This window comes from Pseudomonas sp. FFUP_PS_473 (genome assembly GCF_002858665.1).
Classification (GTDB): Bacteria; Pseudomonadota; Gammaproteobacteria; order Pseudomonadales; family Pseudomonadaceae; genus Aquipseudomonas; species Aquipseudomonas defluvii.
Map to the genome: position 1 here is coordinate 57,672 of NZ_PJQQ01000007.1, position 56,731 is coordinate 114,402.

Sequence of the window (56,731 nt, forward strand, 5' to 3'; positions counted from 1 at the left end):
CATCTTTTCAAGCTGGGCTTGCCAATAGGCTTTATTGAGTACGCGGGGCTCAGTAACCAGCTTCTTTCGCGCATCAGCCAATCGCAGAATCAAATTATTCTCAAGACTGGCCCTCGCTTCAACAGTGGCACGCATGGCTTGGGCTTCTTTCCTAAGCTTTTCGGCGCGCTCGATTTCTTCATTGACTTTGGCTTGGTCGATCTCTCCCGTTCCTGCGAGCCTTTTCCAGGACGCATCAGTACGACTCGCTTGCCCTTCAAACTCAGTCGCCTTGTGTAGCAGTCGCTGGTTTTCTTGCGCCACCTCAACAAGTTTATTTTGCAGATCGACATACACAGCTTTATCAGCCTCAAAGCAAGTTAAGCGATGCTGCAACTCAGGTGTCAAGCTCTGAATATCAAAGGCTTGGGTACTCATATGATTTTCCTAAATGGTCTAATTGATAATGAAATCACCCAGGTACGACTGTGGTTAGAGTAGTCGCTTGGTGGGTTTGGCCTTGTACTTACGCTCTTTGAAGGCTCTCACCTGCTCGTTCACCTCCTGCGTAACGCGCTTCAAGCTGGTAGCCAACGCCTTGCTCATGGGCGCAGGACGCATCGGCATAGCTTTGGTGCGATAGGTGGCTGTATTGGCTCGCCTGGAAAAATAGAGTTCCTGAGTTCCGAGACTCGCGGGCTCATCAGTGACGGCGAGGCCAGTCATATAGGCCCGACCAGACCCGGCAAAGTTTGGCGTTATCTCGACGCTAGAAAACAACTTCTCCCCGTTGCTATTCAACTGGAGCAAGCGAGCATTTGGCTTTATCTGCACTTCTAATGCTAACTGGCCCTTTGCAAGCTCAGGATCATTATCAATTAAGCGCACTGAATAAACCGTGCCATGCGCACCATTGCCGCGCTGGTGATCCACCCAAATAACGGCGGTGTATTTCGATGGTGTATAGGTTTCTGCACAGTCACGTAAGTCCTGCGCTTTGATTTCTCGCCCGTCAGCAGTCGGCCCACTGGTGGCGACACGCTTCCAGGAAGTTACAAGTGATCGGGGCATTAAGAGCCTCACTAAGCGAAGGTGGTTATCTAAAGAGTGCAACCGCCGCAAACATGCGCAACATGCCGCACCCGCATGTTAATATTAACACAACCAGACAACTATCCGTCCTTTTGAGGCGTAACCAATGCGGGTTTATTGTGGGTCTTGTGGAAAAAAGGCACGTATATCCAGAGTTGAAGAGGAATCACCAACCTATGCAAAACTCTACTGCATATGTCTTGAGCCTCTCTGCGGGCACAGCTTTGTATCAGAGTTCAGCTTTTCTCATACGCTGAAGCCTTCAAAGTTAAAACCAGTAGAAAACACAATGCTTGATCGAATTTTGCAGCTCACCGAGGAACAGCAAATACAGGTTTTACAGCAGTTGGATTTATTGACATGAGCAGAGCCGCACCAGGTGTGCTGACCTTCCAAGACCTTCAGCAGATTACAGGCTATCAACGGCGTTCAGATGTTGAGCGGTGCTTAATAGACCAGGGGGTTAGGATATTTCGTGGTCGCTCTGGCCCCTGGACAACTCTCGATCTAATTAATCGGGCGGGCGGTATAAAACCGGGTGGCGATGATAAGTATGGAGCAGACATCTTGTGATGCCGGTCGGCAACAGTTCAAAAGCGGCTCGCCAAGGGGGTGGGGTGGTCACGGTCGGCGCCTTGCCTGAACCCCCACCACTTGGCGAGCAAAGGGGGTATAGATCAACAGTCAGGATTTCTGTCAACAAAAACCACCACCACCCCCTGTTTACCGCGTCTGATTTCGGGATGTACAGGGATTCAGGGGTTTAAGGGGAAAACCGCTCTAAACCGGGCCTTTCAGAGGTTTATTTTCTTCCCTGCTTTTTTTTCAAGGGAATGAGAAGGCAGGCAATCCCCTTATTAAACAGAGTTGTGTTCCCTATTCCCTATTCCATAGTCTATTAAGGGAACCCTGCAAGCCCCGTACTTACTGGCTCATTCCCTCATTCCCTGCATTCCCTTCAAAAACATCGCTCCCCGAAAGCTGCCAAGCCTCAAGACGCTTGACAGCTGCGCGCCCCATCTATCTAGCGACCCAAGGGAAGCGGATCTTGACGACCACTGAGGGCACCAACCTGGCGTGTCAATCTACTCATTGACCAGCGCCTTCCTGATCCAGCTTTTCCGGGTCAATTACATAAAAACGTTTTTTACCTCCACCTGGCATTGAGTAGCTTTTGTTAGTACGTTTCTGGCCAGCCTCATAATCCACCTTGGCGAGCGCGTCCGCATTCTGAAGTGCACGGATAATCCTCTTTAAATTAAAACCGGCTGCGGCCTCTGCTAGTCCTGGATTGTTGAACATGTAAAGGCGCTTCTCAAACTCAACTTCGTAGTAACCGGCACGGTTGTGTACGCTGGTTGATCCAGAGTGACGATAATCGGAAAATCGACTGTCACCATGCGAGTCAATGAAGTTGGCAATGCCTCGCAAGATTTGACGGTCTTCTGCACTGCCATCACCCATTGTTGATATCCATTCGTTAAACAGCTGTCGGCAACCGTTGATAGCCGTTCCTTTCGGCCAGTTCAGCAGTTTGCGGCGAATTGCCGATTCACCAGCCAGCGCCATGATTGCGAAGCGATCCGCTACCCGGCCTGCCTGTGAACTCTCGGTGGCAAAGGCTTCCCGTACTTGCCGGAATGCGCTGTGCAGGTCTTCGGGATGCTGGATCAGCGACTCAACAAACACGGGGCCTACATGGCCGTAGTGCTGGGTGACGGCATCGCTTACGACCCGGTGAAATTCCTGCCCCGTCAGCCCATGTACGTCATCGAAGGCCCGATGTGTGCGGGTGCCCGCATTGACGTCCACCATGCGCAGCTCGGCACCGGCGTGAGCATTGCTGCCACCGATGGCCGCGTGATCCGACAATGAGCGCTCCCCGCTGGACAACGCCAGGACGCGCCAGGTCAGCTTGGCACGTCCCTCCCGCTCCCTGGTCATGGTGCCTTTGCCCATACCGTTGGCGATGGCATATGCCATTTCCTGAACCCGCTTGGGGTCAGCCCGCTTGATTTCGTCCAGGATCAGAATGGTGTCATTGCGCGATGCGGCCTCGATCTCAACGCCGCCTTTCGATACGTCCCAGGACGCTGCGAAAGCTCCAGGATTGCCCCACACGGACGCCGCGAGGAGCTGAGCAAGCGATTTACCACTCGATGAATCACCCACCAGGTGCACACCGCCTCCATTCACCCCCACCTTGGCGAGCAAAGGGCCTGCGAGGGCACAGCAAACCGACAGGATCAACACGGGGTTGCCCACACACCGGGCGGCAATCTCGGCCTGCCAGCCGTCGATGGAGCCCTTGCTGCTGAAGATGTTGGCCGCCCTGCCAGAGTCCTGGAAACGCACGTTGTCGCCACCAATAACGCGAGACGGCAGCACAAACGCCCCCGACTCGTGCCAGCCCGGCTTGCCGGTGGTCGCGATCACCAAATCAGGGTACTGGTGACTGGCCAGGTAAGGCACGATCTGGCGGCGCTGGTGGTATTCAATGACCAGGCCGCGACTCAGTAGGGATTTCAAGACCTCATCACCCTTGCTCCCTATCACCTCCCTTGGAATGACCAGCTCGATGCGCTTACCTCGGTGGCTGAAATTGACCAGCAGTCCTATGCTGCCGTCCTCTGAGTTAACCGTTTCAGCTAACACATTCAGGGGGACACAAATCCAGTGGTCTACGGGGATGGCCTTCTCATCAGGCCCGCTTTGCTTCAGGCCGTGATACCAGGTGCCAGCCTTATAGAACTTACCCTCCACGGTGCAAGGATGCTCGTAAACGGCGTAGCGGGGCCGTTCCAGCTTTTCCGGGGTAGGCGCTAGTGGTTCACCCACCAGGCTCAAGGTCGTGGGCTTCTCGTGTGTGCTCATAATTTGCAGCTCTTTTTGGATTGACCTGCAAGCCAGCGGTGCAGGTCGTTGAAATCGGATAGGTCGGAAGGGGCTTCAGCGGGCCACTCGGGGAAGACCACCCGCGCATCAGCAGCGCGGGCGGCTTGGTTGGCGGCACGCTTGCCCGGATTGCCCGGCGTACTGCGGTCATCGTCACCGGCCACCACCAGGTCAAGCGTGGCGCCGTAGCGCTCACGCATGGCCACGGCCACCGCCTTGAGGTTTCCGGCGTTCATGGCGCAGACCACCGGACACCCGGTGGTTTGGTGCAGCGTGGCACCCGTGGCCCAACCCTCGCACACATACAGACGGCAGCCCTCGGAGAGCTTGCCCAGGGGCGAATAGCAGCCCTGGACACGCCCTCCCATCAGAAAACGCTTGCTGCCGTCCGGCGTGATGATCTGCAGATTCACCAAGCGCCCGTTATCACAGAGCGGCACTACCAACCGCCCCTGCCCCAACTGGCGCACCAGGTACGGTTTCACCCCCTTGGCCAACAGGTAGGTGTGCATGGGGTCGGCAGGCTTGGCCACCTTCCAGAGCTGTGCGGCTTCACGGGCTGCCTGGAGCTGTTTTTCCTCCTGGAGCTGTTGCTCACGAAGACGCCAGGAAGCGCGTTCGCGTTCGGCCTCCTGGTGGCGTTCCTGGAGCTGCTGCGCATCGGCAGCCGACAGCTTGAACAGACCTAGGCCCAGGCGCTCATCCACTTCCTTGGCCGCGTCCAGCTGGCCACATCCGCGTAGGTAGGCCAGCAGCGACACCAGGTCGCCACCATGGGCACCGCTGTCAGCAAAGTCATTCCACCGGCCAGTGTCGAGCGACACGCCGAAGGAACCGGCTTGCCGATCCCCGCGAGCGATGTTTGCGGCCACCCATTCGCGGCCTTTGCGTTTGCCTTCCGGCAGCCACTCCGGTAGCAGCGTTTCCGCTGCATTCAGGGCATACCGGGCGGCGTGACGGATCAGGTCAACAGGTCTTGGTCTCGTCATGACTTTCTGATCCCCGACTTGGCTTTATTGCGCGTGAGGTACTTTTCTACGTCCTCAACCTTCCAGCGCACCGCCCGCGCAAAGCGAACGGGCGCCGGAAAGCCGGCGATCTTGGCAACGCGCCACCAGGTGGAGCGGCTAACTTGGTAACGGGTGCAGAACCATTCGGCTGTCGCCCAAACAGGTTCAGGTCGGTAGCGAGGTTTGGCGGGCTTTTTACTGACCATTGCGCAGCCTCCCAACCTGGTCGACCAGGGAGGCACGAGTAAAGACATGCTCGTCGTTCAGCTTGTAATGGGCATTAGACTCAAGACCGTTTTCGCCGATATAGCCGGTCACGGTGCGATAGCGCTGCGCCTGCTCATCCCAATACTTGAGGCGGATTTCGCTCAGTTCACCGGCACACACCGCGCCCCCGACTCCGGCGCTGGCCGTGCCGTTGGCACCGACGCAGGCTGTACCGTAATCACCGGCAGAGGCTGTCCCAAAGCTCCCAGCAGTGGCTACGCCGCAAGTCAGGACAGAGGCCACACCACCGTCACCCACGGTGGCATGTCCCCACTCTCCAGCGCTGGCTGTCCCAAACACTCCAGCCAGTGCGGAGCCCCTGTCTCCGACCACTGCCGTTCCGCTTTCGCCGGTCATAGCAGTGCCGCTGTCTCCAGCGATTGCAGTGCCGTAGTCGCCCGTCTGGACGCTCTCCTGGTCGCCGACCTGGCGGTATGTCCGAGCGGGCTTCACATACCCGTCTTGAACGTTTCGCGCGTCCAGGTGCAGCACATCAAAGGCTTTTTCCAGGCAAGCCGATCCCGTCAGCGCATTACTGCGCTCTTGAAAAGTGTTCATATCAATCGTCCCGTAACGTAGGGAGGAAGGTCACAGGGCTCAGTCGCCTGTCACCCCTTCACAGCGGCTCACATCAACGGTGGCCGGTGCCTCTGGTCATTAGCCGGTCTGCTTCAGCCGCGGCGGCGGCAGCGCCTTTACAGCGGACTGGATCACCAGCGAAATATCCTCACCAACCCGCTCCAGGAACGAGGCGATCATTGCAGGCGTGTAGGTGGAAGAGCCTCGCACCTCACCGAACAAGATGCTCAGCAGATTGATGGATTCTTGGGCACGCTGGAGGGCGTAAAACTCGTCCTCGGTCAGGCTGTAGGGACGACTCATTGGGCACCCCCAACTTTCAGGACGCGGACATTGCCCTGGTGCGCATCGAAGCGGTCATTCAGACGTTCGGCTTTCTCAGCGAGCGTTGAGCGGTATTCATGGGCCAGATACTGAGAGAGTTCTGCCAGGCGTTCACCGTGATGGTCGTGACCTTCGACAGTCGCCTTTCGGGTTGCCCAGGCCAACGAGTCGAGCCAGTCCAGGTAAGTGGAGGCGGTCTCCAGCTCGCTGATCGCTTCGACGGCAATAGCGTTGAGGATTTGTGGCTTGCTCATTGCGCACCCCCTTGAGCTTCCAGGGTGCGAACAATGTCCATGTGGGCGTTGTAGCGTTTGAGACGTACAGAGAGAGATGAGTTTGCGCGGAGGGCGCTCAAGGCCATGCGACGGTGAGCGAGTGCGCGGATTGCGGGCGGAATAAGGGCGGTCATCGGTGGTGCTCCTTTTGCTATGGAGCTGCCACGATCCTTTCCACAGGATTTGGTGGCAGCTGTACGCGGGGTGGAAAACCGGGGCAAAAGGAACCCGGCAGACCCGAGGGTCTCCCGCGCACAGCCGCCATAACACGGAACTGCGGGCACAAAAAAAGCGCCTGCAATCACGATGGGGGCGCTTGTGCGCCTTTTGCTCAACGGGTTTCCACACCCGGTCGCTGAATTGGCAGCGACAGGCGAACGATAGCGGCGCACGAATGACTTTGCAACCCTGGATTGGGTCGCGATGTGAATCGGCATGGCTCACCCCTTCCTGTTGGTGAGGAAGGCGTCCACGGCCTCGGCATCCCAGCGCAGAACGCGACCGGCACGAATCGGTACGGGGAAGTTATCAGCCTTGGTCCAGCGCCAGAAGGTGGTACGGCTGATCTGGTACAGAGTGCACAGCTGTGCGGTAGTGGCACGAATGCCAGCGCGTGGAACATTCGGAACTGGAGCGCTGTCAGTAGTGGGCGTCATGGTTGAATCCTCTATGCACTAGGGAAAAACCGAGACGGTGAGCGGCAGCGTGGTGGCAGGCTGTTGCATCCCCCGCTCACTCGCAATACAGTTCTAGACGGGCGTCAACCCACGTCGAAATCGCTGTAACCGCTTCACCTCTCGAAACATGTACTGGCTTGTTCCGGTATCTGGAGGGCGCTGTAACGCCCTCTCCCAATAGGCCCCGGCACGGCAAATACCGGGGCCTTTTCTTTGCCCGGAATTCACCAACATTCACGAATTTTTGCAGCTAATGACCACCTATTTGAGGTGTTTCAGAGCAGTTCGGATTGTTCAGTCAGTGGCCGCATGGTAGCTACAGGTTCTCCGCAAAGACAAGTCGAGAGGGTTAGAAATCAAGTGCGCAAGTTTCTGATTTACAACGAGTTTGTGTTTCATAGAGTGTCATTCAATCTCACTGATGCTCACCGCAAAAACGTCAAAACTACCGTTCGTCGGATTTTTTCCGAGACCGTGTTAGGAGCACAACGTTGCCCGTCGAATCCTCACCTTTAGCCAGGCCGTCCAAGTAGCGCCCCCATTGCTCTAGGGCTGCGCGCTTCTCAGGTAGGTAGCTGTACCGGTCGTAGTGTTTGGCCTGTACCCCGCTGCGGCCATGAGAGAGCAGCCAGGCCCGGACCTCAGAGCTAACGCCCAGGTGCGCCAGGAGTGACTCCGCCGTTACGCGGATGTTCTTCCAGGTGAACGCGTGGGCCTTACCGGCTGCGGAAAGAGAGCGTCCAGCGTCGATAAACAGAGCAGATACCGTGCTTGGATTCGCAGACTTCCCGAGCGTCAGCGAAAAAGGCCCAGGGCCAATTGGGTCATCGAGTAGCGGCGCTAGGATTTGCCTGATCCGCTCAGTGATCGGCAGCAAATGCTCCCAGGCTTGGACCTTACGCCCCTTCCCATCCATGAGGCAGAGCGTATCGCCTGTCACGGCGTCCCACGGCACGGCGCACAGTTGGGTGAGACGTTGGCCGCCCAGGTAAATGGCAGCCTTGGCGATGGCCGCGTGCCGGTCAGGTAGCGTGTCGAGATGCCTCAACAGCTCCCCCAGCTCAGCAGGCGTCAACGACTCGGTATCACCGGCCCCAGTGCCTTGCGTGACTGGAATGTCCCGCACAGGGTTGGAACGGATCGAAAAGACCTTGCCCTCATTGGCGAGCCGCTCAGGTGCCAAATGGGCTTTGGCGGCATGACTGAAGGCAGCTTGCAGATAGCGGCGGAGCTTGTCACACGTCGTGCGCATTCCATTGGCCGATGTCCCCGCTGCCTTGTGGCCGATCCCACGCCCCTTGGGTTTACGGCCCAGTACACCTGCCAGGATGAGCTGTATGTCCTCTGGCTCAATGTCGGCGGCCACACGGGCGACCAATCCCGGATGGTAGTCCTTCACATGCAGGCTAAACATGTTGTCGATTTCCTTGGCGCTTACCCTGCCCTCCGCCACCATCTTGCTCACATAGCTATCGAGCAACTCACCAAAGGTGCCACGTCTCGCCAATGCTTCCGCCTGGCGCTGTTGACGCTGCCTCTCCACCTCCATGGCCGCGCTCTGTGTTGCCAGCAGCTCCAGGTACTTCCCAATGCCGCCTGCGGCCACCACCTCACCAGCAAGGCGCATGGCGTCGGACCTCAACTCATCTAAGGTACGCTCACCTGTTCCTGGTCGTGGCTTCCTGGCCAGCGTGCCAAGCGCCAAGCGCTGATCGCTGCTGGGTGTTCGCTCACGGTAGTAAGCGTTGATGGCACCGGACGCCTTGCGCTCCAGGAGCAACGTTCCTTTGCCCCGCGAGCCCACTGGCTCTGATTTCCTGGTCTTGACCGCATGAGCTTCTAGGTCAGTCAGTCGAGCACGCTTTGCCATTTCCTTCCCCGTTCCTTCCCCGTTTCTGATGGAAAACTAGGGTACTGGGTGAAACGTCGGAAAACAAAATCGTCCTTAACCGCCTTGTTTTCATTGAATTTTGTGGTTTACCAGGAAGATCCCGAGACGACCAGAAACGCCGCATTCGCTCGCTCATAATCCCTTGGTCGCAGGTTCGAGTCCTGCTGGGCCCACCACGTTCAAAGCCGCGCACTGCGCGGCTTTTTCGTATCTGCCCTAAAAAGCTCACGTCACGCCTGTCCGCAAACAGCACTGCCTCATTGTTGGACAGTGAGCCGAATAGCCGACACAATCGGCTCACACCATGAGCCGAATAAGCTCATGCCTGTGATGCAAGCACCGCGTAAATGCGGGCACCCCGCCGAATCCATCGCAGGCAAGCCTGCATCCCACAGAGGATGCAAGTGCCGTTAACCTGGCACCAAGGCCTTTCAGCCAGCCCAATAGCCCTGACCCAGGGCCTGTATCCGAGATACCCCATGCCTGAAACACGCGCTGCAGCCCTCGACGAAATCGACCGTCAACTCATCGCCCTGTTGCAGATCAACGCCCGTGAAGGCGTGGCCACGCTGGCCCGGCAGTTGGGCATCGCTCGTACTACCGTCACCTCACGGCTGGCTCGCCTTGAGAAAACCAAGGTAATCACTGGCTACGGTGTTCGCCTCGGGCAGCGAGTGATTGATGGCGGCTTGCAGGCGTATGTCGGGATTACCGTGCAGCCACGCTCCGGCAAGGATGTGGTGCGGCGGCTCAGTGCCATGGGCCAGATCCAGCAGTTATGTGCGGTGAGTGGCGAGTTTGACTATGTGGCTTGGCTGCGCAGCGACTCACCGGAGCAACTGGACCAGTTGCTCGATCAAATCGGCAACGTCGAAGGTGTGGAGAAAACCACCACCTCGATCATCCTCAGCAGCAAGGTGGATCGCGGGCAGCCGATTTGACCGCCTCGGCCGGCATGGCATGAGCCACGCCGGCGCCCACACAGATCGTCACTTTGTAGCGTATCGTCGTCTAAATGACATAAATAAGAGCATAACGACGACACTCTGCATCTTAATAACGAAATCCACACCCTCTAAAATGACCGCCAGGCAGTTTCCTATACTCAAGCTCCGCACTCCGCGCAGCCCTGGCAAGGTCAATCATGAACAAGAACAATCGCCACCCCGCCGATGGAAAGAAACCCGTCACTATTTTCGGCCCGGACTTCCCTTTCGCCTTTGACGACTGGATCGAACACCCCGCAGGCCTCGGCAGCATCCCGGCCGAGCGACAGGGTGAGGAAGTAGCGATTGTCGGTGCCGGGATCGCCGGCCTGGTGGCCGCGTACGAGTTGATGAAGCTGGGCCTGAAACCGGTCGTTTACGAAGCCTCGAGGATGGGCGGCCGCCTGCGCTCGCAAGCCTTTGAAGGCACTGACGGGATCATTGCAGAACTGGGGGGAATGCGTTTTCCAGTGTCCTCCACGGCGTTCTATCACTATGTGGACAAGCTCGGCCTTGAGACCAAGCCCTTCCCCAACCCGCTGACCCCGGCGTCCGGCAGCACCGTGATCGATCTGGAAGGCCAGACCCATTACGCTGAAAAACTCTCCGATTTGCCCAAGCTGTTCCAGGAAGTGGCCGATGCCTGGGCCGACGCCCTGGAAAGCGGCGCGCGCTTTGGGGATATCCAGCAAGCCATCCGTGACCGTGATGTTCCGCGCCTCAAAGAGCTGTGGAACACGCTGGTGCCGCTCTGGGACGACCGCACCTTTTACGATTTCGTTGCGACCTCAAAGTCGTTCGCCAAGCTCAGCTTCCTGCACCGAGAAGTCTTTGGTCAGGTGGGTTTCGGCACGGGCGGCTGGGACTCGGACTTCCCCAACTCGATGCTGGAAATCTTCCGTGTGGTAATGACCAACTGCGACGATCACCAGCACTTGATCGTCGGTGGCGTCGAGCAGGTGCCGCAGGGCATCTGGCGCCATGTTCCTGAGCGTTGTGCCCACTGGCCCGCAGGTACCAGCCTGAGCTCACTGCACCGAGGCGCGCCGCGGCCGGGCGTCAAACGTATTGCCCGGGCCAGCGACGGTCGCCTGGCGGTGACTGACAACTGGGGAGATACCCGTCACTACGCCGCAGTACTGACCACCTGCCAGAGCTGGTTGCTGACTACGCAGATCGAATGCGAGGAGTCGCTGTTCTCGCAGAAGATGTGGATGGCCCTGGACCGCACACGCTACATGCAGTCGTCGAAGACCTTCGTCATGGTCGACCGCCCCTTCTGGAAGGACAAGGACCCGGAAACCGGTCGCGACCTGATGAGCATGACCCTGACCGACCGCCTCACCCGTGGTACTTACCTGTTCGACAACGGCGACGACAAGCCGGGGGTAATCTGCCTGTCCTATTCATGGATGAGCGATGCCCTGAAAATGCTGCCTCAACCCGTGGAAAAACGGGTGAAACTGGCACTGGATGCGCTGAAGAAGATCTACCCGAAAGTGGACATCGCCGGGCACATCATCGGCGATCCGATTACGGTTTCCTGGGAAGCCGATCCGCACTTCCTGGGTGCGTTCAAAGGCGCTCTGCCCGGCCACTACCGCTACAACCAGCGGATGTACGCGCACTTCATGCAGCAGGACATGCCAGCCGAGCAGCGCGGCATGTTCATCGCCGGTGATGACGTCTCCTGGACCCCCGCCTGGGTAGAAGGGGCGGTACAAACGTCGCTCAATGCGGTGTGGGGTATCATGACCCACTTCGGTGGCCACACCCATCCGGACAACCCAGGCCCAGGCGACGTGTTCAATGAAATTGGCCCAATCGCCCTGGCCGACTGACGAGAGAACCGCCATGCGTATCGCCGTGTATCAGGGTGCACCGCTGCCAGTGGACGTGCCCGGCAACCTGGAGCGCTTGCATCAGCAAGCGCAGGCCGCTGCTGCCCGGGGCGCCGAACTGCTGGTGTGCCCGGAGATGTTCCTGACGGGCTATAACATCGGCGCAGACGCTGTAGCACGGCTGGCCGAGGCCGAGGACGGCCCCTCGGCCATGGCCGTGGTGGAGATCGCCCAAAGCAACCGCATTGCCATCGCCTATGGCTACCCTGAGCGGGCCGATGATGGTCGGCTGTACAACGCAGTACAGCTGATCGACGCCCACGGCAGCAGCCTGTGCAACTACCGCAAGACGCACCTGTTCGGCGGCCTTGACCGGGCGATGTTCAGCCCGGGCCCGGACCACTTCCCGGTGGTTCAGCTCAACGGCTGGAAGCTTGGCCTGTTGATCTGCTACGACATCGAGTTCCCGGAGAACGCCCGACGTCTGGCCCTGGCCGGCGCCGAACTGATACTGGTGCCGACCGCGAACATGGTGCCCTACGACTTTGTCGCCCAGGTCACCGTGCGCGCCCGCGCCTACGAAAACCAGTGTTATCTGGTTTACGCCAACTACTGCGGTGCCGAGGACGCGATCCAGTACTGTGGGCAAAGCAGTATCGTCGGCCCGGATGGCAGCATCCTGGCCATGGCTGGACACGAGGCCTGCTTGCTGGTCAGCGATCTGGATCGCCAACAGGTCGTACAGGGCCGGGCCAACACCCCCTATTTGCACGACCTGCGCCCCGAGCTGTACGGCGACCCGCGCAAAGGCTGAGTTATCCGCTAGCATGACGGTTCGCGTTTTGCTGGAGCCGTCATGCCTGCCACGTTTGCACACCATACCTTGGCCAACGGCCTGCAGCTCACACTGCGCCATGCGCCACACCTGAAGCGCTGCGCCGCCGCAGTGCATGTCGCTGCCGGTAGCCACGATGCTCCAACGGCATGGCCGGGGCTGGCGCACTTCCTTGAACACCTGTTTTTTCTCGGCAACAGCCGCTTCCCGGCTGAAGACGGCCTGATGCGCTATGTGCAACGCCACGGTGGCCAGGTCAATGCAAGCACGCGGGAACGGGCCACTGAGTTTTTTTTCGAAGTCCCGGTCGCGGCATTCAGCGGTGCCCTGGAGCGGCTGTGCGACATGCTTGCCCAGCCCCGCCTGGACGACCACGCCGCGCAGTTGCGCGAACGCGAAGTGCTGCACGCCGAGTTCATTGCCTGGTCCCGCGACCACGCCTCGCAGGCACAATTCACCCTGCTTCAGTGCGTATCGGCAGGCCATCCACTTCGGGCCTTCCATGCCGGTAACCGCTACAGCCTGGGTGTACAGCAGGCCGCCTTTCAACGGGCACTGCAGGACTTCCACAAACGCTACTACCAGGCAGGGCAAATAACCTTGAGCCTGGCCGGGCCACAACCACTGACCGAGTTGTTGGCAATGGCCGAAGCCTATAGCCAGGCCTTCAATCCCGGGCTGAAAACAGCCCAGGCGCCGGTCACACCTCTGCAACTGTGCAGCGCACCGGCGCAACCGGCAGGCCTGCTGAACCTGTTGTTCGCCTGTGAACGCTTGCCTACCGGTAGCGAGGACGCAATCGCATTCCTCAGCACGTGGCTAACGGACAGCCAACCCGGCGGACTGCTCGCACTGTTGCGCGAAAAAGGCTGGATAACGGGGCTCAGTTTCAAAACGCTTTATCAGTATGAGCAGCAGGCCCTGCTGCATGTGCAGTTCACCCTGACGGATGAGCAGCATCGCAGTGACGTTGAACGGCTGTTTTTTGATTGGCTGGCTTTTTTCAACAGCGCCGACCGGACGCCGCTGGAGGAGGAATACGCTCGGCTCATGGCCTGCCAGCAAGGGCGTGCCGGCGCCCTGCAACTGGCACGTCAAGACAGCACGGGCAACCCACCCGGGACACCGGACAGTGCAGCGCTGAGCGCCCTGCTCAACCCGCTACTGGCTCGCACATGCCCGCGTCTCGAAACGGTCATGCCCTGGCAGTTGCCCGAGCCCAACCCATTCCTGGTGAACGCTGATGCCACCACTCGGGCGTCGTCGGGCACCCCCAACATGGTCTACAACCCCGCCCTGCCGAGCACACGCCAGACCGGCATCCTGTACCTGCGCTGGCAACTCGACTCAGGCGGCCACGATAACCTCTACGCACGGCTCAACAGTGCCCTGCAAAGGCTCATCGAACGCGCGGCACAAGCCTGTGTAGAACTGGAATTCAGCGCCTGCGCACACTACTGGCAGTTGCGCTGTGCTGGCGCACCCAGCGCCGTCAATGCAGTTGTCACGCAAGCCCTGGCGGTGCTGCGCAGCCCTCCAGCGAGTACCTGGCAGACGGCCACGACCCCAACCCGGGAACCGACACTGATACCCATCCGCCAACTGCTACGGCAATTGCCGGAGGTTGTTCTGGGGGGAGGGAACACAACCCCGCAGGTGCAAACAGCCACCGACGCAGAGCTTCAGGCCGTGTGGAGCAGCGCACGCTGGCAAGGGCTGGCCACCGGCTTTGCGGCAACCGAACGGCAACCACTGGCGATTCCCGGCAGTGCTGGCAGCCACACCACGCCGCGCCTCATTCGCGGCAGGCAGTGGTACCACTCGACGGATGACAGCGCAGAGCAAGCCCTGCTGTTGTTCTGCCCGGTGGCCGATGAGGCTGCAGGACGCCTGCTGGCACACCTGATCCAGGGGCCTTTCTACCAGCGTCTGCGGGTCGAACTGCAATTGGGTTATGCCGTGTTCAGCGCCTTCCGTCAGGTTCAAGGCCATGCTGGCCTGCTGTTCGGCGTGCAGTCACCGTCGGTCAGCCATAGGCAAATCCTCATGCACATCAACACCTTCATTGATGGGCTAGGACTCTGGCTCAACACTCACGCCAGCGAGCTGGAAGCACAACGTCAGGCCCTGGCGGCGCAGTTCGCTGAACCGAGCATGAGCAACAGCGATGTGGCCGAGTGGGCCTGGCAAGCGCAACTGGCCGGCCATCCCCTGCAGACACTGAAGCCGTTGCAGGCACGCATCAAGGCTGTAGACCTGGCAACACTCGAAGCCGCCGCCGAGGCGGTGCGCCGGGTTGACCAGGGTTGGCTATGCTTGGCCAACGGCCCAGCGCCGTCCGCCGCCTGGCAGGATGCATGCTGATTTTTACGCCCGCGGTAACGGCATTTATCTAAGATTTAACCTTTCAGCTTCGTATTTTTTAGTAAGATAGCGCAATCTTGGCCACCGAACCCCCTTCATTGCGAGGGTGGACTAAATAAGTAGCCACCAACCCCCAGACCTATCCGGAAGGAGTAATCCCATGTGGACCAAACCTGCATACACTGATCTGCGTATCGGCTTTGAAGTGACCATGTACTTCGCAAACCGCTGAGTTTGCTGTCAGTACAACGCCTCGGTCAGCCGGGGCGTTTTCATTTTCAGACGCGGCAGGAGTGGCCATGTACATCCAGATTCTCGGTTCCGCCGCCGGTGGCGGTTTCCCCCAGTGGAACTGCAACTGTGACAACTGCAAGGGCATTCGCGATGGCACCCTGCGCGCCACGGCGCGAACCCAGTCGTCGATCGCCTTGTCCGATGACGGCGTCCACTGGGTACTCTGCAATGCTTCGCCAGACATCCGCGCCCAACTGCAAAGCTTTGCCCCGATGCAGCCGGCACGGGCACTGCGCGACACGGGCATCAACGCGATCGTCCTGCTCGACAGCCAGATTGATCACACCACGGGCCTGCTCAGCCTTCGCGAAGGCTGCCCCCATCAGGTCTGGTGCACCGACATGGTCCATCAGGACCTGAGCACCGGCTTTCCGCTGTTCAATATGCTCAGCCACTGGAACGGTGGGCTGGTCTGGAACCGTATCGAACTGGAAGGCAGCTTCGTTATCGACGCCTGCCCTAACCTGCGCTTCAGCCCGTTCCCGCTGCGCAGCGCCGCACCGCCTTACTCGCCACACCGCTTCGACCCACACCCAGGTGACAACCTCGGGCTGATGGTCGAAGACCTGCGCACTGGCGGTACCTTGTTCTATGCCCCAGGCCTTGGGCAAGTCGATGACGGGCTGATGGAGAAGATGGCCAGCGCCGACTGCCTGCTGGTCGACGGAACCCTATGGGACGATGATGAGATGCAGCGACGTGGTGTCGGCACCCGTACAGGTCGGGAAATGGGCCACCTGGCCCAGAACGGCCCAGGTGGCATGCTTGAAGTGCTGGAACACCTGCCGACGCAGCGCAAGGTGCTTATCCACATCAACAATACCAACCCGATCCTGGATGAAGACTCGGCCGAACGCGCTGAACTGAACCGCCGCGGTGTCGAAGTCGCCTTCGACGGCATGAGCATCGAGTTGTAGGAGCTGACATGAACGACGCCAAAGCGCTGTCCCCCGCCGAGTTTGAACAAGCCCTGCGGGCCAAGGGTGCCTACTACCACATTCATCACCCTTATCACGTGGCCATGTATGAAGGCCGGGCCAGCCGCGAGCAGATCCAGGGCTGGGTTGCCAACCGCTTCTACTATCAGGTGAATATCCCGATGAAGGATGCCGCGATCCTGGCCAACTGCCCGGACCGCGAGATCCGCCGCGAGTGGATTCAACGCCTGCTCGACCATGACGGCGCACCTGGTGAAGATGGCGGTATCGAAGCCTGGCTGCGCCTGGGCCAGGCCGTTGGCCTTGATCCCGAGCAACTACGCTCTCAAGAGCTGGTGCTGCCCGGTGTACGCTTTGCGGTGGACGCCTATGTCAACTTTGCCCGACGAGCCTGCTGGCAGGAAGCCGCCAGCAGCTCCCTGACCGAACTGTTCGCGCCACAGATCCATCAGTCGCGCCTGGACAGCTGGCCGCAACACTACCCGTGGATCGACCCTGCCGGTTACGCGTACTTCCGAACACGCCTGAGCCAGGCCCGTCGCGATGTCGAACATGGCCTGAGTATCACCTTGCAGCACTACACTACAGTGGAAGGCCAACAGCGCATGCTGGAGATTCTCCAGTTCAAGCTGGACATTCTCTGGAGCATGCTAGATGCCATGAGCATGGCCTACGAACTGAACCGCCCGCCCTATCACACCGTCACCCGTGAACGGGTCTGGCACAAGGGGATTGCCCTATGAGCTTCGATCGCAACCTGACCCCGCGCTGGCGCCCGGGTTACCGCTTCCAGTTCGAGCCGGCACAGAAAGCCCATGTGCTGCTCTACCCGGAGGGCATGATCAAGCTCAACGAAAGCGCCTCGGCCATCGGCCGGTTGATTGATGGTCAGCGCACGGTCGCCGCGATCATCGCCCACCTGGACGAGCAGTTTCCCGGCGTACCCGAACTTGGGGATGACATCGAGCAATTCATGGAGGTCGCCCGTGTCGAACACTGGATCGAGCTTGCCTGAGGTACCCGCTACCCCTGAGGTCGGTCTGCCGCTGTGGTTGCTGGCCGAGCTGACCTACCGTTGCCCACTGCAGTGCCCGTACTGCTCCAACCCACTGGACTTCGCTGCCCAGGGCCAGGAGCTGAACACCGAGCAATGGTTCAAGGTGATGCGTGAAGCGCGGGAAATGGGCGCCGCGCAACTGGGCTTCTCCGGTGGCGAACCGCTGGTTCGTCAGGACCTCGCCGAACTGATCGGCGAAGGCCGCCGCCTGGGCTACTACACCAACCTGATCACCTCGGGTATCGGCCTGACCGAACAGAAGATTGCCGACTTCAAGCACGCCGGGCTGGACCATATCCAGATCAGCTTCCAGGCCAGCGACGAAGAGGTGAACAACCTGTTGGCCGGCTCGAAGAAAGCCTTTGCGCAGAAGCTGGAAATGGCCCGCGCGGTAAAAGCCCACGGTTACCCGATGGTGCTGAACTTCGTGACCCACCGGCACAACATCGACAGGATCGACCGCATCATCGAGCTGTGCATTGCCCTGGAAGCGGACTTCGTCGAGCTTGCCACCTGCCAGTTCTATGGCTGGGCGCACTTGAACCGGGTCGGCCTGCTGCCGACCCGCGCCCAACTGGAGCGCGCCGAACGCATCACCAACGAGTACCGCGAAACGCTCAAGGCTGCCGGCAACCCCTGCAAACTGATCTTCGTCACGCCGGACTACTACGAGGAGCGCCCGAAAGCCTGCATGAACGGCTGGGGCAGCGTATTCCTCACCGTCACCCCGGACGGCACTGCACTGCCCTGCCACGGCGCACGGCAACTGCCCGTGCAGTTTCCCAACGTGCGCGAACACAGCATGCAGCACATCTGGTACGACTCGTTCGGCTTCAACCGCTACCGCGGTTATGACTGGATGCCTGAGCCGTGCCGCTCCTGCGACGAGAAAGAAAAAGACTTCGGCGGCTGCCGCTGCCAGGCCTTCATGCTCACCGGCGACGCCAGCAAGGCTGACCCGGTCTGCGCCAAATCGGCCGACCACGGGATCATCCTCAACGCCCGGAAAGACGCTGAACACGCCAACCTCTCCATCGACCAGATGACGTTCCGCAATGATCGAAACTCCCGTGTCATCGCTCGCGGCTGATCGTTTCAGCGCCGAACAGGCGGTTGCCGCAGGCGCCGACTATGCCGAACTCAAGGTCGGCCCGCACGGGTTGTTCTGGAATGCCTTTCGTCCCCAGGACGGTGCTTGCCGGATCTGGCATTGGCACAAGGGCCGCAGCCGCTGCCTGACGCCCGATGGTTTCAGCGTACGTAGCCGGGTCTACGAGTATGGTGGCGGTGCATTCTGCCTCACGGCCAACGGCCTGGTGTTCGTCAACGAAACAGACCAGCAGCTCTATCGGCAAAGCCTCGATGGCGGCCAGCCGCAGCCGCTGACCCACGGCCATCGTCGTTACGGTGATTTGTGCTGGGCAGACGGCAAGGTCGTGGCCGTTGAGGAAACGCACACGCCGGATCAGGTCGAACACCGCTTGGTCGCCATTGGCCGGGGCTCACGGGAGGTACTGGCCGAAGGTGCGGACTTCTATGCATCTGCGACCGTAAGCGAGGATGGTGCCCGCCTGGCCTGGATCGAGTGGAACCGCCCCGATCAACCCTGGACCGCCACCCGCCTGCTGTGCTGCCAGCGTCAGGCCGATGGCCGCTGGAGCCCGGCGCAGTGCATTGCGGGTGACGGCGACGAACAGGAATCCCTGCAACAACCGCGCTTCGGTAGCAATGGCCGCCTGTATTGCCTGTCAGACCGTGAAGGTTTCTGGCAGCCCTGGGGTGAAACCGAACAGGGTTGGCAGGCACTCCCCGCCACGGCGGCCGACCACGCCGGCGCCCCTTGGCAACTGGGCGCCAGCACCTGGCGCCCCCTGGACCGTGGACGTTATCTGGCCAGTTGGTTCGAAGACGGTTTCAGCCGCCTGGGCGTGCGCCATCTCGACGGCACGCTAGAAGACTTCAGCGGCGCGTTCACCCGTTTTCGCTGCCTGGACCTGGACAACACCTACCTGTATGCCATCGCGTCGTCGGCCACCCACCCACCGGCTGTCATCGCCATCCACCGGCGAACGCACCATGTTCAGGTGTTGAGTGGCGGCGTACTTCCGTTACCGGCCGAACGCATCAGCCGACCGCAAACCCTCCGTTACCCCAGCGGTGATGGTATTGCCCATGGCTTTTTCTACCCGGCCATGAACGGGACGTCGCGCCCACCGCTGGTGGTGTTCATCCACGGTGGCCCGACATCCGCATGCTACCCGGTGCTCGACCCGCGTGTTCAATACTGGACCCAACGCGGCTTTGCCGTCGCCGACCTCAACTATCGAGGCAGCAGTGGCTATGGCCGGGCCTATCGTCAGGCGCTGTGCGGGCGCTGGGGCGAAGTCGACGTGGAAGATGCCTGTGCCGTAGTCAGCTACCTGGCCGGGCAAGGCCTGGTGGACCCAACCCAGGCCTTTATCCGAGGCGGTAGCGCCGGTGGTTACACCACCCTGTGTGCGCTGGCCTTTCACAACGTGTTCCGTGCTGGCGCGAGCCTCTACGGGGTCAGTGATCCGCTGGCCCTGACCCGCGCCACGCACAAGTTTGAAGGCGACTACCTCGACTGGCTGATCGGCGACCCCGTGCGGGACATCGAGCGCTACCGACAGCGCACACCGCTGCTGCATGCCGCACAAATCAAAGTGCCAGTGATCTTCTTCCAGGGCGAACTGGATGCGGTGGTCGTCCCCGAGCAAACGCGCAGCATGCTCGACGCCCTGAAACGCCGCGGTATTCACGCCGAAGGGCACTTCTATGCCAATGAACGCCACGGCTTTCGGACCGCGGCCAACCTCGCCCATGCGCTGGAGGAGGAATGGAAGTTCTACCGCAAAGTCCTCAGCGCACCTTAGGACCCCAGGCGTGCCTTTGAGCAACTGACGGCAGATAAAAAAACGCCCCGAGCCAAAATGATCAGGCCCAGGGCGATGCGCAGGAACGCGAGACGGTTCGTAAAATTCGTTAGTGCAGAACGTTGCCAGAAAGGATCAGGTGGTCCAGTTGGTCGGCTACCAGCACTTGTTTGCCAGCGTTCAAGGCCTTTTCCAGCAGGCGTCGCTCGGCGTCACGCCAAGGCTCCTGCGGTTGCTCGGGCCCCAGGTCGATCAATAGATCGAAACTGTCCAGCCGTGGCATGCGGGCATGGGCATAGAGGTGGCAGATATGCACCGCTTCGGCGTTTTGCAGCAGCCAGCGGTTCAGTGGCCCATGACGCTGGGCGGGCGAATGTTGCAGGACAAGTACACGCATCTCAGGCACTAGCCTCGCGACGACGGTTCAGTTGCGCGGTATGGACCCGGGCGAATGCCCGTGCCAGGCGCAACAGCATTTCATCAATGTTGCCTTTGCTCACGGTCAACGCCGGCGAAAAACGCAGCACGTTCGCCTGCGGTGCGTTCAGCAGCAAGCCTTCCTGCAGCGCAGCCTTGACCACCGCAGCCGCCGAGTCATCCGCCAGCTCCAGCCCCCAGAGCAAGCCTTGGCCGCGCACTTCACCCTGGCCGTAGCGTGCAGTCAGACGCCCCAAACCATCGCGCAGGTGCCGTCCGGCCTCCTGCACATGGTCGAAGAACCCCGACTCCAATACCGTTTGCAGCACCGCCAGGCCAGCAGCGCTCATCAGCGCATTGCCATGATGGCTTCCCTCCAGCTCGCCCGGCTCGGCGCAACAGGCCGTGCCACGTGCCAGCAACGCGGCCAGCGGCACGCCACCGCCCAAGCCTTTGCCCAGGGTCAGAATATCGGCGCGTACGCCGTAGGTTTGCTCGGCAAGCAAAGCACCGCAGCGACCGATACCGGTTTGAACCTCATCAAGGATCAGCAGGATGCCCAGCTCGCGGCACAGACGCTCGACACCCTGCAAGTAGTCCTGGGTCGCCGGAATGACGCCAGCCTCGCCCTGGATAGGCTCCAGCATGATCGCAACCGTACGCGAGTCGACGGCGGCATGCAGGGCTGCAAGGTCGTTGTAGGGCACCTTGCTGAAACCTGGCACGCCAGGCTCGCAGCGGTTGCACGGCGACGGGTCGGAGGCCGACAACGCACCCAGCGTACGCCCATGGCAGCTCTGGCTGGCCGTGATGATGTGGTAGGCACCGTTACGATGCAGTTGGCCCCATTTGCGTGCCAGCTTGATCGCACCTTCGCAGGCTTCGGCGCCACTGTTGAGCAGATAGGCCTGATCACTGCCTGTGCTTTCACACAGGCGATTGACCAGTTGCAACAAGCCACGGTTATGAAAACCTGCCCCCGGATTGATCAGCGCCTGAGCCTGGGCACCCAATGCCTGAACCAGTGCTTTGGGGCTATGCCCAAGGCTGTTGACCGCACAGCCCTGAGTAAAATCGAGGTACGCCCGCCCATCACTGTCCCACAGCCAGGAACCCTGACCCCGGACGAAGACTTGTGCCGGGCGCTCTGCCACTGGCATCAGGCATTCACGCGACAACGACTCGACCGGTGCAGTGGTCACCGGAGCAGGCTCGTGCTCCTCAAGGGGGGCCGGCGAACGACGCAGGTTGAACAGGTTCATGCGCGCAACCCTTCCAGTGGCAAGCCGAGCAGACGCGATGTCCAGTCTTCGACCTGGCCGGTACGTAGACGCCTCATCGCGATGTCGCGCCAGCGTGACGACAGGGCCGGACAATCCACCAGCTTTTTCAAACCTGCATGCTCCAGGGGTTCACGGAAAAAAGCATGTAACGCCCAGGCTACGGTGAGGCCTGGGTAGCTACGCTGAATCAACTCAAAAGGATCTTCGGCGCTGACAAAACCCGGCTTGAGCACCCGGTAGAACCAGCCGCAACGGCCCGTTTGCTGAGCCTGTTCAGGCAAGTCCAGCAGGCCCCAGCGGTGGCTGAGCCGATAACAGGGCGAGCGCGGCTGGCTGATCTGCAACAGCGCGCCCCCCCATCGAAACATGTCGCCCAGGCAAACGGATTCTTCGCTCATGCCGTGGGTCGACAGGTTTTCGCCAAAAGCCGGTGCACACCAGTCGATCTGTGGATAACGTTTGCGCCAATAGGCGTAGTGCTCGGCGGGGTAGTGATGCAAGGCCCGTTCAGGGCCGGTATGGAAGCGTGGGTCGCCGTGTTCATCGCTGCCCAGTCCCTGTGGCCACAACCACAGCCTTCTTGCAACCTGTTCCTTATCAATGTCGGTCAATAAGCCATGACCGATGTTTTTAGCCTTGCCTATGTAAACACCATCCACATACACGGTATTCATCGCGCCCTATGGCCCTGTAAACCTTGTGAATACGGGATAGACTAGGCTTCTTGCAGGCTAACAGCCATTTCGTTTTTCGAGCTTTTTTGATAAGTATTTCTTATGGATTTTCGCCAACTGCGTTATTTCGTCGCGGTCTACGAAGAAGGTCATGTCGGCCGGGCTGCCGAACGCCTGTCACTGTCCCAACCGGCGCTGTCGCAACAGATCCGCCAACTCGAACACAGCCTGGATGTCAGCCTGTTCGAACGCGGCAACAAGCGACTGCTGCCGACCCTGGCAGCGCACACCCTGTACAACCACGCACTGCCCCTGCTCGACGGCCTGCAACGGGCGAGTGACGCCCTGCGAAACTTCAAGGGGCAGTCATTGCGCACCTTGGCCATCGGGGTACTGCAGACCGTACGTCCAAGCCTGGTACCACAGCTGCTCGACCGGGTACGCAAGGCGCAGCCACACCTGGTGGTACAGATCTACGAACTGTCAGGTATGGAAATCGAGCGACGCCTGCTAAACGGCACACTGGATATCGGCATCAGCTACCTGCCGCCGCGCCAACCGGGCCTGCACGGCTTGATGCTCTATGAAGACGAACTGCAATTGGTGATCCCCAATACCCACCCGTTGCGCGAATTCAAGAAAGTCTCACTGAAACAGGCCGCCGAGTTACCGATGCTGCTGCTGGGCGAAGAGTTTCAGGTGCGGCAGATCTGGCAGTCGCAGCTGGCCAACCTTGGCCGGCGCCCGCAGGTTCAGGCGGAAATGAACAACATGGGCGGGATTCTAGACAGCCTGCCACACACGTCGCTGGCTACCGTCTTGCCCGGGCGGGCCCAAGAGGTGACGGATGATCAGGAACTGCTCTGGAAGCCGTTGAGCGAGCCACGGGTGCCGCTGAAAGTGGGCCTGGTGTTCCGGGATGCGCAGCGCCAGCAAGCCTCGATCGAGTTGCTGCGTACGCTACTGGAAGAAGAGATCGACCCACGGCACATCGGCGTATCGCCACTGGACGTGCTGGGCTGATTTAATTGCGGGCATAAGAAAACCCCGCCGAGGCGGGGTTTGCAGACTGTTTCCCTGACATCCATTTCACCCGCCATCCTGGCAGGAATCCTGCGTGTCCCTGTTCTGTACATTGCGCGTCCTGCGCGACGTCCATGTGGTAAAGATTAGCGATGGATCCAATCTTTAGATAGAGGCGAAAAGTCACCACGTCGTGTAAGCCTTTTCCTACACGACGCAGCGAAGCTTAAAACTGCTCGGCATTGAGCAGATAAAGCGACTCGCTACCGGCCTTCACGGCTGCGCTCAACGAGTGGGTGCGCGGCAGCAATCGGGCAAAGTAGAACCGTGCGGTCCCCAGTTTGCTGGCATAGAAGTCGTCCTGCCCCTGCTTGGCCAGCGCCGTACGTGCCATCAGCGCCCACATGTAGGCATAAGCGACGTAACCGAAGGTCTGCAGGTACTCCACCGAGGCGGCACCGATCTCGTTCGGGTTGCTCTTGGCGCGGTCCAGTACCCAGGCGGTCAGTTCGTCGAGGCAACCCAAGGCTGCTGCCAGCGGTTTACTGAATTCCTCCAGCCCGGCGTCTGCCGAGGCGATGAACTGGCGGACCTCATCCGCGAACAACGTGTAATACGCCCCGCCGCTGCCCACGACCTTGCGCCCGATCAGGTCCAGCGCCTGAATGCCGTTGGTGCCCTCGTAGATCTGCGTGATGCGCACATCGCGCACCAGTTGCTCCTGGCCCCACTCACGGATGTAGCCATGGCCACCGAACACCTGCTGACCATGCACCGTCGTTTCCAGGCCGAGGTCCGTGAGGAACGCCTTGGCCACCGGCGTCAGCAAGGCCACCAGGTCCTCGGCACGCTTGCGCACAACCGGGTCTTCGCTGTACTTGGCAGTATCCAGTTGCATCGCCACATAACTGGAGAAGGCGCGGCCACCCTCGTTAAAGGCCTTCATGGTCAGCAGCATGCGCCGCACATCAGGGTGAACGATGATTGGGTCTGCGACCTTTTCCTTCGCTTGCGGACCGGTCGGCGCGCGACTCTGCAGACGGTCGCGGGCGTATTCGATCGCGTTCTGATAAGAACGCTCTGCCGATGCCAGGCCCTGAATACCGACGCCCAAACGCTCGTAATTCATCATGGTGAACATGGCGGCCAGGCCCTTGTTGGGCTCACCGACCAGATACCCTACCGCGTCGTCAAAGTTCATCACGCAGGTGGCAGAAGCCTGAATGCCCATCTTGTGCTCGATGGAGCCGCAATTGACCGGGTTGCGTGCGCCGAGGCTGCCGTCGGCATTGACCAGGAACTTGGGCACCAGAAACAACGAAATGCCTTTCGGCCCAGCCGGTGCGTCCGGCAGTTTAGCCAACACCAGGTGGATGATGTTCTCGGTCAGGTCGTGCTCGCCGCCCGTGATGAAGATCTTCGTACCACTGACCCTGTAACTGCCATCTGCCTGAGGTTCTGCACGGGTGCGGATGATGCCCAGGTCAGTGCCGGCATGGGGCTCGGTCAGGCACATCGAGCCGGCCCAGACGCCGGCATACATGTTTGGCAGGTAGGTGGCCTTGAGTGCTTCACTGGCGTGGGCATTGATCGACAGGCAGGCACCGGCCGTCAGCATTGGGTACAGGCCGAAGGACAGGCTGGAAGCGTTGACCATCTCTTCGACCTGGGCAGAAATCACCTTGGGCATGCCCATGCCGCCGAATGCGGGATCACCGCCTACGCCCACCCAACCACCTTCGGCATAGGTGCGATACGCATCGATAAAACCTGCTGGTGTAGTGACGACGCCATTATCCCAACGGCAGCCTTCTTCGTCGGCACCACGGTTCAGCGGCGCGATGCTTTTGCTGGTGACCTTGCCGGCCTCCTCGAGAACGGCCATGGCCGTCTCTTCGTCAACGATATCGGCCAGGCCGGGCAGTTGAGCCCAGAGCCTGGCAACCTCGAAGACTTCATTGAGGACGAAGCGCATATCGCGCAAGGGCGCTTTATAGTCAGCCATGGCAACCTCTCACAGAACCAGTCAGGGGCAGTCCCGAGGGACCGATACTCAGTTAGAAAACCAGTGTACCTGAACAACTTTTGCGAGACATAGGGCCATCTTTTGACCAGATAGTCATATCCGGTCACGCTGTACGAACGGCCCCTCGCTTGTTTTGCAAACCGTAGGCGACCACGCAGTTACGGCCCGCGCCTTTGGCGCTGTAGAGCGCCTGGTCGGCCGATTTGAGCACTTCGTCAGGCGAGCGATGCTCCATCTGACGCTCGGCGACACCGATACTGATGGTCACCGACACACTGGCGGCCGCAGCAGCACCACGGCGCTGGCGCCCCTGAGTATCGTCCTGCGGGCGGCTATCCGGATTACGCAGCAAGATATTGTAGTTGGCGATCACCTCGCGCACGGCTTCCAGGTGTGGCATGCACTCCTCGATGCTCTTGCCGGCAAATACCAGGCAAAACTCCTCCCCGCCATAGCGGTAGGCACGACCACCACCAGTGACCTTGGACAACTTGCTGGCCACCAGACGCAGCACCTGGTCCCCGACATCGTGACCGTGGGTGTCGTTGAATTTCTTGAAGTGGTCGACGTCTGTCATCGCCAGCACATAGGTACGGCCCAACCGCTGCATCCGCTCATTCAATGCGCGACGCCCCGGTAGCCCGGTCAACTCGTCGCGGAAGGCCATCTGATAGGCTTCATGGGACACCGCTGCGGCAATCATCAACATCACCTGACTGCACATGATGTTGAGGGTAAACGGCAAGATGAACGTCTTTGGCAGCATCCAGAAAATGCCGATCAGGCCAATAATCTGCGCCGCATGCAGCGGTCGTGGCTGACGCAGGTACTGCACCACCAGCAAGCCGAAGGCGATCAGGAACACCGGGTACGCCATCTGGATCAGGCTCATCCATTGGCCATGCAACGATGGCCAACGAATCTCCGCCAGCCACGCCAGCAAGGGCTGCGGGAAGCTCTGCTCAAGCCCCAGGGCGACACTGCCAAAAGCCAGCAACACGGCAAAGCGCGCCACCATATCCTGGAACAGGTGCGTACGCTCCTGCCAGGCGCCAAACAGCCCGAACAGCAAGGGCAGTAACAGGCACACTAAATGGAAGACAACGGCCGCATCCTCACGGACCCGCCCATTGTCTCGATAAAAGTCAGTCTGAGTATCCAGCAGGAAGTAGGCGATATAGACCGTGACCATCAGAAACAGCTCACGCTGACGTCGGTAAACCGCGCAGTAGGCACCGCCAAGCAGCAACACCAAGGTTGGCAGCACATTGAACAGCGATGTGAAGAAAACACTCAGGTCCCGCACATAGGCCGCCGCCAGTCCGCAGAGCAGAAGGAACAGTGATGGCAGAAAGTGACTGAGGCGTACAGCAGATAAACGAAACAAGGGAATCTCCGACCCGGCAGATCAACAATGGCATTGTGCCTCTAGTGCATCGGCAACGCACATGAATAGATGAATGTTTACCTGCACTTTCATTTAACGGCAGCGCGAGATGGGGTTTAAGGCTTCCCTCCTGTTCGTCCACACAAAAAAACCGCCTGCCGGTCAGGGCAGGCGGTTTTCAGTTCAGCCACTCACTCAGTAAGCGAGGCCGAAATCTTCCTCTTTCATGTCCATCAGGTTATTGGCACCTGACAGCATGGCTTCAACATGAGCACGGGTACGCGGCAGGATGCGCTGGAAGTAGAAGCGCGCAGTTTGCAGCTTGGCGGTGTAGAACGCAGTTTCGCTGGTACCAGCGGCCAGTTTCTCAGCAGCCAGGCGCGCCATGTCAGCCCAGAAGTAAGCCAGGCAGGCATAACCGGAGTACATGACGTAGTCCACCGAAGCGGCACCAACTTCTTCACGGTCTTTCATGGCGGCCATCCCGACTTTCATGGTCAGCTCACCCCACTCCTTGTTCAGCTTGGCCAGCGGTTCAACGAACTCCTTGACCGCATCGTTGCCCTCCTGGCCCTGGCAGAACTTGTGGACGATCTTGGTGAAGCCCTTCAGGGCCTCGCCTTGAGTCATCAGCACTTTACGGCCCAGCAGGTCCAACGCCTGGATACCCGTGGTGCCCTCGTACAACATGGAGATACGGCTGTCGCGCACGTTCTGCTCCATGCCCCACTCGGCGATGAAACCGTGACCGCCGTAGATCTGCACGCCGTGGTTGGCGGCTTCAAAACCGACTTCGGTCATGAAAGCCTTGGCGATCGGGGTCATGAAAGCCAGCAGCGCGTCGGCTTTCTTCCTTTCTTCCTCGTCCTGACTGTACTTGACGATATCGACCTGTTTGGCGGTGAAGTAGACCATCGCCCGGTTACCTTCGGCGAAAGCCTTCATGGTCAGCAGCATACGCCGCACGTCCGGGTGAACGATGATCGGGTCAGCGGCTTTATCCGGTGCTTTCGGCCCGGTCAGCGAACGCATCTGCAGGCGGTCGCGTGCGTACTTCAGGCCACCCTGGAAGGCCACTTCAGCGTGAGCCAGGCCTTGCAGCGCAGTCCCCAGACGTGCGGTGTTCATGAAGGTGAACATGCAGTTCAGGCCCTTGTTGGCCGGGCCGATCAGGTAGCCGGTCGCGGCGTCGAAGTTCATCACGCAGGTGGCGTTGCCGTGGATACCCATCTTGTGTTCGATGGAACCACAGGCCACGGCATTGCGTTCGCCCACACCACCATCAGCGGTAGGCAGGAACTTCGGCACGATGAACAGCGAGATGCCTTTGGTGCCAGCAGGGGCGTCGGGCAAGCGTGCCAGAACGATATGGACGATGTTATCGGCCATGTCGTGCTCACCGGCGGAGATGAAGATCTTGGTGCCGGTGACTTTGTAGGAGCCATCAGCCTGAGGCTCGGCCTTGGTGCGCAGCATGCCCAGATCGGTGCCGCAGTGCGGCTCGGTCAGGCACATGGTGCCGGTCCACTCACCGGAAACCAGCTTGGTCAGGTAGGTGTGTTGCTGCTGGGGCGTGCCGTGCTCGGAGATCGTGTTCATCGCGCCATGAGACAAGCCAGGGTACATGCCCCAGGACCAGTTGGACTCACCGACCATTTCGCTGATCGCCAGGCCCAGCGACTCAGGCAAGCCCTGACCACCATGCTCGACGTCATGGGCCAGGCTCGGCCAGCCACCTTCGACAAACTGCTGGTAGGCCTCTTTGAAGCCGGTCGGGGTTTTCACGCCCGACTCACTCCAGGTACAGCCTTCCAGGTCACCCACACGGTTCAGGGGGGCCAGTACCTGTTCACAAAACTTGGCGCCTTCCTCAAGGATGGCATTCACCATGTCTGGAGTGGCGTCCTGGCAAGCCGGCAGGCTCTGATAGTGCGCTTCGTAGCCGAGCAACTCGTCACGAACAAAGCGAATATCACGCAAGGGGGCTTTGTAATCAGGCATAGCGATAAACCTCTGCTGATGGATCCTGGATAGGGAGACCGTGACACACCGACCAGCTCTTGGCGACTTTCGGTCAAACAGTTGTTTGAAACATACGTTTACGCCAATGGGTTGTCAAGCATCGTCCAGAGGGCAATTGCGCCATCTCAAACCGCTGCACGGCCCTCGTTACACCCGCTACACGCGCACGAACGAGCGCCTGGCGACAAGGCCAAGGCGCTGATACATAAAGCGTAGTAGAGGGGGCGAACGCAGATAGACCGAGGGGCGGTCAGGCGTAGGTATCGATCAGGGTGCCGAGCATTTCGTCGGAAGCTTTGGCCACTTTGACACCGAGTTCAACCTGGAACTTGCCCAGGGCCAATTCGACGGTGCTGGTGGCGAGGTCTTGTTGCTGGCTGCGATCGACCGAACGCAGGCGCTCAGCCTGATAGTCGCTGGACTGGCTGGTGGCGGCACGCTCGACGGTGGTATTGGCGATCTGGCTGGCTGCCTGATCGACACGGTTCTGCCCCGTCTGAATAGCCCCCAGACCGGCATAGAACGCTGAGTTGCCTGAGATTTCCATTTCGACACTCCATGACGCTAACTGCAGATACGGCCTATTGAAGCAGACCTCAAAGAAAAAGGCCCGTCAAAAACACTAATAGCACATTGCCCTTCAATAGCCTGTAGTCAGTCCAGCAGATCCAGTTGCAGGAATTCAGCCACGGCGTCAGCCGTGACGCTCTTGAGTTTAGGGACGCGCCCCAGGCAGGGTGCCGGCAACCGCTCCGCCAGGGTTGCAAGGTTCTCTTCCAGTCGCGATGTGCGCGGATCGACGACGTTGGCCACCCAGCCGGCCAACTGCAGGCCATCGCGCGCGATGGCTTCAGCACTGAGCAGGGCGTGATTGATGCACCCCAGGCGCACGCCAACCACCAGAATCACCGGCAGTTGCAGGGCAATGGCCAGATCAGAAAGGTTGGCCTGATCAGACAGCGGTACCCGCCAACCGCCAGCCCCTTCAATCAGGGTGAAATCTGCCCGTTGCGCCAACACGTGACGCATCGGCGCGAGCAACCCCTGAACCGTCAATGCCACGCCCGCCTCACGCGCCGCCAGATGCGGTGCGATGGCCGGCTCAAAGGCGAAAGGGTTGACCTGCTCGTAGGGCAATACAATCGAACTTTGCGCCATCAGCGCCAGGGCGTCGGCATTGCGCAAGCCCTTGGCGCTGACCTCACAGCCCGAGGCAACCGGCTTGGCACCCAGCGTGCTGAGCCCCGCCTGGCGGGCAGCCTGAAGCAAGCCGGCGGCGATCGTAGTCTTGCCGACGTCGGTATCGGTACCCGCGATGAAATAGGCTGCGTTCATTTCACACTCCACCTTCCAGAGGTTTCTGCAGCACCCCGTAGACCACCTGATAGGTCGCCGGCAGGCCTTGGGGCTGACGGAACCGCTCGTATGCCTGCAGCAAGCCCTGCATGCGTGCGCGTCCCGTCAAGCCGGTGGGCCGGCCCGGGTTGAGATTGTGTGCGCCCAAGGCCTTGAGCTCATGGGTCAGGCTGCGCACATCCGGGTAGTGCAAAACATGCGGACGGCGCTCCAACGCCAGCACCGGCATGCCACTGGCCAGGCACAGGCGCTGATAGTCCTCAAATGGCCGAAAACGGTTGACGTGAACCAGCCCGTCCACCGCCTGCCAACTGTCGCGCAGCTCCTGGAGCGTACCGACACACAGGCTGGCAAACGCCAGGACACCGCCCGGCTGCAACACCCGCCGGGCCTCACTGAGCACACCTGCAAAGTCACCACACCACTGCACCGCCAGGCTGGTGAAGATCAGCCCGACGCTGGCCTCGCGCAGCGGCAAACGCTCGGCATCACCAGCAACATGGTAGTGCGCACCGCCCTGTTCGCGGGCATGACGAAGCATGCCTTCGGCAATGTCTAACGCCAGGCCGACACGTTGCGGATAACGCTGTTCCAGCATCCGGCTGAAGTAGCCCGTGCCACTGCCCAGGTCGAGCCAGTTCGACGGCTGTAACGACGCAGGCAATTGTTCCAGCAAGGCGTTCCCCACATCGCGCTGCAACTGCGCAACGCTGTCATAACTGACTGCGGCGCGGGAAAACGACGCGGCTACCTGGCGTTTGTCAGGCAAGGCACCGGGCAAGGCCGGCCGGGATAGATCAGTCATCACCGCTCTCGTGCAGAAAAGCCTTTATCGCACAGGCCAACTCGTGGGGTGTCTCCACCAAGAAGCCGTGCGCGCTGTCTTCGATCAAACCGACTTCAACGTCGGGTAACACATTCAGCAGCTCGCGCGCAGCTTCAGCAGGCACCAATGCATCGCTCCCGGCAAACAGGTGCAGCTGCGGCCCGCCAAACGACTGCAATGCTGTACGGGTGTCCAACTGCGCCAGCAGTTCCAGGCCAGTCACCAGAAACTCCTCACGCGTCTGCGGCATACCGGCCGTCAACAGCCGCGCCAGCGTGCGTGGTTCCTCTGCACCCTGGCTGCACAGCGAGACAAAGCGTTTAAGGGTCACCTGAGGGTGATGGCGGCAGCCGTCGAGAAACGTCTCAAAGGTGGCGGGCGCCATCCCGTGCGGCCAATCCGGGCGAGCGACAAAACTGAGGTTGCTGGCCAGGGTCAGTACGCCGCAGCACTCATCACCACGACGAGCGGCCAGTTCAGCCGCCAGCATTCCACCCAGCGACCAGCCACCCAGCCAGGTGTTACGTGGCAGGCTACGGTCCAGGGCCGAAAGCCACGCGTGCGGATCACTGGTGTCGAGTTGCGGTAACGCATGCACCTCAACCTTGAGCGCCGGGTCCAACGCGCGCAGAGCCGCAGCCAACGGCTCCAGCGCCGCGGTTCCCAGGCCCCAGCCTGGCAGCAGTATCAGACGGTCACGCATCGACAGGCTCCAACAACGGATAACACTCGGCCAATGCATTCAACAATAGCTGCACCTGTGCCTGACTGTGGGCCGCTGTCAGGGTAACGCGCAACCGCGCACCGCCTGCAGGGACCGTCGGTGGTCGAATGGCAGTGACCAGCAGGCCGCGCTCACGCAACAACTGCGACAACCGAACCGCCCGAGCACTGTCGCCTATCACGATCGGCTGGATCGGGGTAAAGCTGTCCATCAGCGTCAAGCCGATCTGCTCGGCGCCACTGCGGAATTGTTGGATCAATGCCGCCAGGTGCTCTCGACGCCACGTTTCAGTACGCAGCAGCTCCAGGCTTTTCAAGGTGGCGCAGGCCAGCGCCGGAGGCTGGCTGGTGGTGTAGATATAAGGGCGGGCGAACTGGATCAGGCACTCGATCAGTTCTTCACTGCCCGCAACAAATGCTCCCCCGGTGCCGAAGGCCTTACCCAGGGTACCGACCAGCACCGGGACATCATCCAGGCCCAGGCCAAAATGCTCGACAACGCCACCGCCCTGACGCCCCAGAGTACCGAAACCATGTGCATCGTCGACCATCAACCAGGCACCGCGCGCCTTCGCCGCCTTGGCCAGCGCGGGCAGGTCGGCCACATCGCCGTCCATGCTGAACACCCCGTCAGTGACCACCAGGGTGTCACCCTGGGCTTTCTCCAGACGGCTGCTCAGGCTCAGGGGGTCGTTATGCAGGTAGCGATTGAAACGCGCACCACTGAGCAGCCCGGCATCAAGCAACGATGCGTGGTTGAGGCGGTCCTGCAGCACCGTATCACCCTGCCCGACCAATGCCGTCACAGCGCCCAGATTGGCCATGTAGCCGGTGGTGAAGAGCAACGCCCTCGGGCGCCCGGTGAACTCGGCCAAGGCCTCTTCCAGCGCGTGATGCGGGCCGCTATGACCGATCACCAGATGCGAAGCACCGCCACCGACACCCCAGCGCTCGGCACCGTCACGCCAGGCAGCAATCACATCGGGGTGATTGGCCAGGCCCAGATAGTCGTTGCTGCAAAAGGCCAACAGCGGTTGACCGTCGACCACCACGCTGGGGCCTTGCGGGCTCTCCAGCAACGGTCGCTGCCGGTACAGGGACGCGGCGCGCCGTTCTTCCAGGCGCGCACGAAGATCGAAGCTCATCCGCACCTCAAACCGAGGCGGCGTTGTAGAACAACTCGCTGCTCTTCTGCTCGATCAGGGCCTGCTCGATAGCCGCCTGATGAACCTCATCGGCATGCTCCTCGCGGGCCTCGGGCTGGATACCAAGGCGTGCAAACAGTTGCATGTCCTTGTCGGCCTGCGGGTTGGCAGTGGTCAGCAGCTTCTCGCCGTAGAAAATCGAGTTGGCGCCCGCGAAGAAGGCCAGTGCCTGCATTTCTTCGTTCATGGCTTCACGGCCAGCCGACAGACGAACATGGGACTTGGGCATCAGGATGCGGGCAACGGCGAGCATGCGGATAAAGTCGAACGGATCGACAGCCTCGGCATTCTCCAGCGGCGTACCGGCGACCTTCACCAGCATGTTGATCGGTACCGACTCCGGGTGCTCTGGCAGGTTGGCCAGTTGAATCAGCAGGCCAGCGCGGTCGTCCAGCGACTCGCCCATGCCGAGGATGCCACCCGAGCAGATCTTCATCCCCGCATCGCGCACATACGCCAGGGTTTCCAGGCGCTCGCCATAGGTACGGGTGGTGATGATGTTGCCGTAGAACTCCGGCGAGGTATCGAGGTTGTGGTTGTAGTAGTCCAGCCCGGCTTCGGCCAGGGCCTGGGTCTGCTCACGGTCGAGCTTGCCCAGGGTCATGCAGGTTTCCAGGCCCATGGCCTTGACCCCTTTGACCATCTCCAGCACATACGGCATGTCCTTGGCCGACGGGTGTTTCCAGGCGGCGCCCATGCAGAACCGGGTAGAACCGATAGCCTTGGCCCGCGCGGCTTCCTCCAGCACCTTCTGCACTTCCATCAGCTTCTGCTTGTCCAGGCCGGTGTTGTAGTGACCGGACTGTGGACAATATTTGCAATCTTCCGGGCAAGCACCGGTCTTGATCGACAGCAGGGTCGAGACCTGAACACGGTTAGCGTTGAAGTGCGCGCGGTGCACGGTCTGCGCCTGGAACAGCAAGTCATTGAACGGCTGTTGGAACAGGGCTTTAACCTCAGCCAGGGTCCAGTCGTGACGAAGAGTTGCAGTTGTGCTGGCGCTCATGGGCGATTCCTTGTTTAGGCTTGACTGGCGCCGGGACAGGAAAGCCCGCCAGCGCATCACGGAGTGTTTGCATGATTAAGGAAGCCCCATGCACTGTCAACCGAAGCTTAAACAGATGGTTTACAAGTGGTTAAATAATAACCACAACTGTTTGTTATGCGATGAACCTGCCCACGCCCCCATCCCCATCTGCGTCGCCTGCGAGGCCGAGCTGCCCTGGCTTGATGAACGATGCCGGGTGTGCGCATTGCCTTTGCCGATGACAGGACTGGTCTGCGGGCAATGCAATCGCCGCCGCCCGGCTTTCCAGCAGGTTGAAGCCCCTTGGCACTATGGGTTTCCAGTGGATGCACTGATCACCCGCTTCAAATACCACCGGCAATGGCCGCTGGGGCGACTGCTCGCCGAACTGCTCGGCAACTGGCTGGCCTACCGTTTTGCCGAAGGCCTGGCGCAGCCAACGCTTCTGTTACCTGTACCGATGGCCACACGCCGGTTGCGTCAGCGCGGTTACAACCAAGCGGGGATGCTGGCCAAGTGGCTTGGCACACAACTGGACATTACCTGCGATGAACACCTGCTGGTGCGCACGCTCGATACCCCTGCGCAACAGGGCCTGAACGCCCGGACCCGCAAACGCAACCTGCGCCAGGCGTTCGCAGTGACCGATGTGAAGGCCGTGGCCGGCCGTCACCTGGCCTTGGTCGATGATGTACTGACCACCGGTGCCACCGCCCAGGCCTTGGCGAGCCAGCTGCTCAAGGCGGGGGCTCGACGGGTTGATGTGTACTGCCTGGCGCGCACGCCAAAACCGGGCAGCGCTTGACTTGGCACAAGCGGGCGGGCACTTTCGCAGCGATCACCGCCACCCTGCGTAGCCATTCATGTCCCTGCCCGCCCTGCTCAACCAGCACCTCGTCAAACGCCCGCAACGTATCGCCCTGCTGCAGCACATCGCCGAGCAAGGCTCGATCACGCGGGCGGCCAAAAGCGCCGGTATCAGCTACAAGGCCGCCTGGGATGCCATCGACGAGCTGAACAATCTGGCTGGCACGCCACTGGTCGAACGCAGCGTCGGTGGCAGGGGTGGTGGCGGTGCGAAACTCACCGAGGAAGGCGCTCGGGTACTGCGCCTGTATCAGCGCCTGCAAGCCTTGCAGGCGCAAATTCTCGAAGCCACCGAAGACGCGGCTGATCTCGACCTGCTCGGTCGGCTGATGCTGCGCACCAGCGCACGCAACCAACTGTACGGCAAGGTACGCACAATAGAGGCTCAAGGTCGCAATGACCTGATCGAGCTGGCACTGGCCGACAACCTGAGCCTCAGCGCACAGATCACCCATGACAGCACGCTGCGCCTGGAGCTGGCCCCTGGGGCCACTGTCGTTGCGCTGATCAAGGCTGGCTGGCTGGAGTTGTTGGCGACCGATGCCCAGCCTGAAGCTGGCTACAACTGCCTGCTGGCAACCGTCGAGGAGCGCCTCGACGATGCCGAAGGGCCCAGCGAAGTGCGCCTGGTGCTGAGCAACGGCCAGACCCTCTGCGCCCTCGCAGAAGCCGAGTGGCTGAATGAGTTGCACGCAACGCCTGGAAGCCTGTTACAGGTTCAGTTCCCGCCGGCCTGTGTACTGCTGGGAACCCCAGTCTAAAATTCGACACATTACCGTCATACAGGCTGACTAAGGTGACTGCCAAAACAGCAGGAAGCCGATCATGACCCTTTTAGACGAAAACCAGCCTACCGATCTCGAACAGATGGTCGGCCTCAGCCGACGCCGCTTCATCGGTGCCGGCGCCCTGTGTGGCGCAGCGTTGTTCCTTGGCGGCGGCCTGCTGAGCCGCAGCACACTGGCGCAGAGCGTCAAGGCCGCCAACGACAGCCTGCTGGGTTTTCCGACGATCCCTGCCGCAACCACCGACAGCATCAGCCTGCCGCCCGGCTACAACGCCTCGGTACTGATCAGTTGGGGCCAGCCGCTGCACACCGACAGCCCGGCGTTCGACGCCTCGGGCAATGGCAGCGCCAAAGCGCAGGAACTGCAGTTTGGCGACAATAACGATGGCATGAGCCTGTTCCCCTTTCCTGGCGATGAAAACCGGGCGTTGATGGCCATCAACAACGAGTACACCAACTACCGCTACCTGTTCCCTCACGGTGGCCAGCCAACCTCCGCCGAAGATGTGCATAAGGCCCAGGCTGCCGAAGGCGTGTCGGTGATTGAGGTGCAACGCAGCAATGGCCAGTGGCAGTTCGTCCAGGGCTCGCCCTACAACCGCAGGATTCACGGCAATACGCCAATCCGCATGAGCGGCCCGGCCAGCGGCGATGCCTGGCTCAAGACCGCTGCCGACAACAGTGGCAGCAAGGTACTGGGCACCTTCCAGAACTGCGCCAACGGCAAGACGCCATGGGGCACCTACCTGACCTGCGAAGAAAACTTCACCGACTGCTTCGGCAGCAGCAACCCCCAACAGGCATTCGATCCGGGCCAGAAACGCTACGGTGCTTCGGTCGCCAGCAAGGACATCGGCTGGCACCTGCACGATCCGCGCTTCGACCTGGCGAAAAACCCCAATGAACTCAACCGGCATGGCTGGGTCGTCGAAATTGACCCCTTCGACCCACATTCAACGCCGGTCAAGCGCACAGCCCTGGGCCGCTTCAAACATGAAAATGCGGCACTAGGCGAAACTCGCGACGGCCGGGCGGTGGTCTACATGGGCGACGATGAACGTGGAGAGTTCATCTACAAATTCATCAGCCGCGACCCCATCGACCACAAGAACCCCACTGCCAACCGTAACCTGCTCGACCACGGCACCCTGTATGTCGCCCGCTTCGACAACGGCGACGGCAACCACGACCAGCCGAAAGGCAAGGGCCAGTGGCTGGAGCTGACCCACGGCAAGAACGGCCTGAACGCCGCCAATGGCTTCGCCAATCAGGCTCAGGTGCTGATCCATGCGCGCCTGGCGGCCAGCCTGCTTGGCGCCACACGCATGGACCGCCCGGAATGGATTGTGGTCAGCCCCAAGGATGGTCAGGTCTATTGCACCTTGACCAACAACGTCAAACGCGGCGAAGAAGGCCAACCTGTAAACGGACCGAACCCCCGCGAAAAAAACATCTATGGGCAGATACTGCGCTGGCGCGAAAGCGCTGACGACCAGGGTGCGATGACCTTCGACTGGGACCTGTTCCTGATTGCCGGCAACCCTGGCGTTCATCCCGGCGACGCGAAAGCCGGCTCAGCCAACATCACCCCGCAGAACATGTTCAACAGCCCGGACGGGCTGGGTTTCGATGCCGACGGACGGCTGTGGATTCTCACCGATGGCGACTACAGCAACAGCGGTGATTTTGCCGGCATGGGCAACAACCAGATGCTCTGCGCCAACCCGACGACCGGCGAGATCCGGCGCTTCATGGTCGGCCCGGTAGGCTGTGAGGTCACCGGTATTGCCTTCGCGCCAGACCAGCGCACGCTGTTCGTAGGTATCCAGCACCCAGGCGAAAGTGGCGGCTCGACCTTCCCTGAGCACCTGCCCAACGGCAAGCCGCGTTCATCCGTCATCGCGATCCGCCGGGACGACGGCGGCATCATCGGCGCCTGAGGCGAACCGCAACACAGCCCCTGCAACTCGGCGCGCGCAGGGGCATGTAGCGCACCCCAACGAGATGCATCGCATCCGGCGGATTGCGCTACCATGCCAGGCATGATGCGGCTGCCTGCCGCACGGCAGGAGCGCGTATGTCACACCCCTTCGATACCCTCACCCCCGACCTGGTGCTGGACGCTGTGGAAAGCACCGGTTTTCTCAGCGATGCCCGGGTGTTGGCCCTCAACAGTTACGAGAACCGCGTCTATCAAGTCGGCATCGAAGACGCCGAACCGTTGATCGCCAAGTTCTACCGGCCCGGACGCTGGAGCAACGAGGCCATTCTCGAAGAGCACGCCTTCACCGCCGAACTGGCCGATTGCGACGTGCCGGTGGTCGCGCCACTGGTTCACAACGGCGCCACCCTGTTCGAACACGCCGGTTTTCGCTTCACCCTGTTCCCACGGCGTGGCGGGCGGGCGCCCGAACCGGGCAATCTGGACCAACTCTATCGCCTCGGCCAACTGCTGGGGCGCTTGCACGCCGTAGGCGCTACCCGTCCGTTTCTGCACCGTGAAACCTTGGGGGTGGATAACTTCGGCCATGCTTCGCTCGCCACCCTGCTGGAAGGCAACTTCGTCCCCAAAAGCCTGCTGCCCGCCTATGAGTCGGTCGCACGTGACCTGCTCAAGCGCGTCGAGGCCATCTACGCGCAAACGCCGCACACGCTCATCCGCCTGCATGGCGACTGCCACCCCGGCAACATGATGTGCCGGGATGAGGTGTTCCATATTGTCGACCTGGATGACTGCCGCATGGGCCCGGCGGTTCAAGACCTGTGGATGATGCTTGCCGGCAGTCGGCAGGAGCGCCTGGGGCAACTGGCTGAACTGATGGACGGCTACAACGAGTTCCACGACTTCGACCCGAGGGAACTGGCCCTGATCGAACCGCTGCGCGCCTTGCGCCAGCTGCACTACAGCGCCTGGCTGGCCCGGCGCTGGGACGACCCGGCCTTCCCGCGTAGTTTCCCCTGGTTCGGTCAGGAGCGTTACTGGGGCGACCAGATCCTTGCACTACGTGAACAACGGGCCGCACTGGATGAAGAACCGCTGAAATTGTTCTGAAACCTGAAGCAGTCTGTCTACAATGGCGACTGCTTTTAGTTAGCTGCCTAAGCAAGGAATCTGCATGCACGCCGTCAACCCGCGCCGCGGGTACATCCTGGGCCTGACCGCCTACATCATCTGGGGCCTGTTCCCCCTCTATTTCAAAGCCCTGCAAGCCGTTCCGGCCGTCGAGATCATTGTTCACCGGGTGCTCTGGTCGGCCTTGTTCGGCTCACTGTTGCTGCTGGTCTGGAAACACCCCGGCTGGTGGCGCGAGCTACGCGAAAACCCTGGCCGGCTAGCGACCCTGGCCCTGAGCGGCGCGCTGATCGCCGGCAACTGGCTGACCTATGTCTGGGCCGTGAACAACGACCGCATGCTTGAGGCCAGCCTGGGCTACTACATCAATCCGCTGGTCAACGTTCTGCTGGGTATGCTTCTACTGGGCGAGCGCCTGCGCCGCCTGCAATGGCTCGCCGTAGGCCTGGCAGCATTCGGGGTGGCGCAACAGGTATGGCAAGTCGGCAGCCTGCCGTGGATTTCACTGGTACTGGCACTGAGCTTCGGTTTCTACGGCCTGATCCGCAAAAGGGCGCCCGTTGCGGCACTGCCCGGGCTGGTAGTGGAGACCTGGATGCTAGTACCGCTGGCACTCGGCTGGCTGCTGCTCAACCCGCACGCCAACAGCGCACAGGCCAGCTTCTACGGCAGCAGCGAAGCCCTCTGGCTGATTGCGGCCGGGCCGGTCACGCTGGTGCCGCTGGTGTGCTTCAACGCCGCAGCGCGCCACCTGCCCTACACCACCCTGGGCTTCCTGCAGTACCTGGCGCCGACGCTGGTTCTGCTGCAGGCGGTATGGCTGTTTGGCGAACACCTGTCGAGCAGCACGCTGGTAGCGTTCATCTTCATTTGGGCCGGCCTGGCGCTGTACAGCGTCGACAGCTGGCTACGCCTGCGCAAAAACAGCTGATCAAAAAATATACAGATCGCTGCAGGCCACACAACACGTGGCCTGCAGCAACCTCTCCCAAGGTTATCCACAAGCTGATCCCCGTGCTTTGTGCACAAGCCCTTGAATCTGCTCATTTTTTGCTCAAACCTCCACAGGCCGCAGCCGGCTTGGCGCTGCCAGGAGGCTCCCCAGGTTATCCACAGGGGCATCCCCGGTAAAACGGGATAACTACTCTTCCGGTCGTAACGTGAGCTCTACCATCAGATCGTCTGCCAGTTCTTCCAGGTGCTTCTGTAGCTGTTCGAGCGGCAAGGTCAGCGGCAGCGCCAACAACGCTTCAGCATAAAACAGCGGCTCACTGCTCATGGGGGCCGGTCGCACATCCGTGTTCAAGCGCTCAACGTTGATCCCCAGCTCGGCCAACAAACGCGTGATATCTCGAACGATGCCTGGCCGATCGTTGCCGACCAGCTCCATCGCTATGGGCTTCCAGGTGCACGAAGGCTCGATGCCACTTTCGGCGATCAGCACGCGAATACCCTGGCTGGCCAGCGCCTGCAAGGCTTCGACCAACTCATCATAGGACTCCGCCGGAACGGCCACGCGCAAAATCCCGGCAAACTGGCCGGCCATCCGCGACATCCGGCTCTCGAGCCAGTTGCCGTTATGCTCGGCAATGCATTCTGCGATGCGCTCCACCTGACCCGCCTTGTCGGCGGCAATCACTGTCAATACGAGATGATTCACGCGGCAGCCCTCTGCGTTTAACGGTTCGATTCGCCCGAATTGCCAAGGCGCCGGGAAAGTATAGGCAAGGCGCGGCAACCTGCCGCAGCCGTCCCAAAAGACAAATCGTGTACTGTTTTAAGATTTATCTGGAACAATCTCTCTGTTTTTTGAGAACATGTTGTCTTCCAGCGTGACCCCATGCGACCAAACGGTCGCAGAACGACGTATTTAGTCTAATTTTCACAACCGCCGCGCATCATGTAGTATGCCGCAGCGCGGACTACAAAACGTTGATTCGATGTCTGCCAAGGCGCCTGTGAAAATACGCAACCGCCCGCCAGCACGCCTGGCAGGCTGCACCCAGCCGCCCTCCGGGCAAGTTCTGGTGCCGTGTTTAGAGAAGCGCTACAGGCTTTAAATAGAAGAGCTGAATAGCTGAGCAGAGTGAGGCAAGCAATGACTGAACACGTTCAAGTCGGTGGCCTTCAGGTCGCCAAAGTCCTGTTCGACTTCGTGAACAACGAAGCCATTCCTGGAGCCGGTATCAACGCCGAACAGTTCTGGGTGGGTGCGGAAAAGATCATCAACGACCTCGCTCCAAAGAACAAAGCCCTCCTGGCCAAACGTGACGAGCTGCAGGCGAAGATCGACGCCTGGCACCAGGCACGCAAAGGCCAGGCACACGATGCTGCGGCCTACAAAGCCTTCCTTCAGGAAATCGGCTACCTGCTGCCAGAAGCGGCAGATTTCCAGATTTCCACCGAAAACGTCGATGACGAAATCGCTCGCATGGCCGGCCCACAACTGGTGGTTCCGGTCATGAATGCGCGCTTTGCCCTGAACGCATCCAACGCCCGCTGGGGCTCGCTGTACGACGCCCTGTATGGCACCGACGCCATCAGCGAAGCGGGTGGCGCGGAAAAAGGCAAAGGCTACAACAAGGTTCGTGGCGACAAGGTCATTGCCTTCGCCCGCGCCTTCCTCGATGAGTCCGCGCCACTGGCAGCCGGCTCCCATGTCGATGCCACAGCCTACCGTATCGAGAGCGGAAAACTGGTAGTCGCCCTCAAGGGTGGCAGCAACAGTCGCCTGCGCGATGATGCACAACTGATTGGCTTCCAGGGTGATGCGGCGAAACCGACCGCCATCCTGCTCAAGCACAACGGCCTGCACTTCGAGATCCAGATCGACGCCAACACCCCTGTCGGCCAAACCGACGCAGCGGGTGTAAAAGACATCTTGGTCGAAGCCGCCCTGACCACCATCATGGACTGCGAAGACTCCGTCGCTGCGGTCGATGCCGACGACAAAGTGGTGGTCTACCGCAACTGGCTCGGCCTGATGAAAGGCGACCTGTCTGAAAGCGTCAGCAAAGGTGGCCAGAGCTTCACCCGCACCATGAACCCGGACCGCGAGTACAGCACGCCTCAGGGTGGCACGTTGAGCCTGCACGGTCGTTCGCTGCTGTTTGTGCGTAACGTTGGTCACCTGATGACCATCGACGCCATTCTCGACAAAGACGGCAACGAAGTACCAGAGGGCATCCTCGACGGCCTGATCACCAACCTGGCAGCGGTGCACAACCTCAACGGCAACACCTCCCGCAAGAACAGCCGCACCGGCTCTGTGTATATCGTGAAGCCGAAAATGCATGGCCCTGAAGAAGCCGCATTTACCAATGAACTGTTCGGTCGCATCGAAGACGTTCTGGGCTTGAAACGTAATACGCTGAAAGTCGGCATCATGGACGAGGAGCGTCGTACCACGGTCAACCTGAAGGCCTGCATCCAGGCTGCCAGCGAGCGTGTAGTGTTCATCAACACCGGTTTCCTTGATCGCACCGGCGACGAAATCCACACCTCCATGGAGGCTGGCGCCATGGTGCGCAAAGGCGACATGAAAACCGAGAAGTGGATCGGCGCTTACGAGAACTCCAACGTCGATATCGGTCTGGCCACTGGCCTGTCAGGTCGTGCACAGATCGGTAAAGGCATGTGGGCCATGCCGGACCTGATGGCCGGCATGCTCGAACAGAAGATCGCTCACCCGATGGCGGGTGCCAACACTGCCTGGGTGCCGTCGCCAACGGCTGCTGCGCTGCACGCGCTGCATTATCACAAGGTCGATGTCTTCGCCCGCCAGGCGGAACTGGCCAAGCGTGCACCGGCTTCGGTCGACGACATCCTGACCATCCCGCTCGCCGCCAATACCAACTGGTCCGACGAAGAGATCCGTAACGAGCTGGACAACAACGCCCAGGGCATCCTCGGTTATGTTGTGCGCTGGATCGACCAAGGCGTTGGCTGCTCGAAAGTGCCGGACATCAACGATGTCGGCCTGATGGAAGACCGCGCCACCCTGCGGATTTCCAGCCAACTGCTGGCCAACTGGTTGCGTCACGGTATCGTCAGCGAAGCCCAGGTCATGGAGAGCCTCAAGCGCATGGCCCCCGTGGTTGACCGGCAGAACGCCAACGACCCGCTGTACCGCCCACTGGCACCAGACTTCGACAACAACATCGCCTTCCAGGCGGCAGTCGAACTGGTGGTAGAAGGTACCAAGCAGCCGAACGGCTACACCGAGCCGGTCCTGCACCGTCGTCGGCGCGAGTTCAAGGCGCGTAACGGCCTGTAACGCCATCGCCAGCACTGCCTCCGACCGGGGGGCGGTGCTGGCGGCGACGCACGTCGCCTCACGCTCAATTCACGCCCAACTCCCGCCGCACCAGCGCCAGCAACGCCTCCATATCGATCGGCCCAAGCAGAAAGTCCACTACGCCCAGGCGCATTGCCGAGATCGCATCCTGCACATCAGCCTCGTCCGAGGTAATCACGATGGGCAAAGCCGCCCGTTCCGTCCCCCGAATCAACCGAATCAACCCCAGACCATCGACCGGGGCCATATGCAGGCCCGTGATCAGCAGGCCGATTGTCCGATCCTTCTTCAGCCGCTGAAGTACCGCTTGGCCGTCATCCAGCACCAGGCACTGCACGCCATGGCTGGAGAGCTGCGCAGCCAGCAGGTCAGCGGCATTGCGCGGGTCATCGACAATCAATACTGTCAGGGCTGCCGGTGCCTGCATGACCGCACTTAGCGCCTCGCGCTCGGCGTCACTCAAGATACTTTCATGATCGGTCATCACGGCTCCATGCACGTAGAAAATTGCCCACTGGAACAAGTTCAGACTGCATTCGGACGCCTTGCAACCTGCCTTTCATCACTTAATGGATGGCCTGCAGCCCGCTCCTGACGCCAATCAACCTGCCTATGCCGCGTTTTTTAGACTTACGTCCAATGGGCACTGCCGGGCCTGCGACCGACCATGGAGGCAGACAAGAACAATCTTCGGCGCTGCGCCGCCGAGCCCAGAGATGTGGTCGAACACATGAGTAAAATGGACGCCTTCGCCCAAGCCGGCAAGACGGCAGTCATGCAGAACATTCAGGGAACCATGCAGTTCCTGCAGCGTTTCCCTCCGTTCAACCAGATGGAGAACGCCCATCTGGCCTATCTGGTTGAACAGTGCCAGTTGCGTTTCTATGCTGCCGACGAAAGTATCATCAAGCCCGCCGATGGGCCTGTGGAGCATTTCTACATCGTCAAACAGGGGCGTGTGGTCGGCGAACGCCCGCACACCGCCAAACGCGGCACTGAAACCACCTTTGAAATCACCAGTGGCGAGTGCTTCCCACTGGCGGCGCTGCTGGGTGAGCGTGCGACCCGTACCGAGCATCTGGCCGCCGAGGACACCTTCTGCCTTCGGTTACCTAAAGCCGCGTTCATTCGTCTGTTCACGCTGTCTGACGTGTTCCGGGACTTCGCCCTGCGTGGGGTCAGCAGCCTGCTGGATCAGGTCAACCAGCAAGTCCAGCGCAAGGCCGTCGAAACCCTGGGCACTCAGTACTCGCTGAACACCCGCCTGGGTGAGCTGGCAATGCGTCACCCGGTGGTCTGCGGCCCCGAGACAGCGCTGCGCGAAGCAGTACGGCTGATGCATGAACAACAGGTTGGCAGCATCGTCATCGTCGACCCCCAGCGCGCACCGATTGGCATCTTCACCCTGCGCGACCTTCGCCAGGTGGTGGCCGACGCCAGCGCCGACTTCGCCACGCCGATCGAACAGCACATGACCCACGCGCCGTTCTTCCTCAGCCCCGAAGCCAGTGCCTTCGATGCGGCCATTGCGATGACCGAGCGGCACATCGCCCACGTTTGCCTGGTGGAAGACAAACGCCTGTGTGGCGTGGTGTCCGAACGTGACCTGTTCTCCCTGCAACGGGTGGACCTGGTGCACCTGGCCCGCACCATCCGCAATGCACCACGCATCGAGAACCTGGTATCGATGCGCGGCGAGATCGGTCAACTGGTCGAGCGCATGCTGGCCCACGGCGCATCCTCGACCCAGATTACCCAGATCATTACCTTGCTCAACGACCATACGGTCTGCCGCGTCATCGAGTTGGCGCTTCAGGACAAAGGCGATCCGGGCGTGCCGTTCAGTTGGCTGTGTTTTGGTAGCGAAGGGCGACGCGAGCAAACCCTGCATACCGACCAGGACAACGGCATTATCTTCGAGGCACGCGATGCGGCCCAGGCCGAAGAGATCCGCAGCAAGCTGTTGCCGTTGGCACTGCACATCAACCAAGGCCTGGCCCAATGTGGATTCACCCTGTGCAAAGGCAACATCATGGCCAGCAATCCACAGCTGTGCCTCTCACGCGCCGAGTGGGCCCGCCGCTTCGCCGCCTTCATTCGTGAAGCCACGCCGGAGAACCTGCTGGCTTCAAGCATCTACTTTGACCTTCGGGTGGTCTGGGGCGACGAAAGCGCCTGCGAGCAACTGCGTCAGGGCATTCTCGAGCAGGTAGCCGACAACCGTCTGTTCCAGCGCATGATGGCCGAAAACGCCTTGCGTCAGCGCCCACCGGTTGGCCGTTTCCGGGACTTCGTCCTGACGCGCCAGGGCGACGACAAGGCCGCAACACTCGACCTTAAGGTTCAGGGCCTGACACCGTTCGTCGACGGCGCACGCCTGCTCGCGCTGGCCAATGGCATCGGCGCCAACAACACCCTGGAGCGCCTGCGCCAACTGGTTGCCAAGGACGTCATCGACCCGCTGGACGGTGCGGCCTATGAAGAGGCCTACCACTTCATCCAGCAAACCCGGATGCAGCAACACCAGTTGCAAACCCGGCATCACCTGCCCTACTCCAACCGCGTCGACCCGGACAGCCTGAACCATCTGGACCGACGCATCCTGCGTGAATCCCTGCGCCAGGCCCAGCGCCTGCAAGCCAGCCTGACCCTGCGGTACCAGTTATGAGCCTGTTTGCCTGGCTGCGTCCCCGCCAGCCCCACCTTAACGAACAACAAGCGCAGCGCCTGGCACAATTGCCTGGCGCTGCCGCCCTCGACGAGCGCCCGCTAGACGAACAACGCTGGGTTGTTCTCGACCTGGAGACCAGTGGGTTGAACGTCAACCGTGACCAGGTACTGTCGATTGGTGCGGTAGTCATTGAGGACGGCGCCATCGACTTCAGCCAACAGTTTGAGCGCACCCTGCACCGACACGACCACAAACTCAGCCCCAGCGTGCTGATCCATGGCCTTGGCCCAAGCGCCATTGCTGCCGGTTGCGACCCCGCGCAAGCCTTGCTTGACCTGATGGAGTTTGTTTGCGAAAGCCCGATACTGGCCTTTCATGCACCCTTTGATCAGCGCATGCTCAGCCGCGCCCTTAAAGACAGCCTGGGTTACCGCCTGCAACACCCTTTCATCGATGTGGCCGAACTGGCCCCCCAGCTCAACCCCAACGCCACCTTGCGTGAAGCCGGGCTTGATGACTGGACCTACTACTTCGGCCTGGAGGCCAGCGAACGCCACCATGCTAGTGCCGACGCCATGGTCACTGCCGAACTGGCCCTGATCCTGTTCAACCAGGCAAAACGGCAACACATCGACAGCCCCTTGGCGCTTGAACAGCGGCTAAACGGCTGGCGCCGGCGTCAGCAGCAGCGTCAGCTCTTCTAAGCGATCACGCTGACGCTCAGGCAAGCGTCGGCAGTTCCCGATCCAGCCGCTGGTACAGGGCGCTGTCCGTGGGCCAGTTGCGCAGCAACCGCGCCCGGTCACGGGCAAATGCCGGGGCGAAGCTGAGCTGGGTCGCATGGTGGCTCATCGCATCCAGGTCGATCAGCGCCCAACGACCATCCTGCCAGAACAGGTTATGCCCTTTCAGGTCACCATGGCTGATGCGCTCATGGATCAAGCGCTCCAACAACTGCTGCAGAGCCTGCAACTGCTCCTGAGGCACGTCGCCGCTCTCGACATACGGCGCAAAGCACTCGACCAGGTCAGGCCCGTCCATGTACTCGGTCACCAGGTAAGCGCGACCACGCAAGCCGCAGGTCCGCCGTTCCAGTACCGCCAGCGGCTTCGGCGTGGCGATTTCCAGAAACGTCAGGCGATGCCCTTCAATCCATGAATGCCAGGCACGGCTCGGGCGCCAGAAGCGCTTGAACCAGTGAGCGGCATTCTTGATGTTGTAGCGTTTGATCACCAGACGGCGGCCATCGACCTCGACACGAGCGACACTGGCGGCCCCTCCAGTCTTGTACATATGCCCCTGTTCGATCAACGTATCGGCCTGCTCCAGCACAGCGCTCATCGCGGCCAACTCATCGCGGCGCACGGCCCGCAAGCCGGAAAGCCCGCGCTCGACGCTAAACAGCGTGCATTCACGGCCGGCCTTGTCCAGGTAGTCCTTCAGCCGCCAGGCACGCACCTTGTCGGTCTGTTTCTGCAGCGCTTCCAGTACCAGCGCATGTTCACCATTGGCCAACAGGTAATGAACCAACAGTTCTTCGATGTACGGCTCAAGACGCTTGGGCAACTGCGCAAACAACACCCCAAGGTTCTGCAGCACCCGATCACGCGACAGCGGTTGGCCTGGGGTTTCGGCCTTGATACCGGCACCGTCGATCAGGTACAGCTGGCCGTTGTGACGCAACAGGTTGTCCAGGTGCAGGTCTTCCTGCCAAAGGCCCTTGGCATGCATCTGCGCCACCGCAGCCAGTGCCTCGCCCAGCACCTGCTGTTGCTCGTCTGCCAGCAACGGCAGGTTCTCCACTTCGGCCCAGGCGTCGGCCAGGCTGAGGGCACCCTCAAGAAACTCGAACAGCAGCCAGCCACCCTCGCCCTCGCGCAGGCCATCTGCCAACAGCCGCGGCGTGGTCAGCCCTTGCCCGGCAAGCAAGCGCACGCCCTCCAGCTCACGCTGAAAGTGCCGCGCAGCGCTGTTGCCCACCAGCAGCTTGGCCAGTACGGGCTTGCCACGCCAGACCCCGGCACCGACATAGCGTTGCCCAGGCAACACGCGCAATAGCGTGAGCAGTTGCAGATCGGCAGCACCGGCTGCATCGGCCAGGGAAATGCTCAGTGGCAGCGTCGGGCGACGTCCGGCGCTCTTGAGTTCAGACAATTGCATCAGCGAGCCTCTTTAATACAGCGGCGGCGCGTCAGGCGCTCCAACCAATTATCGACCAAAGCGCTGTCTGCTGGCTGTTTCAGATAAGCCCCCAGCAGCACACGCACATCGCCTTCGCTCCAGGCCTGGGCACGCCGCAGCAATGGTTCCAGGTCTTTCAGCCGGTCGCGCATGCCAAACAACAACGGTCGCGTTTTCTCCAGGTCAATCAGCCGTGCCTGCCAGCCATCACGGCGCTCACGCAGAAAAATATGCTTGGGATAGAAGCAGCAATGCACCTGACCGGCACGGTGCAGCTTACGCGCGGCTCGTCCACACACCTGAAGAATGCCCTGACGCTTCGACGCCGACAGCTGCGGCCACTTTTCCAGCAGGCTTTCCAGGTCGCTCCAGTCGTCCAGTGCACGGGTCATCAGAATAGCTCGACGCTCACCGCGAATACGCCGCTCACCGTAGTAGACCGCCTGCAACGCAGGGATGCTCAGGGCCTGGTAACGGCTGATATTGCGAAACTCGCGGGCAAACGTCGGCTCACCGAATGGCCGGTGCAAGGTGCGAGTCAGGTAGTTGCTCTGACGCTTCAGGTAGTAGCCCTTCCCCTCAAGCTCCAAGCGGTAAACGCTGCTCCAGCCACCACGCCCGGTATTGGGCTCATCGACCGCATCGAGCTGCAGTGCCCAAAGTTGGTCGAAATCGCTCAGGCCATGACGGGCGAGCAATGCCAACTCGCCACTGGCCAGAAAATCGCTCATTCACGTCCCTCAAAAAACCTGACAACATGCCGAATGCGCCGCTTGTCCGCCGCATCGAGCCGCTTGCACCCACGGTACTGCAGGTAGAAGCGCAATCTTTGGGTAGCCGACAACTGATACTTGGCCACTTTATCCAGGCATGCCAAATCCTTTGTAATCCGGTAGCGCAGCATAAAGCCCCACCAGAAGTCGCCCGTCGGGCAGTCGATCAGGAACAACGTGCCCTGATCATCGACCAGCAGGTTGCGCCACTTAAGGTCGTTGTGGGTAAAACGCTGGTCATGCATGCAGCGGGTATGCCGCGCCAGCTGTTGACTCAGGTGGTCAACCCAGGCGCGGTCACGCAAGCGCGGGTCACGGCGTTCCGCCAGCGCCGACAAGTCTTCGGTATGCGGCAACTCACGGGTAATCATCGCCCCGCGGCTAAAACTCAGGCCGTTGCGCTCCAAGCCCCAGGCGATCACTTCGGCGGTAGGGATGTTCCACTTTGCAAACTGCCTGAGGTTCTGCCATTCCGCTTTGATCCGTGGGCGCCCGAGGTAACGGCGCAGGCCTTTGCCAGCACCGACATAGCGTTTGACGTAATAGTTGATTCCGTCGCGCTGAACCCGGATCACCTCGCTCAACAGATCGTGCGTCAAGCGCTCACCCTGAAGCGCGAAGACCGCATCGATACTGCCAAAATCGGCTGCGAGTGCCGCATAGGCAGGGTCAAGTGTCCAACCCGCCATCAGAGCGCATCCCCATACCGTTGCTTGCGCGCATAGAGCTTCTGGGCCTTGCCCTCCAGCCAGCGCAACAAGGCGGCTTCTTCGGCCAGAACCTGACGCAATGGCTGCTGAAAATAGCCGCGCAGGAAACGCAGCTTGTCGCGCGGAGTCAGGCCAATGTCCAGAGCCGAGAAGTACAGCGCTGCCAGGTCTTTGTCGCGCCAGCGCCGGGAGATCTGCGCGCGGGTTTGAGCGCGGTGCAGGTCGATCACCGAAAGCTTGAAGTCATCCGCCGTCACTGGACGGTCGGTGTGCAGCAGAAAGTGACAGATGTAGCAGTCACGGTGATTGACCCCTGCGCGGTGCATGGTGCCGGTCATGCGCGCCACTTCGGCAATCAACGCCCTTTTCAGGCGCGGCTCTGGTGGCTGCTGGGTCCAGTTCAGGCTGAAATCTTCCAGGCTGACCGTGGGCGCCAGTTCCTCCGTCACGATGAACGAGTGCTGAGTCGCCGGGTTGCTGCCACGCTCACCATAGGCCACTGCGGTCATGGTGGGGACGCCGACCTGGTGCAGGCGCTCAATGGCGCGCCATTCCTGGCCAGCACCGAGCACCGGCAGCTTGGCCGTGAACAGGTTCTTGAAGATCTCACCCCAGCCAATGCCACGGTGAATCTTGACGAAATAACCCCGCCCTTCGACCTCGGTGCGCAGGGTACGGCGGCCTTCCAGCTCGCGGTACACCTGACCTTGCAAGGCTTCAACAGCCTCGAAGGCATCGCACCCGGCCCACAGGCGCTTGAAGGGTTCGGCCAGTTTCAGCTTCATGCGCGCTCCTGCGCCAGAATCACATCGGCGGCATGCTCGGGCATGCTGTACAAGTCGGCACTGTCGGCAAACGCCAAACCATTACGCGCCCAAGCGGCGCGAGCGGTGTTGTCTTCAAGCATGCGTTGCAGGTACTGGTTAAGCTGCTCCTGCTCGAAGGGCTCATCGAGTACCAGGCCGCTGTCAGCCTCGGCAATGTAATGGGCATAACCACAGACCGCCGAGACCAGCACCGGCAAACCCGCCACCAGGGCTTCCAGCAACACCGTCCCGGTGTTCTCGTTGTAGGCCGGGTGAATCAACAGGTCGGCACCAAGCAGGAAGCGCGGAATATCGCTGCGCCCCTTGAGGAACTGCACGTGCTCACCCAGGCCCAGCGCCGTACTCTGCAGCTGGAACACCTTGGGGTCGTCCTGACCGATCACCATCAGCCGGGTACGTTTGCGCAAGTCCGAAGGCAGTGCCGCCAGGGCTTTCAGGCTGCGATCGACACCTTTGGTCTTGAAACCCGAACCGATCTGCACCAGCAACAGCTCATCGTCCGACAGCTTGAACTCACGGCGAAACGCCGCACGAATCTCTGCGGCGTTGGCCGGCGCCCGGCGATCCTGGGAGATGCCCGGTGGCAGCAAGTGGAAACGTTGCAGCGGCGTGCCGTAGTGTTTGATGAACAGTGGTTGTTGCACTTCGGAGATCATCAAGATTTCAGTCTTGGACTCTGGCGCAAATACCGCCCGCTCGTACTCGGCAAAATGCCGGTAGCGGCCCCAACGCCGGTACAGCGAGTTACGCAGGGTCTGCGCCTTGTCCTCGAAGCAGCCGTCAGCCGCATAGTAAACGTCCAGGCCGGGCATCTTGTTGAAACCGATCAAGCGATCGACCGGGCGTTTGGCCAGGTCGGCCGCCATCCAGGCACTGAGTTTTTCATTGCGCCGGTGGTTGAACAGCGCCTTGACCGGCGCCACCAACACTTCAAAGCCCGGAGGTACATCGCCCTCCCAGATCAACGTGTAGACACGGATCTGGTGCCCGCGACGCTGGCACTCCAACGCAATGCGCATGAAGTCGCGTTGCAGGCCACCGAACGGGAAATACTTGTAGAGCACAAAAGCCAGTTGCATCAACGAACATCCTCAGCCAGCAGCAGCGCGCTCAATCGGCCCGCGACGTGCTCGGGATTCAAGCGAGTGAAACACAACGGCCACTCGCGTTTGAGATCGAACCGACGCTGATCGTCAGCGCTCGGTTTGTAGGTGCATTTCTTCTGCAGGCAGGGCGCACAGGGGAAATTGCTCCCCAGGTGTATCTGCGCCTTGCCATAGGCACCGGTGAGCCCAGGGTTGGTCGGCCCGAACAAGGACAGGGTTGGCACATCCAGCGCTGCCGCCAGGTGCCCAAGGCCGGTATCTACCGCCACACAGGCCCTGGCCGACGCCAACACCCGGGCGACACCGGCCAGATTCAGTTTCGGCAAGACCTTGGCATTGCTCAACCCTTGGGCAATACGCTCGGCGCGCGCACGCTCAGCCGGGTTCCCCCACGGCAGACGCACCTCGACACGCAGGCGGCCCATGCGCTCGGCCAGCTCCCGCCAGTAGGCCTCAGGCCAGTGCTTGGTGTCCCAGGTGGTGCCATGCAGAAACACCACGAACGGTGCCGCGATGCCTTCCTGCAAGCGGGCACGATCAAGGCCATAGTCACCCAAACCGGAAGGCAGGTCGTAGCCCAGCGACAAGGCGAACAGCTGGCGCACCCGCTCAACCGCGTGCTGGCCATTGGCAACCGACAGTCGGCGGTCATAGAACCGGCTCGACAGGCCTTCGCGGGCCGAATAGCGGTCAAGGCCAGCTACCGGAGCCTTCACGTAGCGGGTCAACCAGGCGCTCTTGACCAAGCCTTGTGCATCGATCACCAGGTCGTACTGGCGTTCACGCAGACGCTGCTTGAACTGGCGCCATTCGCCGCTCTTGAAGGTCTGCCAGAGGTTCTTGCGCCAGCGGCGGATAGCCACCGGAATGACCTTGTCCACCGCAGGATGCCAACTGGGGATCTCGGCGAAACCCTCTTCGACCACCCAGTCGAAGCGGATGCCGGGAATTGCCCGGGACGCATCGGTCAGCGCCGGCAACGCGTGAATCACGTCACCCAGAGAGGACGTCTTGATCAGCAATACCCGCACTTAGTCGACCTCGGCCATGACATCAATCAACGTCGGGCCGTTCAACCGCTGCAGCGCGGCAGCCACGGCATCCGGCTCCAGTTGGCGCAGGCAATTGTAGTGGCCAAAGCGGCAGGTCCGCTCGAAACACGGGCTGCACTCAAGGCCCAGGCGAACGATTTCCACCTGATCGGCCAACGGCGGGGTGAAGCCCGGCGAGGTCGAGCCATAAACCGCCACCAGCGGACGGTTCAGGGCCGCAGCCACATGCATCAGGCCAGAGTCGTTGGACACCACGGCGTCACTGCAGGACAGCAGGTCGATCGCCTCGGCCAGAGAGGTTTCGCCACTGAGGTTGGTCGATTCCTCGCGCAGCCCAGGGATCAGCCGCTCACGGATCGACTCGCCCACCGCATGGTCGTTCTTCGAGCCAAACAGCCACACCTGCCAGCCTTCACGGATCTTGATTTCAGCAACCTTGGCGTAATGCTCGGACGGCCAACGCTTGGCCTCACCAAACTCGGCGCCAGGGCACAAGGCCAATACCGGGCGATCCAGGCTCAGGCCGAACTTGGCCAGCGCGGCCTCTCGGCTTTCGGCCTCGATGCGCAGGTTCGGACGCGGGTAGGGTTGGGGTAGCTCGGCACCGGCCGGATACGCCAGGGCCATGAAGCGCTCGATCATCAACGGATAGCGTGCCTTGTCGAGCGTGCGCACATCATTGAGCAGACCGTAGCGGAACTCGCCACGCCAGCCGGTACGCCGAGCGATGCCGGCAAAGAACGGCACCAGTGCCGACTTCATCGAATTGGGCAACAGAATCGCCTGATCGTACTCGCCAGCCAGGGATTTACCGATACGCCGACGGGTCGCCAACTCCAGCACGCCGTGGCCGAGCGGGAAGCTCAAGGTCTTGCGCACTTCAGGCATACGCTCAAGGATCGGCCGGCTCCATTCAGGTGCCAGCACATCGATCACACACTCGGGGTGATGCTGCTTCAGGCAATGGAACAGGGTCTGTGCCATTACCATGTCGCCCACCCAGCTGGGCCCAATGATCAAAATTCTCATGCTTTATCCAGAAACGATCAGGGAGGCTGCAGCCTGTTCATCAACAGCCTGGCCTCCCCTCTTTATAATCAGGCTTGATCCGACCAGTGTACGCCATGTGGTCGCAGCAGGCCTTCCATCGCCTGAATCAACGGCTCGAACCCCTCACTTCAGACCCAACTCAGCCCAGATACGCCGCACCTCGCGCCGCTCGCTGACGAACTGCCCGGCATCGATGACCCCGGCCTGTTTCTGCAAGGCCTGGCGATGTGCAGCCGAACGGAATGCCTTGTAGACCTCACGCAGCAGCACCGCATCGCTGACCGGCATCAGCCCGGCTTCCTCAAGCCCTTCAAGGATGCGGATGTTATCGGTGTAACGCAGCAAGGCCGGATGCTTGTCAGACCAGGCCAAAGCGGCGTATTGCACCATAAATTCGATATCGACGATACCACCGGCGTCCTGCTTGATATCGAAGGGCATACCGGCGTCATAGGCATTGGCCGCCGTACCGGCAGCCGTCGCCTTGGTCCCGAGGTTGTCGCGCATCTTGGCGCGCATCTCACTCACTTCGGTCTGCAGTTTACCCAAGTCGCGGCTCTGACCGAGGATACGGGCACGTACGCCTTCGAACGCTGCGCCGACCTGCGGGCACCCGACCAGCACACGGGCACGCACCAGCGCTTGGTGCTCCCAGGTCCAGGCCTCGTTCTGCTGATAACGCTCGAACGCGCCCAGCGAACTGACCAACAACCCCGAGGCGCCGGACGGGCGCAAGCGCATGTCGACATCGTACAACTGGCCGGAGTTGGTCTGAGTGGTCAGCAAGTGGATGATCCGTTGCCCCAGACGCGTGAAAAACTGCGCGCTGTCGATCGGTTTGGCGCCGTCGGTTTCGGCTTGTGGGTCGCCGTCATGGATAAACACCAGGTCCAGGTCCGAGCCGTGGCCCAACTCGATACCGCCCACCTTGCCGTAGCCCACAATAATGAAGCCCGGATCACACAGGCTACCGTCGCTGCGTTTAGGCTGGCCATGACGGGCCACCGTCTGGCGCCAGGCCAAGGCCAGCACCTGATCGAGGATCGCTTCAGCCAACCAGGTCAGGTAGTCACTGACCTTCATCAACGGCAGGTTGCCGGCAATTTCCGACGCAGCAACACGCAGGCTGTGCGCCAGTTTGAAGTGCCGCAGCGCCTCCATCTGCTGCTCCAGGTCATCCTCGGGAATACGCGTCAGCCGCTCACGCAGCTCGGCAGCCAGCTCCGGCGCATGAGGCGGGCTGAACAGGCGACCTTCATTGAGCAGCTCATCAAGCAGCAGCGGGAAGCGCGCAATCTGCTCGGCAATCCAGGGGCTGGCGGCACAGAGGGTCAGCAAGCGCCGCAAGGCGCCTGGGTTTTCAGTCAGTAGCACCAGATAGGCGGAACGCCGCGCCACCGCCTCGACGAGCGGCAATACCCGCTCCAGTACCAGATCGGGATCAGCATGCTCCACCGCTTGCGCCAGCAGGCGTGGAATAAATGCATCCAGGCGCTCACGACCCAGGCGTTGCATGGCACGCAACTGTGGGCTCGCGCGCAGGCCAGCCAGTTGTTTCAGGGCCTTGGGCCCGTCGACAAACCCGGCGTCCTGCAACTGACGACAGGCGGCCTCCTCATCCTGTACCTCTTCCCACAACGGCAGCCATTCGCCTCCGACCACCTCTTCACCGGCTTCGCTGTCCTCGTCGGGGTCGGCAATGACCTGACGGAAATGCCAGTCGATGCGCCCACGCCAGTACATCAACTGTTCATGGAACGCCGCCCAGTCGGCAAAGCCAAGCATAAAGGCGATCCGGGCACGGTCCAGCTCACTGTCAGGCAGCATTTGTGTCTGGCGGTCGGCAATCGCCTGAATGGCATGCTCGGTATAACGCAGGAACTCATAGCCCTCGCGCAGTTCGGCAACCACCGCAGGCGGCAGGTAGCCCTGCCCTTCAAGGGTTGCCAGCACCTTGAGCAGCGGCCGCTGCTGCAGGCTCAGGTCACGCCCGCCGTGAATCAACTGGAACGCCTGGGCGATAAATTCGACCTCGCGGATACCGCCAGCCCCCAGCTTTATATTGTCGGCCATGCCCTTGCGCCGGACTTCCTGCTGGATCAACTGCTTCATGGTGCGCAGCGCTTCGATCGCCGAGAAGTCCAGGTAACGCCGGTAAACGAATGGCCGCAGCATTTCCTGCAACTGCGCGCCAGTGGTCTGATCGCCAGCCACTACCCGCGCCTTGATCATCGCGTAGCGTTCCCAGTCTCGACCCTGGTCCTGGTAGTACTGCTCAAGGGCATTGAAGCTGAGCACCAGCGCGCCAGCCGAGCCATAAGGGCGCAAACGCATGTCGACCCGGAATACGAAACCGTCGACGGTGACCGGGTCCAGCGCCTTGATCAGGCGTTGACCAAGGCGGGTAAAGAACTCCTGATTATCCAGCGAACGTTTGACCCCTTCGGTTTCCCCGCCTTCCGGGTAGGCGAAGATCAGGTCGATATCCGAAGACAGGTTCAGCTCGACCGCGCCGAGCTTGCCCATGCCAAGCACCACCATGTGCTGCGGCTCGCCGCTACGGTGGCCGATGGGTGTGCCGAACTGCTGGCACTGACGCGGGTACAGCCATTGATAGGCCTGATCGATGGCCGCATCGGCCAGGTCGGAAAGGTCACGGCACGTCTGCACCAGATCGGCCTGGCGATTCAGATCACGCCATATGATCCGCACCTGCTGGCGCGTGCGCTGTCGGCGCAGGTTGCGCGCCAACTCGTCTTCCGTCGTGGCCGCCTGGGCCGCTGCAGCCACCTGGGCGCACAACTCACCGGCAGCGAACGAGCGGTCCAGTTCGCCACTGGCCAGCAGGTCCAGGAGCATCTGCGGGTCTCGCAGCACCTGTTGCAGGACAAAGTCACTGGCCGCGCAAACCCGGTCAAACTGCTGCCAGCGTTCTGGGCTCCAGTCGTCCAGTTGCAGGCCAGCGTCTGCGACCGCACTGCGCAGCGACTGTTTATTGCGCTCGACCAGCGGCGCGAAGGAAGCGGGCAACTCGGCCAGCGAAGGCAAGCTCATGGTCTATCCTTGAACGGCGTGAAAAAGTGGTGGGCTGCAAGGCACGTAAAACAAGGCCTCGGACAGACTGTCGTACAAAAGTTATAAATAGCTGAAAAAACCGATTTCTTGGTAGA

At 60.8% G+C, this 56,731-nt stretch carries 52 protein-coding genes and 1 pseudogene (1 of these 53 running past the window's edge); 21 read left to right on the top strand and 32 right to left on the bottom strand.

The features are described from left to right. Together CYD26_RS06680 and CYD26_RS06685 are read right to left on the bottom strand one after the other, a co-directional pair. Positions 1 to 417, bottom strand: partial view of a hypothetical protein gene (locus tag CYD26_RS06680; RefSeq protein ID WP_102052172.1) — the 5' portion only. The gene continues 309 nt to the left of window position 1, outside the view; 417 of the gene's 726 nt are visible here — the first part of the coding sequence; the start codon lies at positions 415 to 417; its stop codon lies off the left edge, out of view. A 156-nt stretch (positions 418 to 573) separates the two neighbouring features. Next, positions 574 to 1,050 (bottom strand): annotated as a pseudogene (locus tag CYD26_RS06685) (GPO family capsid scaffolding protein); the annotation flags it as partial. A gap of 127 nt (positions 1,051 to 1,177) precedes the next feature. Between CYD26_RS06685 and CYD26_RS06690 the strand changes: the two are divergent. Both CYD26_RS06690 and CYD26_RS25460 read left to right on the top strand, forming a co-directional pair. Beyond that, the gene (locus CYD26_RS06690; protein WP_256587972.1) at positions 1,178 to 1,435 is read left to right on the top strand and encodes an ogr/Delta-like zinc finger family protein; all 258 of its coding nucleotides are present in this window, start codon (positions 1,178 to 1,180) and stop codon (positions 1,433 to 1,435) included. After that, on the top strand, positions 1,432 to 1,644 hold the full coding sequence (locus tag CYD26_RS25460; protein ID WP_102052174.1) for a DUF4224 domain-containing protein: 213 nt from the start codon (positions 1,432 to 1,434) through the stop codon (positions 1,642 to 1,644). The genes CYD26_RS06690 and CYD26_RS25460 overlap by 4 nt, the downstream gene beginning before the upstream one ends. A gap of 516 nt (positions 1,645 to 2,160) precedes the next feature. Here the strand turns inward: CYD26_RS25460 and CYD26_RS06700 are convergent. The 8 genes from CYD26_RS06700 to CYD26_RS06730 form a co-directional block, all read right to left on the bottom strand. Beyond that, complete coding sequence (locus CYD26_RS06700; protein ID WP_102052175.1) at positions 2,161 to 3,945, bottom strand: DUF927 domain-containing protein; 1,785 nt, start codon at positions 3,943 to 3,945, stop codon at positions 2,161 to 2,163. Then, a complete protein-coding gene (locus CYD26_RS06705) occupies positions 3,942 to 4,955 on the bottom strand; it encodes a toprim domain-containing protein (protein WP_102052176.1) in 1,014 nt (337 codons plus the stop codon). Before CYD26_RS06705 ends, CYD26_RS06700 begins: the two co-directional genes overlap by 4 nt. Continuing rightward, positions 4,952 to 5,182: an AlpA family transcriptional regulator gene (locus tag CYD26_RS24965; RefSeq protein WP_145991785.1), complete on the bottom strand. Its 231-nt coding sequence runs from the start codon at positions 5,180 to 5,182 to the stop codon at positions 4,952 to 4,954. Before CYD26_RS24965 ends, CYD26_RS06705 begins: the two co-directional genes overlap by 4 nt. Continuing rightward, positions 5,172 to 5,801 carry a hypothetical protein gene (locus tag CYD26_RS06710; RefSeq protein ID WP_256587973.1) on the bottom strand — a complete coding sequence of 210 codons (630 nt, stop codon included), beginning with the start codon at positions 5,799 to 5,801 and terminating at the stop codon, positions 5,172 to 5,174. The genes CYD26_RS24965 and CYD26_RS06710 overlap by 11 nt, the downstream gene beginning before the upstream one ends. A 99-nt stretch (positions 5,802 to 5,900) precedes the next feature. After that, the gene (locus CYD26_RS06715; protein ID WP_102052177.1) at positions 5,901 to 6,125 is read right to left on the bottom strand and encodes a hypothetical protein; all 225 of its coding nucleotides are present in this window, start codon (positions 6,123 to 6,125) and stop codon (positions 5,901 to 5,903) included. Further along, positions 6,122 to 6,400 (bottom strand): hypothetical protein, encoded by a 279-nt coding sequence (locus CYD26_RS06720; protein ID WP_102052178.1) that lies wholly within the window; start codon positions 6,398 to 6,400, stop codon positions 6,122 to 6,124. Before CYD26_RS06720 ends, CYD26_RS06715 begins: the two co-directional genes overlap by 4 nt. 461 nt (positions 6,401 to 6,861) lie before the next feature. Further along, a complete protein-coding gene (locus CYD26_RS06725) occupies positions 6,862 to 7,077 on the bottom strand; it encodes an AlpA family transcriptional regulator (RefSeq protein WP_102052179.1) in 216 nt (71 codons plus the stop codon). A gap of 466 nt (positions 7,078 to 7,543) precedes the next feature. After that, positions 7,544 to 8,968, bottom strand: a complete 1,425-nt coding sequence (locus tag CYD26_RS06730) for a site-specific integrase (RefSeq protein ID WP_102052180.1) — start codon at positions 8,966 to 8,968, stop codon at positions 7,544 to 7,546. Between the two features lie 500 nt (positions 8,969 to 9,468). On the opposite strand from CYD26_RS06730, the gene CYD26_RS06735 reads away from it, so the two are divergent. The 10 genes from CYD26_RS06735 (at position 9,469) to CYD26_RS06780 (ending at position 20,198) form a co-directional block, all read left to right on the top strand. Then, positions 9,469 to 9,930, top strand: a complete 462-nt coding sequence (locus tag CYD26_RS06735; RefSeq protein WP_099776001.1) for an Lrp/AsnC family transcriptional regulator — start codon at positions 9,469 to 9,471, stop codon at positions 9,928 to 9,930. A gap of 203 nt (positions 9,931 to 10,133) precedes the next feature. After that, the gene (locus CYD26_RS06740) at positions 10,134 to 11,816 is read left to right on the top strand and encodes an NAD(P)/FAD-dependent oxidoreductase (RefSeq protein ID WP_065759048.1); all 1,683 of its coding nucleotides are present in this window, start codon (positions 10,134 to 10,136) and stop codon (positions 11,814 to 11,816) included. Positions 11,817 to 11,829: 13 nt separating this feature from the next. Continuing rightward, a complete protein-coding gene (locus CYD26_RS06745; RefSeq protein ID WP_102052181.1) occupies positions 11,830 to 12,630 on the top strand; it encodes a carbon-nitrogen hydrolase family protein in 801 nt (266 codons plus the stop codon). Between the two features lie 42 nt (positions 12,631 to 12,672). Beyond that, entirely contained in the window at positions 12,673 to 15,015 is a 2,343-nt protein-coding gene (gene pqqF / locus CYD26_RS06750; RefSeq protein ID WP_102052182.1) for a pyrroloquinoline quinone biosynthesis protein PqqF, read from the top strand. A gap of 160 nt (positions 15,016 to 15,175) precedes the next feature. After that, on the top strand, positions 15,176 to 15,247 hold the full coding sequence (gene pqqA, locus CYD26_RS06755; RefSeq protein WP_003243383.1) for a pyrroloquinoline quinone precursor peptide PqqA: 72 nt from the start codon (positions 15,176 to 15,178) through the stop codon (positions 15,245 to 15,247). 67 nt (positions 15,248 to 15,314) lie between these two features. After that, on the top strand, positions 15,315 to 16,226 hold the full coding sequence (gene pqqB, locus CYD26_RS06760; protein WP_102052183.1) for a pyrroloquinoline quinone biosynthesis protein PqqB: 912 nt from the start codon (positions 15,315 to 15,317) through the stop codon (positions 16,224 to 16,226). A gap of 8 nt (positions 16,227 to 16,234) precedes the next feature. Continuing rightward, a complete protein-coding gene (gene pqqC / locus CYD26_RS06765) occupies positions 16,235 to 16,990 on the top strand; it encodes a pyrroloquinoline-quinone synthase PqqC (RefSeq protein WP_065761431.1) in 756 nt (251 codons plus the stop codon). Further along, the gene (gene pqqD / locus CYD26_RS06770; RefSeq protein WP_065761430.1) at positions 16,987 to 17,262 is read left to right on the top strand and encodes a pyrroloquinoline quinone biosynthesis peptide chaperone PqqD; all 276 of its coding nucleotides are present in this window, start codon (positions 16,987 to 16,989) and stop codon (positions 17,260 to 17,262) included. The genes pqqC and pqqD overlap by 4 nt, the downstream gene beginning before the upstream one ends. After that, positions 17,234 to 18,394 (top strand): pyrroloquinoline quinone biosynthesis protein PqqE, encoded by a 1,161-nt coding sequence (gene pqqE, locus CYD26_RS06775; RefSeq protein WP_065761429.1) that lies wholly within the window; start codon positions 17,234 to 17,236, stop codon positions 18,392 to 18,394. Before pqqD ends, pqqE begins: the two co-directional genes overlap by 29 nt. Continuing rightward, positions 18,360 to 20,198 carry a S9 family peptidase gene (locus tag CYD26_RS06780; protein WP_102052184.1) on the top strand — a complete coding sequence of 613 codons (1,839 nt, stop codon included), beginning with the start codon at positions 18,360 to 18,362 and terminating at the stop codon, positions 20,196 to 20,198. Before pqqE ends, CYD26_RS06780 begins: the two co-directional genes overlap by 35 nt. A gap of 109 nt (positions 20,199 to 20,307) precedes the next feature. Here the strand turns inward: CYD26_RS06780 and CYD26_RS06785 are convergent, their stop codons facing one another. The 3 genes from CYD26_RS06785 to CYD26_RS06795 are packed head-to-tail and all read right to left on the bottom strand — an operon-like array spanning position 20,308 to position 22,572. Continuing rightward, positions 20,308 to 20,595: a hypothetical protein gene (locus CYD26_RS06785; RefSeq protein ID WP_065761427.1), complete on the bottom strand. Its 288-nt coding sequence runs from the start codon at positions 20,593 to 20,595 to the stop codon at positions 20,308 to 20,310. A 1-nt stretch (position 20,596) separates the two neighbouring features. Beyond that, the gene (locus CYD26_RS06790) at positions 20,597 to 21,877 is read right to left on the bottom strand and encodes an aspartate aminotransferase family protein (RefSeq protein ID WP_099776013.1); all 1,281 of its coding nucleotides are present in this window, start codon (positions 21,875 to 21,877) and stop codon (positions 20,597 to 20,599) included. Beyond that, positions 21,874 to 22,572 carry an MOSC domain-containing protein gene (locus CYD26_RS06795; protein WP_065761425.1) on the bottom strand — a complete coding sequence of 233 codons (699 nt, stop codon included), beginning with the start codon at positions 22,570 to 22,572 and terminating at the stop codon, positions 21,874 to 21,876. Before CYD26_RS06795 ends, CYD26_RS06790 begins: the two co-directional genes overlap by 4 nt. A gap of 102 nt (positions 22,573 to 22,674) precedes the next feature. Between CYD26_RS06795 and CYD26_RS06800 the strand changes: the two genes are divergently transcribed. Continuing rightward, on the top strand, positions 22,675 to 23,595 hold the full coding sequence (locus CYD26_RS06800; protein WP_065761424.1) for a LysR substrate-binding domain-containing protein: 921 nt from the start codon (positions 22,675 to 22,677) through the stop codon (positions 23,593 to 23,595). A gap of 226 nt (positions 23,596 to 23,821) precedes the next feature. Here CYD26_RS06800 and CYD26_RS06805 read toward each other — a convergent pair whose 3' ends face one another. The 9 genes from CYD26_RS06805 to bioB all read right to left on the bottom strand — a co-directional run bounded on the left by CYD26_RS06805 (position 23,822) and on the right by bioB (position 34,146). Continuing rightward, the gene (locus tag CYD26_RS06805; protein ID WP_102052185.1) at positions 23,822 to 25,600 is read right to left on the bottom strand and encodes an acyl-CoA dehydrogenase C-terminal domain-containing protein; all 1,779 of its coding nucleotides are present in this window, start codon (positions 25,598 to 25,600) and stop codon (positions 23,822 to 23,824) included. Positions 25,601 to 25,724: 124 nt separating this feature from the next. Further along, complete coding sequence (locus tag CYD26_RS06810; RefSeq protein WP_065761422.1) at positions 25,725 to 27,008, bottom strand: diguanylate cyclase; 1,284 nt, start codon at positions 27,006 to 27,008, stop codon at positions 25,725 to 25,727. A 195-nt stretch (positions 27,009 to 27,203) separates the two neighbouring features. Next, positions 27,204 to 29,009: a phenylacyl-CoA dehydrogenase gene (locus CYD26_RS06815; RefSeq protein ID WP_102052186.1), complete on the bottom strand. Its 1,806-nt coding sequence runs from the start codon at positions 29,007 to 29,009 to the stop codon at positions 27,204 to 27,206. 271 nt (positions 29,010 to 29,280) lie between these two features. Next, the gene (locus CYD26_RS06820) at positions 29,281 to 29,577 is read right to left on the bottom strand and encodes a pyrroloquinoline quinone biosynthesis protein PqqE (protein ID WP_065761529.1); all 297 of its coding nucleotides are present in this window, start codon (positions 29,575 to 29,577) and stop codon (positions 29,281 to 29,283) included. Between the two features lie 107 nt (positions 29,578 to 29,684). After that, complete coding sequence (bioD, locus tag CYD26_RS06825) at positions 29,685 to 30,365, bottom strand: dethiobiotin synthase (protein WP_099776019.1); 681 nt, start codon at positions 30,363 to 30,365, stop codon at positions 29,685 to 29,687. 1 nt (position 30,366) lies between these two features. After that, positions 30,367 to 31,191: a malonyl-ACP O-methyltransferase BioC gene (gene bioC, locus CYD26_RS06830; protein WP_102052187.1), complete on the bottom strand. Its 825-nt coding sequence runs from the start codon at positions 31,189 to 31,191 to the stop codon at positions 30,367 to 30,369. Beyond that, positions 31,184 to 31,915, bottom strand: a complete 732-nt coding sequence (locus CYD26_RS06835; RefSeq protein WP_099776020.1) for an alpha/beta fold hydrolase — start codon at positions 31,913 to 31,915, stop codon at positions 31,184 to 31,186. Before CYD26_RS06835 ends, bioC begins: the two co-directional genes overlap by 8 nt. Beyond that, positions 31,908 to 33,080: an 8-amino-7-oxononanoate synthase gene (bioF, locus tag CYD26_RS06840; RefSeq protein WP_102052188.1), complete on the bottom strand. Its 1,173-nt coding sequence runs from the start codon at positions 33,078 to 33,080 to the stop codon at positions 31,908 to 31,910. The genes CYD26_RS06835 and bioF overlap by 8 nt, the downstream gene beginning before the upstream one ends. A 7-nt stretch (positions 33,081 to 33,087) precedes the next feature. Continuing rightward, positions 33,088 to 34,146: a biotin synthase BioB gene (gene bioB / locus CYD26_RS06845; protein ID WP_065761524.1), complete on the bottom strand. Its 1,059-nt coding sequence runs from the start codon at positions 34,144 to 34,146 to the stop codon at positions 33,088 to 33,090. Positions 34,147 to 34,234: 88 nt separating this feature from the next. Between bioB and CYD26_RS06850 the strand changes: the two genes are divergently transcribed. The 5 genes from CYD26_RS06850 (at position 34,235) to rarD (ending at position 39,825) form a co-directional block, all read left to right on the top strand. Next, entirely contained in the window at positions 34,235 to 34,972 is a 738-nt protein-coding gene (locus CYD26_RS06850; protein WP_102052189.1) for a ComF family protein, read from the top strand. 58 nt (positions 34,973 to 35,030) lie between these two features. Further along, the gene (locus CYD26_RS06855) at positions 35,031 to 35,795 is read left to right on the top strand and encodes a TOBE domain-containing protein (RefSeq protein WP_102052190.1); all 765 of its coding nucleotides are present in this window, start codon (positions 35,031 to 35,033) and stop codon (positions 35,793 to 35,795) included. 64 nt (positions 35,796 to 35,859) lie between these two features. Next, complete coding sequence (locus tag CYD26_RS06860) at positions 35,860 to 37,761, top strand: PhoX family phosphatase (protein WP_102052191.1); 1,902 nt, start codon at positions 35,860 to 35,862, stop codon at positions 37,759 to 37,761. Positions 37,762 to 37,898: 137 nt separating this feature from the next. After that, positions 37,899 to 38,873, top strand: a complete 975-nt coding sequence (locus CYD26_RS06865) for a serine/threonine protein kinase (protein ID WP_102052192.1) — start codon at positions 37,899 to 37,901, stop codon at positions 38,871 to 38,873. 64 nt (positions 38,874 to 38,937) lie between these two features. Then, entirely contained in the window at positions 38,938 to 39,825 is an 888-nt protein-coding gene (gene rarD, locus CYD26_RS06870; protein WP_065761519.1) for an EamA family transporter RarD, read from the top strand. 210 nt (positions 39,826 to 40,035) lie between these two features. Here rarD and CYD26_RS06875 read toward each other — a convergent pair whose 3' ends face one another. Then, entirely contained in the window at positions 40,036 to 40,554 is a 519-nt protein-coding gene (locus CYD26_RS06875) for a glycine cleavage system protein R (RefSeq protein ID WP_065760752.1), read from the bottom strand. Positions 40,555 to 40,992: 438 nt separating this feature from the next. On the opposite strand from CYD26_RS06875, the gene CYD26_RS06880 reads away from it, so the two are divergent. After that, positions 40,993 to 43,170 carry a malate synthase G gene (locus tag CYD26_RS06880; RefSeq protein WP_102052193.1) on the top strand — a complete coding sequence of 726 codons (2,178 nt, stop codon included), beginning with the start codon at positions 40,993 to 40,995 and terminating at the stop codon, positions 43,168 to 43,170. A gap of 64 nt (positions 43,171 to 43,234) precedes the next feature. On the opposite strand, the gene CYD26_RS06885 is transcribed toward CYD26_RS06880, so the two are convergent. Next, positions 43,235 to 43,675 (bottom strand): response regulator, encoded by a 441-nt coding sequence (locus CYD26_RS06885; protein ID WP_102052194.1) that lies wholly within the window; start codon positions 43,673 to 43,675, stop codon positions 43,235 to 43,237. A gap of 246 nt (positions 43,676 to 43,921) precedes the next feature. Here CYD26_RS06885 and CYD26_RS06890 point away from each other — a divergent pair, with 246 nt between their 5' ends. Both CYD26_RS06890 and CYD26_RS06895 read left to right on the top strand, forming a co-directional pair. Continuing rightward, complete coding sequence (locus CYD26_RS06890; RefSeq protein WP_102052228.1) at positions 43,922 to 45,859, top strand: DUF294 nucleotidyltransferase-like domain-containing protein; 1,938 nt, start codon at positions 43,922 to 43,924, stop codon at positions 45,857 to 45,859. After that, positions 45,856 to 46,566: a PolC-type DNA polymerase III gene (locus tag CYD26_RS06895; RefSeq protein WP_102052195.1), complete on the top strand. Its 711-nt coding sequence runs from the start codon at positions 45,856 to 45,858 to the stop codon at positions 46,564 to 46,566. The genes CYD26_RS06890 and CYD26_RS06895 overlap by 4 nt, the downstream gene beginning before the upstream one ends. A 16-nt stretch (positions 46,567 to 46,582) precedes the next feature. Here the strand turns inward: CYD26_RS06895 and CYD26_RS06900 are convergent, their stop codons facing one another. The 8 genes from CYD26_RS06900 to glnE all read right to left on the bottom strand — a co-directional run bounded on the left by CYD26_RS06900 (position 46,583) and on the right by glnE (position 56,615). After that, positions 46,583 to 48,022, bottom strand: a complete 1,440-nt coding sequence (locus tag CYD26_RS06900) for a lipopolysaccharide kinase InaA family protein (RefSeq protein WP_102052196.1) — start codon at positions 48,020 to 48,022, stop codon at positions 46,583 to 46,585. Then, entirely contained in the window at positions 48,022 to 48,774 is a 753-nt protein-coding gene (locus tag CYD26_RS06905) for a lipopolysaccharide kinase InaA family protein (protein WP_102052197.1), read from the bottom strand. Before CYD26_RS06905 ends, CYD26_RS06900 begins: the two co-directional genes overlap by 1 nt. Further along, positions 48,771 to 49,505 carry a lipopolysaccharide kinase InaA family protein gene (locus CYD26_RS06910; RefSeq protein ID WP_102052198.1) on the bottom strand — a complete coding sequence of 245 codons (735 nt, stop codon included), beginning with the start codon at positions 49,503 to 49,505 and terminating at the stop codon, positions 48,771 to 48,773. Before CYD26_RS06910 ends, CYD26_RS06905 begins: the two co-directional genes overlap by 4 nt. Then, positions 49,505 to 50,311 carry a lipopolysaccharide core heptose(I) kinase RfaP gene (gene rfaP, locus CYD26_RS06915; protein ID WP_102052199.1) on the bottom strand — a complete coding sequence of 269 codons (807 nt, stop codon included), beginning with the start codon at positions 50,309 to 50,311 and terminating at the stop codon, positions 49,505 to 49,507. Before rfaP ends, CYD26_RS06910 begins: the two co-directional genes overlap by 1 nt. Further along, on the bottom strand, positions 50,308 to 51,432 hold the full coding sequence (locus CYD26_RS06920) for a glycosyltransferase family 4 protein (protein WP_102052200.1): 1,125 nt from the start codon (positions 51,430 to 51,432) through the stop codon (positions 50,308 to 50,310). The genes rfaP and CYD26_RS06920 overlap by 4 nt, the downstream gene beginning before the upstream one ends. Further along, on the bottom strand, positions 51,432 to 52,490 hold the full coding sequence (waaC, locus tag CYD26_RS06925) for a lipopolysaccharide heptosyltransferase I (protein WP_065760761.1): 1,059 nt from the start codon (positions 52,488 to 52,490) through the stop codon (positions 51,432 to 51,434). Before waaC ends, CYD26_RS06920 begins: the two co-directional genes overlap by 1 nt. Then, positions 52,491 to 53,540, bottom strand: coding sequence for a lipopolysaccharide heptosyltransferase II (gene waaF, locus CYD26_RS06930; RefSeq protein ID WP_102052201.1), 1,050 nt, complete (start codon positions 53,538 to 53,540; stop codon positions 52,491 to 52,493). Between the two features lie 144 nt (positions 53,541 to 53,684). Further along, on the bottom strand, positions 53,685 to 56,615 hold the full coding sequence (glnE, locus tag CYD26_RS06935) for a bifunctional [glutamate--ammonia ligase]-adenylyl-L-tyrosine phosphorylase/[glutamate--ammonia-ligase] adenylyltransferase (protein WP_102052202.1): 2,931 nt from the start codon (positions 56,613 to 56,615) through the stop codon (positions 53,685 to 53,687). Positions 56,616 to 56,731: the final 116 nt, after the last annotated feature.

Excerpts from the sequence above, each read along its gene's own strand:
- CYD26_RS06885 (WP_102052194.1), bottom strand. The coding sequence starts at position 43,675 with ATGACCGATCATGAAAGTATCTTGAGTGACGCCGAGCGCGAGGCGCTA.
- CYD26_RS06865 (WP_102052192.1), top strand. The coding sequence starts at position 37,899 with ATGTCACACCCCTTCGATACCCTCACCCCCGACCTGGTGCTGGACGCT.
- CYD26_RS06690 (WP_256587972.1), top strand. The coding sequence starts at position 1,178 with ATGCGGGTTTATTGTGGGTCTTGTGGAAAAAAGGCACGTATATCCAGA.
- CYD26_RS06745 (WP_102052181.1), top strand. The coding sequence starts at position 11,830 with ATGCGTATCGCCGTGTATCAGGGTGCACCGCTGCCAGTGGACGTGCCC.
- bioC (WP_102052187.1), bottom strand. The coding sequence starts at position 31,191 with ATGACTGATCTATCCCGGCCGGCCTTGCCCGGTGCCTTGCCTGACAAA.
- pqqD (WP_065761430.1), top strand. The coding sequence starts at position 16,987 with ATGAGCTTCGATCGCAACCTGACCCCGCGCTGGCGCCCGGGTTACCGC.
- CYD26_RS06735 (WP_099776001.1), top strand. The coding sequence starts at position 9,469 with ATGCCTGAAACACGCGCTGCAGCCCTCGACGAAATCGACCGTCAACTC.
- CYD26_RS06740 (WP_065759048.1), top strand. The coding sequence starts at position 10,134 with ATGAACAAGAACAATCGCCACCCCGCCGATGGAAAGAAACCCGTCACT.
- CYD26_RS06905 (WP_102052197.1), bottom strand. The coding sequence starts at position 48,774 with ATGAGCGATTTTCTGGCCAGTGGCGAGTTGGCATTGCTCGCCCGTCAT.
- CYD26_RS06705 (WP_102052176.1), bottom strand. The coding sequence starts at position 4,955 with ATGACGAGACCAAGACCTGTTGACCTGATCCGTCACGCCGCCCGGTAT.
- rfaP (WP_102052199.1), bottom strand. The coding sequence starts at position 50,311 with ATGAAGCTGAAACTGGCCGAACCCTTCAAGCGCCTGTGGGCCGGGTGC.
- CYD26_RS06835 (WP_099776020.1), bottom strand. The coding sequence starts at position 31,915 with ATGCGTGACCGTCTGATACTGCTGCCAGGCTGGGGCCTGGGAACCGCG.
- bioB (WP_065761524.1), bottom strand. The coding sequence starts at position 34,146 with ATGAGCGCCAGCACAACTGCAACTCTTCGTCACGACTGGACCCTGGCT.
- CYD26_RS06715 (WP_102052177.1), bottom strand. The coding sequence starts at position 6,125 with ATGAGTCGTCCCTACAGCCTGACCGAGGACGAGTTTTACGCCCTCCAG.
- CYD26_RS06800 (WP_065761424.1), top strand. The coding sequence starts at position 22,675 with ATGGATTTTCGCCAACTGCGTTATTTCGTCGCGGTCTACGAAGAAGGT.
- CYD26_RS06725 (WP_102052179.1), bottom strand. The coding sequence starts at position 7,077 with ATGACGCCCACTACTGACAGCGCTCCAGTTCCGAATGTTCCACGCGCT.
- CYD26_RS06795 (WP_065761425.1), bottom strand. The coding sequence starts at position 22,572 with ATGAATACCGTGTATGTGGATGGTGTTTACATAGGCAAGGCTAAAAAC.
- CYD26_RS06700 (WP_102052175.1), bottom strand. The coding sequence starts at position 3,945 with ATGAGCACACACGAGAAGCCCACGACCTTGAGCCTGGTGGGTGAACCA.
- pqqF (WP_102052182.1), top strand. The coding sequence starts at position 12,673 with ATGCCTGCCACGTTTGCACACCATACCTTGGCCAACGGCCTGCAGCTC.
- bioD (WP_099776019.1), bottom strand. The coding sequence starts at position 30,365 with ATGAACGCAGCCTATTTCATCGCGGGTACCGATACCGACGTCGGCAAG.
- CYD26_RS06720 (WP_102052178.1), bottom strand. The coding sequence starts at position 6,400 with ATGAGCAAGCCACAAATCCTCAACGCTATTGCCGTCGAAGCGATCAGC.
- CYD26_RS06815 (WP_102052186.1), bottom strand. The coding sequence starts at position 29,009 with ATGCCTGATTACAAAGCCCCCTTGCGTGATATTCGCTTTGTTCGTGAC.
- CYD26_RS06920 (WP_102052200.1), bottom strand. The coding sequence starts at position 51,432 with ATGCAACTGGCTTTTGTGCTCTACAAGTATTTCCCGTTCGGTGGCCTG.
- bioF (WP_102052188.1), bottom strand. The coding sequence starts at position 33,080 with ATGAGCTTCGATCTTCGTGCGCGCCTGGAAGAACGGCGCGCCGCGTCC.
- waaF (WP_102052201.1), bottom strand. The coding sequence starts at position 53,540 with ATGAGAATTTTGATCATTGGGCCCAGCTGGGTGGGCGACATGGTAATG.
- CYD26_RS06805 (WP_102052185.1), bottom strand. The coding sequence starts at position 25,600 with ATGGCTGACTATAAAGCGCCCTTGCGCGATATGCGCTTCGTCCTCAAT.
- CYD26_RS06900 (WP_102052196.1), bottom strand. The coding sequence starts at position 48,022 with ATGCAATTGTCTGAACTCAAGAGCGCCGGACGTCGCCCGACGCTGCCA.
- CYD26_RS06890 (WP_102052228.1), top strand. The coding sequence starts at position 43,922 with ATGAGTAAAATGGACGCCTTCGCCCAAGCCGGCAAGACGGCAGTCATG.
- CYD26_RS06880 (WP_102052193.1), top strand. The coding sequence starts at position 40,993 with ATGACTGAACACGTTCAAGTCGGTGGCCTTCAGGTCGCCAAAGTCCTG.
- CYD26_RS06895 (WP_102052195.1), top strand. The coding sequence starts at position 45,856 with ATGAGCCTGTTTGCCTGGCTGCGTCCCCGCCAGCCCCACCTTAACGAA.
- CYD26_RS06820 (WP_065761529.1), bottom strand. The coding sequence starts at position 29,577 with ATGGAAATCTCAGGCAACTCAGCGTTCTATGCCGGTCTGGGGGCTATT.
- glnE (WP_102052202.1), bottom strand. The coding sequence starts at position 56,615 with ATGAGCTTGCCTTCGCTGGCCGAGTTGCCCGCTTCCTTCGCGCCGCTG.
- CYD26_RS25460 (WP_102052174.1), top strand. The coding sequence starts at position 1,432 with ATGAGCAGAGCCGCACCAGGTGTGCTGACCTTCCAAGACCTTCAGCAG.
- pqqC (WP_065761431.1), top strand. The coding sequence starts at position 16,235 with ATGAACGACGCCAAAGCGCTGTCCCCCGCCGAGTTTGAACAAGCCCTG.
- CYD26_RS06730 (WP_102052180.1), bottom strand. The coding sequence starts at position 8,968 with ATGGCAAAGCGTGCTCGACTGACTGACCTAGAAGCTCATGCGGTCAAG.
- CYD26_RS06780 (WP_102052184.1), top strand. The coding sequence starts at position 18,360 with ATGATCGAAACTCCCGTGTCATCGCTCGCGGCTGATCGTTTCAGCGCC.
- CYD26_RS06710 (WP_256587973.1), bottom strand. The coding sequence starts at position 5,801 with ATGAACACTTTTCAAGAGCGCAGTAATGCGCTGACGGGATCGGCTTGC.
- CYD26_RS06855 (WP_102052190.1), top strand. The coding sequence starts at position 35,031 with ATGTCCCTGCCCGCCCTGCTCAACCAGCACCTCGTCAAACGCCCGCAA.
- CYD26_RS24965 (WP_145991785.1), bottom strand. The coding sequence starts at position 5,182 with ATGGTCAGTAAAAAGCCCGCCAAACCTCGCTACCGACCTGAACCTGTT.
- rarD (WP_065761519.1), top strand. The coding sequence starts at position 38,938 with ATGCACGCCGTCAACCCGCGCCGCGGGTACATCCTGGGCCTGACCGCC.
- CYD26_RS06790 (WP_099776013.1), bottom strand. The coding sequence starts at position 21,877 with ATGAACCTGTTCAACCTGCGTCGTTCGCCGGCCCCCCTTGAGGAGCAC.
- CYD26_RS06910 (WP_102052198.1), bottom strand. The coding sequence starts at position 49,505 with ATGGCGGGTTGGACACTTGACCCTGCCTATGCGGCACTCGCAGCCGAT.
- CYD26_RS06785 (WP_065761427.1), bottom strand. The coding sequence starts at position 20,595 with ATGCGTGTACTTGTCCTGCAACATTCGCCCGCCCAGCGTCATGGGCCA.
- CYD26_RS06850 (WP_102052189.1), top strand. The coding sequence starts at position 34,235 with ATGCACTGTCAACCGAAGCTTAAACAGATGGTTTACAAGTGGTTAAAT.
- pqqB (WP_102052183.1), top strand. The coding sequence starts at position 15,315 with ATGTACATCCAGATTCTCGGTTCCGCCGCCGGTGGCGGTTTCCCCCAG.
- CYD26_RS06860 (WP_102052191.1), top strand. The coding sequence starts at position 35,860 with ATGACCCTTTTAGACGAAAACCAGCCTACCGATCTCGAACAGATGGTC.